A 57671-nucleotide genomic window follows, 5' to 3' on the forward strand; every position below is an offset into this window, starting at 1 on the left:
GGGATCGAGGAGGCTGGTGGCGGGCCGTCCTGCTGGCGGTTCTCTACATGGCGATCTACCTCGGCGCCGGCCAAGTGATCGGCGCCTTTGCACGCGACCAGGTGGATGCAGAGGATCTCTTCCGCACCCCGCAGAGCGTCTTCGTCGGACTGACCCTGTCATTGCTTGTTGGCAGCCTCGTGCTGGCTGCCTTTGTCTATTCGGTGAAATGGTTTAGACCACTCTTCGCGCAGCAACCCGTCAAGGGAAGCTGGTGGATGTGGGCCGCGCCGTTATTCCTGGTTGCTGCCATTGTGCTGCGCTTCCTGGGAATCAACTACAGCAGCTACCAGGCATCCGTCGTGGTGATCACACTGGTTACCGGACTCCTGATCGGCTTCGCGGAGGAAATCCTCACACGAGGCATCGTGGTGAAAATGCTCCGCGATTCGGGGAAGTCCGAGTGGGTGGTCATGGTGCTTTCATCACTGGTATTCGCGCTCCTGCACTCGGCCAATGCCCTGTCAGGCATGCCGATCATCACCGTCCTGGTGACCATACTGTTCACGTTCGGCTTCGGCATTTGCATGTATCTGACCCTGCGGGTCACCGGTAACCTGATCTGGCCCATGATTCTGCACGCCCTCTATGACCCCACGCTCTTCCTGTCCACCGGCGGCATCGACCAAGCGGCTGCCGGACCACAGAGCCCGCTCCTGCAACTGGCGGGCCCGGCCAACATGATCTACATCCTGATCGCCCTCGTAGCCCTGATTGTGGTGCGGGGTCGGGCTCAGCGCTCACCGCTCGCGGAGCCGGCGGCGCTTTAGGGCAGACAAAACAGAAGCGTTCGACGGCGGGTGCGTACCGCCGTCGAACGCTTCTGTTTTAGCCGCGCAGGTCGTCCCATGGCAGGGGTTAGTCAAATTACTCCCCCGGTCCGCCTTCCCCTTAATTGATGTCACGTGCTCGGGGTTGACGCAGCAGCCTATGGTCCGGTTCGAAGAGATCCGGCAGCGGTCCGCTATTGTCCTTGCACGGCCCGGAGACGGGAGTCCAGCAGCCCTGCCGCCACTGCCGGGGCGAGGCCGGGAGCCAGCGGAAGTCGCGGAACTACAAGGCAGTGCCACAGGTGATAAATGTCAGCCTTGCCCGACCAGACGGTGGACGCGACGTTGCCCTGCTCGTCCAGTTCCTGTTTCCAGGAACCGTGCTCGTAATCGATGAACCAGTCCCGTGCGTGGTCCCAGATGCGCTCGTACCACTCGGCATATGATTCGTCTCCGGTGACCATGTACAGCGCGGCCGCGCCGCCGATTGCTTCGACCGGCACCCAGCGAATGCGGGACGTGACAATGGGCTTGCCGTCCCAGTCAACGGAGTACACAAACCCGGGGTGGCCATCCGGCTCCCACGCGTCGCGGATCGCAGCGGCGAAAAGTCCTTTCGCGTCTTCCATGAGCCACCCAGGAACGTCCATGCCGCGAGCGTCCAGGCCGGCGCGGAGATGCAAGAGAAGCCTGGCCCACTCCACCCAGTGGCCAGGCGTTCCACCATAGGCGCGGAACTGGCTGGCACGGTCGTCGGTGTTGTACTCCGGAATCGGGTTCCATTCAGGGTCGAAGTGCTCGAACACCCGGTAATTGTTGTTGCGTGCAAATTTGTGGATGAGCACCTCAGCGATATGGAGTGCCCGCTCAATCCAGCGGCTTTCGCCGGTTACATCGGCGACGATGAGGTATGCCTCAACAGAATGCATGCTGGCGTTTCCACCCCGGTATGCCTCAGTTTCCGTGAATTCCCGGTTCCATGAGTCGAAGCACATGTTGGCTTCGTGGTCCCAGAACTTCGAGTCCGCTATGTGCAATGCCTCGTCCAGCAACTCCCGGGCGCCGGGCCGCTTGGCCGCGGCGGCACTCGCTGCGGCCAAGAGCACGAACGAATGCTGATAGCCGGACTTTGTGTCATTCACTGGCCCGTTTTCGTCCACTTCGGCGAACCATCCACCGAATTCATCATCACGGAAGACCCCATTGAGCGCGGCAATGCCATGGTCCACCATGGACGCGGCACCCGGGCGCCCCATCAATGCCGCAACCGAAAAGCTATGGATCATACGGGCAGTGATCCAGAGATGGGTCGGCTTGTCGGTCATGACCTTCCCGTAGTTGTCGAGCCAGCCAAAGCCCGTCGGCACTTTCGAGCCGGAGGCGAAATTGATAAGCCGGTCTGTTTCTGCTTCGAGCCAACGTGCGTGAGCGGCGCTGTTCAACCACGTCATGTGCATCTCCTCAATAAATTTGCGGCCACCAGAGGTAGGGCCTGTTCTTATGCTAAGCCAAGGTGATGGAATTCCACCAGGTTAAGTTCGTTTTCAAACAAGAGGTTGTTGGGGATCGGCCGTTTCAAAAGTCGGCGGGGATGTTGAGGCCACACGCGCCCAGAAAGTGCCGTGGCTAGAGGACTAGGACGCCCCGGGAAAATCCGTACCTGGTAAGCGGGTGTCAGTCAGCGACGATCAGACGGACATTTGCAGCCGACAAGGCGGCAGCAACCTCACGGGGTGGGGGCGCATCGGTGACGAGAATATCTACGGCCTCAAATGCAGCCAGTCGAGCGAGCGCATACCGAAGCATTTTCTGGTGGGTCGCAACCACCACAACCTGCTCAGCGGAGGCCATCAGGGCCAGCTTCGTTGCACGTTCCACATCCCGTTCAATGTAGAAACCCTCATCATGGATCCCGCTTACCCCGATGAAAGCCGTCTTCGCACGAAGCCCCTGAACGGCGTTGACAGTCATGGGTCCGTTGAAAGCCTGGCTGTCCAACAACAGTTCGCCACCGAGACATATGGTCCGGGCCGACGTCAGCTGCAGGCATCGTTGTATGGCGGGAGCGGAATGGGTGATGATCGTCCCCATGAAAGCGGCTGGGAGCTCCTGGGCAATCTGGTAGGTAGTGGTTCCGGCGTCCAGGATGATCGCATCGCGCTCGGAGACCAGGTCCACACAGGCTTTCGCGACCCTCTGTTTCGCATCAGCGTCTTCCCGGACGCGGGCCGCGAAATCGGCGTTCTGGCCGTGGCCTTCGATGGCACTGACGCCGCCATGAACCACCTTGACCAGTCCGAGTTTGGACAATGCACGCGTATCGCGGCGGACGGTCATGTCCGACACGTCAAATGTGCCGGCGAGGTCCGCTGTGGAAAGAAACCCCCGCCTGCCAAGCTCGTCCAGAATGGTCTGCTGCCGCGGTGTCAGCGTTGCCTCTTCTCGTGCGATGCTCATGGCTTCCCCTCTCCTGACACCCCCAGCCCCTTCATCGGCGTGGGAAAGTGTTGTAATTCCAACACAATCTTACTTACTTCTGCGCAAGGACTTGCGCAGCGACCAGCTCAATGGGTCGGCCTTCAACAATGGAGCGCTCCGCAGCGAGGCCCATTCGCACTGATTGGAGGCCATCGGCGACGGATACCTCCACAGGCCCCTCGCCCAGAATGGCCTTCCGGTAGCCGAGGTGCTCGTAGTAAGTCGAACCGTGGTGCGCCCCAGCAGCCAAGACCGCTTCGTCCACGGGAACTTCATGCTTCTCCGGACCCAGCGGCGAACGTGGGCTGAACTCGACGGTCGCTTCGCTTTCGTCTCCCTCAATCCAGTGGTTGGCTGCCACGGGGATCAGCGTTTCAATTTTTGCCGAGTCGCCCACAATGGAAATTCGTTCCTGGAATTTGGATCCTTCGGCGAACATGGACAGCTCCAGCATTGCGCGTCGCCCGCCCGCAAAGTCAACGATCACGTATGCGTTGTCCACCATGTCCGATACCCGTCCGTCGTACACCTCATCCAAGTGATTGACATCGTGTCCACCACTGGCGAAGACGCGTGTGGGTTCGTCCTGCAGGATGAGGCGCATCAAATCAAAGAAGTGGCAGCACTTTTCCACCAAGGTCCCGCCGGTGCGCTCGGCAAACCTGTTCCAAGCATCCACTTTATGCAGGAACGGGAAACGGTGCTCCACGATCGATAGCATGCGGATATTACCCAGCTTGCCGGTATGTGCGGCCCGGATGACTTCCTGCACCGGAGGCATGTAGCGATACTCCATTGCCACCCAGACGGGTGCCGTGTAACCAGCCGCCAGAGTCTCAAGCTCATCAGCCTGCTCAGCGCTGGTACATACCGGCTTTTCCACCAGAACGGGCAGGTTGGTGCCGCTGGCAAAGATGTCCTTCAGGATTCCCAAGTGCGTGTCGTTGGGGCTGGCGATCACCAGTGCGTCCACGAGCCCTGATGCCAGCAGGTCCTGATGTGAGGAGTACGTCTGTACTTCGTAGCCGATTTCACGCGAGGTCTCTTCAAGGGAGGAAAGAGTGGGGTCGGAGACCGCGGTGATTCGGCTTCCCGGAATCAGTGCGAGGTTCCGGACGTGTTCGCGGGCCATATGACCGGCGCCGATGAGGCCATAGCGAATGGTTGGGACCGTTTCTCCAGAAGGCAATGACATGAACTGCTCCGTTTCTCAGCGTTGAGTGAAGGGGACTGACGTTGCATCCCGAACATCACTATACCGAATGTGTTGTTTTTCACACATAGCGTGTGTATATTTTTTCACTACCAACCCAACTACAACGAGGTGGAACGTGCCCCAACCGTCATCCGGAACACTGCTCTTCGTCGGGTGTGCCACTTTGGACTCCATCGCCCTCGTGCAGGAATACCCTGCCGCCGACAGCCGGACCATAGCCGACGACTTCGCTACAGCAGGTGGCGGACCCGCAGCCACAGCCGCTGTAGCCGCAGCCCGCGCAGGTGCCAAGGTTGCGTTTGCCGGCGTTCTCGGCGCGGACGAAGCGGGCGACCGGATCATCGTAGGACTCCAAACTGAAGGCGTGGACACTTCAGCTGTCATCCGTGACCCTCATGTCTACACAGGCGCGAGCGTGATTGTTGTCAGCAAGGCTACCGAAAGCCGGGCGATCGTCACCCGCCCTGTACCGCCGATCCGCTTTCCTGCCGGCAGCCGCTTTCATGAACTCCTGCATGTTGCGGAGTGGGTCCACGTGGATCACTTGGGCTGGAATGCCGTAGCTGGTCTGCCTGGCTTACGGATCAGCGTGGACGCCGGAAACCCGATTCCAAGCTTCAGCCCCAAGGGCGTTGAGCTGTACGTGCCCACCATCGAACGCCTGCAGGCAATATATGGAGCCAACCTCAAACCTGAAGCCCTCGTCCAAAAAGCCATCGATGACGGTGCTACTACCGTGGTGGCCACCGCAGGGTCGGAGGGAGCATGGGGCCTTGAACGGGGCGGTATTCCCTTCCACGTCCCCGCAACCCCTGCTGACATCGTCTCTACGCTCGGCGCTGGCGACGTCTACCACGGCGCCATCCTCGCGGCTGTGGCAGCAGGACTACCGATTGCAGAGGCCGCGTCGTTCGCTGGCCGCATTGCTTCGGCTTCCTGTGCAGGCCTGGATGGGCGTTCCATGATCCCCCGCGAGACCATCACCTCTGTCCTCACCGCTAATCCCACCCCCTAGCTGAAAGAAGCAGCCCATGAGCAACACAGACCTTTCCACCCTCCAGCGCCCGTCCGGTGCCTTCGCCATGCTCGCCGTTGACCAGCGCGAAGCCATGAGAAATATGTTCGCTGAGCACACAGACCAAGCGGTAACTGACGAGGACCTCCGCGACTTCAAGCTCGCAGCTGCCCGAATCCTCACTCCTTACGCTTCCGGCGTCCTCATTGATCGCCAGTTCGCTCTTGACGCGGCCATCGAAGCCAAGGTGGTTGCCCCCGGCTGCGGGCTCATCGCTTCGGCCGACCACTTTGAGTCTGCCCACGGAGAGCTTGTGGGCGAAGTGACAATAGACAAATTGGTCGATCCCAAGAAGTACGCCGCCTTGGGCGTCACAGCCCTCAAGCTGCTGGTTCTCTACCGCCCGGACGAAGGCGCCGAAGAACGGGTGGCCATGGTCCGCGAATTCGTGGAAAGCTGCAAATCCGCCGGACTCATCAGCATCATCGAACCCGTTTCCCGCAAACCGCTGGCAGGAGGCGACTTCGACTGGAATGCCGGTATTCTGGCCGCCGCCAAGGAACTGGGCGATCTCGGCGCCGATCTCTATAAAGCCGAGGTCCCCTTCAAGGGCCAGGCCTCCGAATCAGAGGTGCGGTCTGCTTGCGCCGAACTTACCAAGGCCATCAACGGTCCATGGGTAGTACTTTCTTCGGGCGTACCGGAAGAAATCTTCCCTGACGCCGTCCGGTGGGCTTGCTTGGAAGGTGCCAGCGGGTTCCTGTCCGGACGCGCAGTCTGGGCGTCCTGCATCGGTTCACCCGACGTCGTCGAATCTTTGTCAACTGACGCAGTCAGTCGTCTGCAGCGGCTCTGCGCTGTGGTGGACGAAGTGGTCTCTGCACAGCGAACCACCGCCTGATCCTTCGGGGCATCACGGGTGCCCCGTCGCGGTCCCCCATAACTAGGCACAGCAACACTCAATGAGGAGAATATTGTGAGTCAGATTTCACGCAGGCAGGCCATGGCTGTTCTCGGAGCCCTGGGTTTTGGCGCAACCGCCGCAGCATGCGCAGGTCCGGGCGGTTCCACCGCCCCGGGTGGCGCCACGGGCCCGGCCGCTCCTGCAACAGGTGACATCACCGGCAAAGTGTCCTTTGCCCACTGGCGCGGCGAGGACAAAGCTGTCTTCGACGAACTCATCAAGCGATTCGTTGCAAAGAACTCCGGCGTAGAGGTGATCCAAGATATCTCCACGTCCAACGACTACAACGCCCAGGGCTTGCAAAAGGTCCGGGGGGCTGCCATCGGTGACGCATTTGCCACCTTCCGCGGCGCGCAGTTCAACAATTTCAGTGAAGCAGGGATCTACACGGAACTGAAAAACAGCAAAGCTGTGGGCAACTACCAGAAGGGTCTGCTGACAGCCGGACAATCGGGGGACAGCCAATTGGGTCTGCCCTATCAGGTGGTCTTCCCCATGCCCATGGCCAACACGGACCTCTTTGACAAGGCCGGCGCGGAACTGGCACCCAAGGACTGGGACGCTTTCCTGGGCATGTGCGAAAAACTTGCCGCGTCCGGCGTCGTTGCTCTCTCATGGCCCGGTGGTGATGTGGGAAACGGCGGTCAGCTGTTCAACTGCATGATCGCCAACAATGCACCCGTAGATGACATGTGTTCGCAGATAGAGCAGGGCAAGCTCAAATGCACGGACGACTGGTTCATCAAGATGTTGAACCAGTACAAGGACCTGGCCCCCTACCTTCAACCCAACGCCACCGGCACCGCGGTGGAGCCTGCGCAGAACCTGTTTTCCCAGGGCAAAGCTGCCATGTTGGCCACTGGTTCCTACCACATTGCGGCCGTTCGCAATCTGGGTGCAAAGTTCCCCATCGAACTGGTCTTCCCCAACACGTCCACGGATGGCAACGCCAAGTTTGAGGGCGTCTACAACGCCACGTTCATCTTGGGCGTGAATTCCGCGAGCAAGAACCAGGCGGCATCGGCAGCGTGGATTGATTTCCTTTCCGAACCCGAGAACGCCGGCTACTACGCCAATCAGACCGCGCAGCATGTGTCCGTCAAAGACGTCGAGTACACCAACGCCGACCTCAAGCGTTTGAGTCCATGGCTGGACAAGAAAACGGCCCTGGCCGCCCGGTTCCAGTTCCAGAACCTGGACGTCCGCAACGCCGTCGAAGCCAGCGCTACGGCGGTCATCTCCGGCACCAGTCCCGAGCAAGCAGCTGAAGCAGCCCAGAAGATTGTTGACGAACGGCTATGAGCACCCATACCGGAACGGCTGCCAAGCGAAAGGCGCCGGACAGCACCACCGACGCTGCGTCGAAGAAGCGCCGGTCCCCTACCCGGGTGCACCCTGCGCTGTACCTGTTCCCGCTGCCAGCGGTAGCAATCATCGCCTTTTTCCTGGTGATGCCCACGCTGCAGGCATTCCAGTACGCCATCACGGACTGGAATGGATTCTCGGCAGCCTTCAACTACGTGGGTGTGGACAACTTCGTCCGGGCATTTACCAAGGATTCGCTGTTCACCAATGCGCTGACCAACAACCTGAAGTTTGTTTTGCTGGTGGTCATCGCACAAACGGTGTTCTCGTTGCTGCTTGCGCTGCTGCTGACAAAGAACTCACGGGGAAACGTAGTGCTTCGCGCCCTGTTCTTCTTCCCCACCATCCTGTCCTCCGTGTCCGTGGCCTTCATCTGGAAGTTCATCTACGACCCCAATTTCGGTCTCGCCAACTCCGCTCTGGGCGCGATCGGTCTGGAGGGCCTTCAAGGCTCATATCTCGGTAACAATTCCCAAGCGCTGTACTGGGTTGCAGTAACGCAAGTGTGGTTCCACGCAGGCCAGATGATGGTGGTCTACATCGCCGGCCTCCAATCCATTCCCCGTGAACTGTATGAAGCGGCCGAGATGGACGGCGCCAACAAATGGCAGCAGTTCAAGTCCATCACCTGGCCGTTCGTTGCCCCGGCCACGTCCATCGTGGTCGCCTACACCACGGTCCAGTCGTTCAAGGCCTTTGACTTGATCCTGGGGATCGCGGGCAACCCGCCCAAAGGTTCCCTGGACATCCTGTCCACCCGCATCTACAGCACTTTTGCCAACTCGGAGTTCGGATATGCCGCCGCTCAGTCAATCATCTTCATGGGGATGATCGCCTTGGTCACCTGGCTGCAACGCCGGTTGCTCCGTCTGACCCCGAAGGGGGAATGACAGCATGCTTGCATCAATTAGCCGCCGCGGAATCCTTGCCATCTACGCGGTCATCATCATCGTCCCCATCACCGTTGTCCTGTTCGGCAGCTTCAAGTCAACGCAGGAACTCTTCGAGGGTCCTTTCAGCCTTCCCCAATCCCTCGCGCCCGACAACTTCGCGGAAGTCATCGGCGGCCAGGACCTCGGCTCGTCCTTCCTGAACAGCGTCATTGTCACCGGGATCTCCGTTCCCATAACGCTCTTCATTGCCAGCCTGGCTGGTTATGCTGTGGCCCGGCTGAGGGGCTTCGCCTCGTGGGCCATCTTCGGATTCCTTGTCCTGGGAATGGCCATCCCGGCCCAGGCCAACATGGTGCCGCTGTACGTGCTGTTCGGCCGCATCGGCCTGTTGGACAACCTCACCGGACTCATTGTGGCCAACATCGTGTCCACCTTGCCCATTGCCGTATTCATCCTGGGCGGGTTCATGCGTACGCTGCCCAAAGAGCTCTATGAGGCTTGCTCCATTGACGGCACCGGACCGTGGCGGACCTACGTGTCCATTGCACTCCCGCTCTCGGCACCCTCGATAGCTGCTGCTGCCATCTTCCTGTTCGTCATCCACTGGAATGAGCTGCTGTACCCCCTCCTGTTCATCCAGTCCCCCGGAAACCGAACCCTTCCATTGGCATTGCTGAGCTTCCAGGGCGAGTTCCAAACCAACTACCCGCTCTTGTTCGCCGGCGTCATCCTGGCATCGCTTCCCGTCGTGGTGGCCTATGTCTTCCTGCAGCGCTACTTCGTTGCGGGCATTACCGCCGGTGCCAGCAAGGGATAAGGCTCCACTCCGGTCGCGGGACAGCGCACCTCAATCAGCCAACGAAAGGCAACACAAAGTGAACCTGAAATCAGCGCAACACCTGATTAACGGAACCTGGCACTCTGCCGGAACATTCAAGAACGTGACGGACCCCGGAAACGGGGGCACTGTGGGCGAGGTGGCCTGGGGAAACACTGAGGACGCGGGCAAAGCCGGTGACGCCGCTGCCGAGGCTTTCGGCGACTGGTCCCGCACAACGGCCCGCACCCGCGCCGACCTTCTCCGCAACGCTGCTGCGCTCTTATCCGAACGCCGCGACGAACTGGCGCATACCTTGGCGTTGGAAGCCGGCAAGCGACTCCCCGAGGCGCAAGGCGAAGTGGACTTCTCAGTGGAATACTTCCGCTGGTTCGCCGAGGAAGTACGCCGCGCAACAGGCACTGTCAGCCCACCCGAGCTGCGGGGCCGTCGACACCTCAGCACCAGCAAGCCCATTGGAGTCGCGCTTAGCCTCACCCCATGGAATTTTCCGGTTTCAATCCAGGCCCGCAAACTCGCTGCCATGCTCGCCGCCGGCTGCACCGTGGTTGGCCGTGTTTCCGAGAAGGCACCGCTTGCCGCGACCGGCCTTTTCGAGATACTGCACGATGCCGGGTTCCCCGCCGGAGTGATCAATCTGGTGCACGGTCCTTCCCGCGAAATCACCGGCGCCCTGCTCAAGCACCCCGCAGTCCGCGCCGTCAGTTTTACTGGTTCCACCGGTGTGGGCCGTCAGATCATGGCTTCTGCGTCAGAACGTGTGGTGAGGCCGTTGCTGGAACTTGGCGGCAATGCACCGTTCATCGTCTTCGAGGACGCAGACCTGGACGCCGCCGTTGAGGGGGCAGTGCTCGGAAGGCTCCGCAACACAGGACAGTCCTGCGTCGCCGCTAACCGGTTCCTGGTCCAAGACAGCATCGCGGACGAATTCGGCCGGAAGCTTGCCGCGAAATTTGATGCCATGACCATAGGACATGGAGTTCCCGACGGTGACACACCTGTCCCGGACCTTGGTCCCGTCATTGACGCCGAGCGCGTCGCCGCTGTGCAGGCCCTGGTGGACGATGCCCTGGGCCGCGGAGCCCGCCGCCTGACCGAACGTACCCACGTTCCGGGAGAGGGTTCCTTCATGGCGCCCACGCTCCTGACCGATGTTCCCGATGACGCACCCTTGGTGAGCGAGGAAGTCTTCGGCCCCGCGGCAGGGGTACTCACTTTCTCCTCGGAAGAGGAAGCAATCAGGAAGGCGAATGCCACCGAAATGGGACTTGCCGCCTACATCTGGAGCAGCAGCCCCAAGCGTGGCTGGGACATCCCGGAGCAGTTGGAAGCAGGCATTGTGGGAGTCAACGACCCCCTCCCATCCGTGGCCTTCGCCCCCATGGGCGGCGCCAAGCAGTCGGGACTGGGCCGGGAAGGATCAAGCCTTGGCCTCGAAGAGTTCGAGGAGGTCCAGTACGTGGCCTGGAAGCCCTAAATGCTGACTACGGGACTTGTTCTGGGCGCAGTGGTCGTGGGTGCCGGGATGCAACGCATTACCGGCATGGGATTCGCGCTGGTGGCAGCCCCGTTCCTGGTACTTCTCCTCGGCCCCGTCGAAGGGGTGGTGCTGGTCAACGTCTGCGGAGCCGTGACGGCCGGCGCCATCATTTTCCGCGTCATGCGGGACATCGACTGGAAGAGGTACATGGCGCTGGCTGCCTCGGCGCTATTAGGGATTGTCCCCGCGGCATTCCTCATCCGGTACCTTCCGCCGTCGGTCCTGGAGATTTCAATCGGCGTGACCCTTGCCGCAGGCCTGACAGTCCTGCTGGTCATGAAGTCAGCCGTCCTACCCCAGCGTCGTCGTTATCTCTTCGCCGCCGGCGGCCTCAGCGGCTTCATGAATACTGCCGCGGGAGTAGGAGGACCAGCCGTGAGCATTTACTCCATGGCTACCCGGTGGCAGCACAAGTCGTTCGCCGCCACGATGCAGCCCTATTTCTTTACCATCGGGGCGCTGTCCCTTGTTTCCAAAGCGGTGACCGCACCAGCTTCGTTGCCGGTCCTGCCGATGACAATGTGGCTGGCCGTCGCCGCTGCCTGTTTGATCGGGCTCGTCCTGGGTGACCTCGCTTCCAAGCGGGTATCCACCAGGGCCGCCCAGATTCTCCTGATTATCCTGGCCTACCTGGGAGCAGCAGCAACCATCGTTCGCGGTGTGCTGGATGCCATTGGCTGACCCGCCCTCCCTCCAACCTAGAGAACCCACCACCATCGAAAGGACTGCCATGTCCCCCGTTTCAGCAAAGATCGATTCAGCAAAAGAACGTACCCTGCGGGTTTCTGCAACCAAGGGTGACCATGTTGATCTCACTATTGGTGCCTCCGATCCAGTGGCCGTTCGGCTTGAAATTGACAACAACTGCGGCTGTGCCGACGGCCATGCCCGAGGCGTCGGCTCGTACACAGATACTGACTTCGGCCGACGCTGAGGTCCTGTAAGGATGGCCCGCCAACCTACCTGATAGTGTTGTTTTTCCAACACAAGCCGTTTGCTTCCTATCACTGAGGCTCGCCCGCAAGGAGAACAATGGATCTTTCCTCATCTTTCAAGGCCTACGACGTCCGTGGCTTGGTGGGGGTTTCCCTCACCGATGAAGTCTCAGAAGCCATTGGGGCCGCATTCGTGGATGTTCTGGGCCTTGCGGGCAAGACCGTGTTCTGCGGCGGAGATATGCGACCGTCCTCCAAGGGGTTCGTCTCTGCGTTCTCACAGGGCGCCGCAACCCGGGGCGCCGATGTGTACGATCTCGGACTCATTGCCACCGACGAGCTCTATTTTGCGTGCGGCGCCATGAACGCGGCTGGTGCCATCTTCACAGCAAGCCATAACCCTGCCCAGTACAACGGAATCAAGATGGCCAAGGCCGGAGCCGTTCCCATCTCTTCCGACTCGGGACTTTTCGATATCAGGGACCTTGCCCAGCGATATCTGGACCACGGGTTTCCCAAGGCTGAATCAGCGGGGACCGTTGCACCGCTCGATGTCCTTGGTGACTACGCGCTCAAGCTGCGTTCGCTCGTGGACTTGACGGACGTTCGGCCGCTAAAGGTTGTAGTTGATGCCGGGAACGGCATGGCCGGCCTGACAGTTCCCGCGGTGTTGGGCAGCGAAATTCTGGAGGCCTTGCCCCTGACCATCGTCCCGTTGTATTTCGAGCTGGACGGTACTTTTCCAAACCACCCTGCCAACCCCTTGGAACCGGAGAACCTTCGGGACCTGCAAGCAGCCGTGCTTGCCCACGGCGCTGACCTGGGGTTGGCATTCGACGGCGACGCAGACCGCTGCTTTGTTGTGGACGAGACCGGGCAACCAGTAACACCGTCGGCCATAACCTCCATGATCGCTGTGCGGGAGATTGCAAGGGTTCAAGCAACGGGCCAAAGCAACCCGGTAGTAATCCACAATCTGATAACGTCCCGGTCGGTGCCCGAGTTCGTTCAGGCTGCCGGTGGCCGGCCAGTCCGAACCCGGGTAGGCCACTCGTTCATCAAGGCCCGAATGGCTGAAGAGGACGCTGTTTTCGGTGGAGAACATTCGGCCCACTACTACTTCCGCGACTTCTACAACGCAGACACCGGCATGCTGGCAGCCATGCACGTACTTGCTGCCCTGGGCGGGCAATCAGCGCCCCTCTCCACGCTGGCACGGCAGTACGAGCCGTACTCGGCCAGCGGCGAGATCAACTCAACCGTTCCGGATGTATCCCAAGCCATTGCGGACGTGTGCCAAACCTATGATCAATCGCAGGGCATCCGCATTGATGACCTGGACGGGCTGAGCGTGATCGACGAGTCAGGCGAATGGTGGTTCAACCTCAGGGCCTCAAACACGGAGGAACTACTCCGGCTCAATGTCGAAGCCAGGAATGCGCAACTCATGGAACGCATGCGGGATGCCGTTCTGGACATGATCCGGAACTAGTCCAAAAACGGAAGCGTTCGACGGCGGGTGCGTACCCGCCGTCGAACGCTTCTGTTCTCTTCTGGTCCTGCCAGCCGGAGCGACTTCTCGGCCCTATCTTGCGTTCTGCCGTATCAGTGGCCTCCTCACCCCCTACTCCGCATCCTCCCCGAACGCCGTGGACTCCCGGATGATCAGCTGGGGGGCGAGGCTTACGCGGCGGAGGGCAGGCGAAACTGCAGCCCCGGGCTTTCCTGCCAAGCGTTCCATACACATGGTCACCGCGGCGTGGCCGACGTCCCGTTTGGGAGGTGCGATGGACGTCAGCGGCACCGGAGCGAGGTCGGCCACTTCGTCGTCATACGCCACGATGGCGAGGTCTTCGGGCACACTGACTCCGGATTCTTCAGCAAGGTTGATCAGCGTGATGGCTTCCTCATCGGGAAGGACCAGCGCAGCGTGGGTTCCGGTGCGGCGGCAATCTTTCAGGAACTTCTTGAACTCTTCTTGGTTGTTGCCCGCGCCCACCACTGAACGGTCATACTCCATGACGGGGGCATCCGTTTCCAGACCCAGCTTGGCCACCATCCGCTCATGGCTTTCACGGAGCCAGGGGGCCGTAGCGCTGGTGGCAACAGCCAGCCCGATCCTGCGGTGTCCCAGAGACGCGAGGTGCTCCATGGCCAGTTCAGCGCCATAGCCGTGATCCGACATCACTGACTCGAATACCCGGCTGGAGCGCTCCACCAGCACCACGGGGATCCGCACGCCGGACAGCAGGTCAAACGTCGGCGAACCGGGCTCGAGGGGGCCCGCGGTCGCCAGGAGGATCCCGTCCACGGAGTTGGCCACCATGCGCTGGAGCTGGCGAAGCTCGTCCTCCGCGGAGTAGTTGCTGACGCCTAGGATGAGGCGTGCGTTCAGGGCCCTGGCCGCAGCTTCTGCGCCACGGATGACCTCAGGGAAGTAGTAGCCGGTGGTTGGGACTATGAGGCCGAGGGTAGCCAGCGGCTGGCGTGCGCGCCTGTGGACTGTGTCCCCCGGCCGCTCCACCACCATGCGGACCGCACCACCGTGGACCCGGCGCAGGAGGCCCTGAGCCGCGAGCTGGGTAAGGTCCCGGCGGATGGTCATGGTGGACTGGCCGCTTTTTTCGGCGAAGTCGTTCACGGTCAGGGTCCCGCGAAGCTCCAGTTCACGGAGTATCTTCTCGTGGCGTTCCCCGCTGAGCATGCCAGTCCTCTTCCGGAATCCAAATGTTCAAACAAGCATAAACGAACGTTGTGGGGCCCGCTCTGCGCGTAAAACACTCGCCAGAGCGCGCAGAGCGGGCCCCACAACGCCATCCACTACCGCCGCGGGTGGTCGTCGATCCGTACGACGTTCCGGCCACGCATCGTGTAGAGGTACCCGTCTTCGTCGTTGGTGATGTGGGAGCCGCTGTACCAGCCGCCGTCGATGCCTGCCACCACTGTGGCCACCTCGAAGGTCTTGGGATCAAAGCGGAACAAGTCCGTGTCCGAGACACCGTAAACAGCGCCTCGGTTGGTTACCAGCGCGGCGAACCCGGTGCAGACCGGACTGATGTCCGCTTGGTGGATCAGCTTGCGCTTTGGCAGGTCAATGACGAAAACACGTCCCGTGCGAACGATCCCGTAAAGGTACCTGCCTTGCACCGCCAGTGCAGACACGCCGGCACCCAATCCGGGATCGAGCCGCCATAGTTCCTTGCCCGTTACGGGATTCAACGCCACAACGGTACCTGGACCTTCAGTACCGGGCCGTCCCCCGCCAAGGTAGGCGACGCCGTCGCGCGCTGTTACTGCGCGCACCAACTGCACTGAGTCCACGGGGTTGAGGAAGAATCCCGACTTCCCGGTGGCGGGATTGTAGGTCCACAACGAGCCACCACCCTCGGTGTCAGCCTGAGCGCACACCAGGACCAGCTTGTTCACCTCGTCCCAATGGACATCCAGGGGCCGGTTCTGTTCGGCGGAGAACTTTGCCACCTGGCTGATCGGTTGACCGCTGCGGGGGTCATAGCTCCAGATGCCCTGGGAGCTGTACTGGCCTGTGTAAAGCACCCGGTCCACCACCACGGCGTCCTTGGCTTCACCAGGGACCGTCATGTTGGTGACCTGTCCGGTCTTCAACGATCGGCGTGAGATGACCCCGTTGCCGCCCACGTAGACCAGGCCGCCTCCGGCTGCCACTCCCATGGCTTCCTGCGCATCCGACGGCGCCCCGGCCTCGCCAAGGTCGGTGGTCTTGTACGACCCGCTAGCGGGGTCGATCTCGGCTACGAATCCGAACGCGGAGGTCACCAGAACCTTGCTGTTCAGGGCGTCAACGCCCCAAATCTCGCCCAGGAACGGCCCCTGGTAGGAGACGGCGGATACCGAATTGGCGGACAGTGAATAGACCAGGAGCCCGGCTTCGTTGGCGAAATAGACCTTGTCACCGATTGCTGCGAAGTTCTTGGCGGTCTTTCCCTCGGATGCAGCCAAGGCATAGGAGGACGGATTGGTGACGCTCACGGCCGCGATCTTGGACGTGGACGTCGAAGCTGCCGAGCTGACCATGACCTTGTCTCCGACGATCGCGAGGTCGCGGATGCTGGGGTCTGCGACCATCTCCGCCGGGGTGACGTTGGCGAACGTTTTGGCGGCATGGTTGTACGCGTAGAGGCAAGCGCGGCTGGCGCTGCCTCCTCCGTTCAAGGTGCTGCCGGCGCCGAAGAAGATAGTGGAATCGGTGGCCGCGACAGCGCGGGCCAAGGTGGCGCCCGCATCCGGAACGCCCAGGTTGGTGACTGCTCCTGTGGCGGGATCGTATTCCCACAGGGCCGGGGCCGTGCCGCTTCCGCCACCCACCGCGTAGAGGCGTCCGTTGGGGGCCACGCTGAGATCACGTACGTCGCGGTCACCGATGCGTCCGATCGGGGTGGCTCTCACACCCGGGGTGGAAAGGTCCCAGCGGAACAGGTTCGGCTTGGGACCTGCAGCGTTCTGCAACACGCCTGCATACAGGTACCGTCCGGAGGCGTCGGCAGCGAGAGTTTGGATGGCATAGCCGTTTTCCAGTTCGGTCACGCCGGAGACTTTGCCGCTGGGTACATGGAAGGCCACGATCCGCACCGGATCGAGGTTTCGCGAACCTATGTACAGCGTCTCGCCCACCAGCAGCCCGCTCATGAGGGAGAACTGTACGACGCCGGGACCCAGGTCCAGGACTTCGGTCGCCTTTGGCTTGGATCCCAGGAGGGCGGACGCCGACGCCGGCTGGCCGGCTGCCAGCCCGATGGCCGCGGCGAGCGACGCTGCTCCCCCAACTTGAAGGACTGACCGTCTGCTGATGTTCGATTTCTCCATGGGAATCCCTGTTCTTGGGTAGTGGCTTTTGAGTAGCCGCCGTTCGGGTGTCCAGAATTCATAGCAGCGAGGAGTAAGCACAGTCCAGCATTTCTGTTCGTTCAAACAAGAATGCCTTTGGCTGTTGCTGGCAATTTCCCTGCCTTTCGGCAAAACCGCGGGCATCAAATGTTTGAATTTGTTTGAAACGTTGAAGATGTTCGAACTTGCGGATTACATGGACCTATCGCCGTGTGGCCTCCACCACATGCCCCCTTCGCATCGCAAGTCTTCAAAGGAGAACACCATGAAGCGTCGTCACCTGTTCGCAGGGATGGCCGGCCTGGCCGCCAGTACCCTGCTGCTCACGGCCTGCGGCACCGGCCCCAGCACATCAGCCGCTCCCACACCTGCAGACGATCCCTCCGGGTCCATCACTTTCTGGTCGTCCCTGGCCGGTATGGACAAGGTGGCTGAAGCGTTCAACGCCAGCCAGGACAAGATCAAAGTCAGTTTCGAAACGATACCCAACGGCGCCAACGGCGGGTACGCCAAGCTCTCCACCGCCATCACAGCGGGCAACGGCCCGGACGTGGCCACCATCGAATATCCGCAATTGCCCCAGTTCGTCAGCAACAGCCAGGTCATTGCCCTCGACGGCCTGATCAACATGGCCGAAACCGTGGACAAGCTCACGGACGAGACCAAGGCACTGGTCCAGTTCGGTGAGAAGACCTACGCGCTTCCGTACGACGCAGCCCCCATGCTCATGTGGTACCGCAAAGACATGCTGGACAAGGCCGGCGTCGAGGTCCCTAAGACCTGGGACGAATTCGAAGAGGCAGGCAAGAAGCTCAAGGCCGTAGCGCCCGACTCCTATCTGGCCACTTTCAACCCCAACGAGGTAGCGGCGAGCGCCGGGCTGGCCTGGCAGGCCGGCGCCAAGTGGTTCGGCACCGAAGGCGACAGCTGGAAGGTGGGCATCAACGACGAGGCCACGCAGAAGGTGGCGGGCTACTGGCAGAAGCTGATTGACGAGAAGATCGTGAAGGTCAGCCAGGCCTACAGCGACGAGTGGAGCTTGGATCTGGCCAACAGCACGGTGGTTGGTGTGCTGGGCGGTAACTGGAGCGCCACAGGCATTCAGAAGCGCACCGAAGCCAGCGGCCAGAAAGGCCAGTGGATCGCAGCCGAACTCCCCACCTGGGGCAGTGAATCCGGAGCCTTCTATGGCGGATCCAGCTTCAACGTCACAAAGAGCAGCAAAAATCCGGCAGCCGCCGCAAAATTCGTGGAGTTCCTCACCACCAACCAGGACGCCATCAAGGCGCGCGGCAACACAGGTTCAGCGTTCCTCGCCTTCCCGGGCCTGACGCCGGTTGCGCAGAAGGCCTACGACTCCAGCTACTTCGGCAACGACATCTACGAGGTCTTCAACAAGGCGTACGGAAACATCACCCCGGGCTGGCAGTGGGGTCCCAACTGGGACATCACCAACACCGCGCTTAAAGACGCCTACGGAAAACTCACCACCGGCGGCACCATCGACGACGCCATCGACACCGCCCAGGACGCCACCGTGGCGAGCCTGAAACAAGCCGGCCTGTCCGTCAAAGAGTAGTCCGGCGGCGTTCGGCAGCTCTCTACAAAGAAGCCACACCGGCAGGGGGCCTCCGCGGAGGCCCCCTCCAAGCTAGGAGAATCCCATGGCCACCCAGGCCCTTACCACCACAGTGCGCCGCCAAGGCCGCGCGCTGGCAGGAACCGGCGGGCGGACTGCCGTATTGTTCCTGGTCCCCTTCTTTGCGGTCTTTGTGATCGCCATGATCGCACCGGTGATTTATTCCCTCGTGCTGAGTTTCCACTCGCAGCAGAAGTCCGGGCTGGGGTTCGGGGAAGCCAAGACCGTCTTTGTAGGACTCGAGAACTATGTGCAGGTCTTCCAGTCCGAGACTTTCATGGAGGGCATCGCCAGGCTGGGCTTGTACTGCCTGATCTACATTCCCTGCATGGTAGGCGGAGCCGTTGTTTTTGCCCTCCTTCTCGATGCAACGGTGGCCAAGGCGCGGAAGCTTTTCCAACTCCTGGTATTCCTGCCGCACGCGGTTCCCGGCGTCATCGCTGCCCTGATCTGGGCTTACCTTTACACCCCGGGCATCAGCCCGCTGGTCCAGGCACTCCAGGGCGGCGGGATCCAGATCAACTTCCTGGACTCCCACATGGTGCTTCCGTCCATTGTGAACATCGGTGTCTGGGAGTGGACCGGCTACAACGTGATCATCCTGTTCACCGCTTTGCAGGCCGTTCCACGGGAGATCCTGGAAGCCGCCAGGGTGGACGGTGCCGGCGAAATCCGAGCCGCGGTAAGCATCAAGTTCCCACTGATCCTTCCGGCCTTGAGCGTCATCATGCTGTTCACCATCATCGGCACCTTGCAGCTGTTCACGGAGCCGAACATCATCTCCAAGGCGACAGCGTCTGTGACAAGCACGTGGGTCCCCAACCTGTGGGCCTATGACGCAGCCTTCATCCGCCACAACCTCAACCAGGCAGCAGCTGCCTCCATCATCATTGCCGGGTTGGCCGCAATCCTGTCCCTGGCCGTCACCCGCCTCAGCTCCAGGATGAACAAATCATGAGCACCCCAACACTCTCCCGCCCCCGCAGCACCTCTCCTTCACAGCAGGGCCACCGCCGTGGAGGCCCCGCATTCACCAGGGGTATGTCCAACCGCGGCGGCGGCTTTGCCAGCAAGCTCACGGTCAACGGACTCTTGATCATTGGCTCCGCCTACATGGTGGTCCCTGTGCTGTGGCTGGTTTTCGCCTCCACCAAGAACGCTGCAGACCTCTACGGCACCAGCGCCTACGCCCTGGGAAACTTCTCCTTGTTCGAGAACATCGCCAACGTAGCCCAGCAGGACGGCGGCCTGTTCTTCCGGTGGCTGGGCAACTCTGTGATGTATGCCGGCGTTGGAGCGGTCCTCGGCAGCCTGATTTCGGTCATGGCCGGTTATGCGTTCGACAAGTTCCAATTCCGCTGGAAGGACTCGCTGTTCGGTTTTGTCCTGGTGGGTGTCCTGATCCCCAACACCGCCACTGTGCTGCCCATGTATCTGTTGGCCTCCCTGGTGGGCATGACAAATACCGTCTGGGCCGTCCTCATTCCGGTCCTGTGCAACCCGTTCGGTGTGTACCTGGCGCGGGTTTACTCCGCCAGCTACGTCCCCGCCGAAACACTGGAGGCGGCGCGTATGGACGGCGCCGGTCCCATCCGGTCCTTCTTCTCCCTGGGACTGCCCATGATGATGCCCGGCTACATCACCATCGCCCTGTTCCAGTTCGTGGGCGTATGGAACAACTTCATGCTCCCCCTGGTGATGCTCCAGGACCAGCAACTCCTCCCCGTCAGCGTCGGTATCTCGATCTGGCAGGGCTATTCGGTGCCGCAGCCCGAGTTCACGCCCATGGTCATTACGGGCTCGCTTCTTTCGATCATTCCGCTGCTCGTTGCCTTCATCTTGCTGCAACGCTTCTGGAAGTCCGGACTCACTGCAGGGAGCGTCAAGTGACCAGCACCGAACTGAACGTCGCGCTCGCCATGGGTCCCGGCGTCGTGAACCGGGTGTTCCCGGCCCGGCGGCTGGATTCCCTGGGTCCCGGGCTGAAGCTCCTCAGCCCGGCGCCCATGGGTGATTTCACCTCGCAGCGTTCCCTGGAAATTCTGGGTGCCACGGACATACTCATCACAGGGTGGGGCTGCCCGAAACTTGATGCCGCGGCCTTGGGCGCTGCCCCACGCCTGAGCCACATTCTCCACGCCGGAGGCACAGTCAAACACCATGTGGGTGATGAGTGCTGGGAGCGGGGTATCCACGTCAGCACGGCAGCGGACGCCAACTCCATCCCCGTGGCCGAATACACGGTGGCCATGATCCTGCTGGCCAACAAGCGCGTCCTGCAGATTGCCAGGAAACTGCACTCGGAGAGAGCAGAGATCGAGCCCGACCACGTGTTTCCGGACATGGGCAACTTCGGCAAGCGCGTGGGCATCATCGGGGCCTCGAGGATCGGCAGGCACGTGATCCGCCTCCTGAAGGCCTACGACCTTCAGGTCGCGGTGGCCGACCCTTTCCTCGACGACGCCGAGGCGGCCGCCCTCGGCGTCGAACGCCTCAGCCTGGAAGAGCTGGTGGCCGGTTGCGATGTCGTCAGCCTCCACGCGCCGTCGCTCCCGTCCACCCGCAACCTGGTTCACGAAGGGCTGGTCGCCGGCCTCAAGCCCGGGGCCACGTTCATCAACACGGCCCGCGGGGAACTGGTGGACCAGGACGCGCTGCTTCGGCGCGTTGAGCAGGGAGACCTGTACGCCATCCTGGACGTCACCACACCTTGGGTGCTCCCGGCTGACTCCAGCTTCTACACGCATCCCAACGTGCTGCTGACACCGCATCTGGCGGGTTCACTGGGGACGGAGTTGGAGCGGATGGCGGTGAGCACCATCGAAGAGGCCCGCCGGGTGGCCCGCGGCGAACCGCTCCTCCACAGGCTGCACGCGCGGGACCTCGCCTTCACCGCCTGACGACTGGCATACTCAATCCCATCCACGGACTGTCTCAAATCCTTGGACCGACTCAACAACGGGGGCATGAGTGCCGGAAAACGAGAAGGCTGAACCAGGGGCGGCCGTCCGGCTCGTCGGATCTGCCGTTCAGGGACTAAGCACTGCGGAGGTTGCCGAGAGGGTCGCCGCCGGGCAAACCAACGCCTTCGTGCAGGACACCAGCCGCAGCGTGTGGAGTATCGTCCGCGCCAACGTGCTCACCTTGTTCAACGGCATTATCCTGGCCTGCTTCATTGTCCTTTTCGCGATCGGCCGCTGGCAGGATGCCCTGTTCGGTTTCAGTGCCATCGCCAACGCGGTGATCGGAAGCGTCCAGGAGTACCGGGCAAAACGCGCTTTGGACCGGCTGGCCCTGTTGAACGCCCCGCACGCCAGGGTGATGCGGGACGGATCTGAAGCAGAAATAGCCTTGGACGACGTGGTCCTGGACGACACCCTCGTCCTCCGGGCCGGCGACCAAGTGCCCGCGGACGGGGTAGTCGCAGCTTCCCGCGGGCTTCAGGTGGACGAATCCATGCTGACCGGCGAATCCGATGCCGTGGAAAAGACGGAGGATGACCGCGTGTTGTCCGGATCCGTCGTCGTTGCCGGAGAAGGGACCGCCGTCGTGGACCGGGTGGGCGCCGATTCCTTCGCCAACTCTCTCGCTGCCGAGGCCAAGAGGTTCTCCCTGGTGGCTTCGGAGCTGCGGTCCTCCATTGACCGGGTCCTCAAATGGGTCACCTGGTTTGTCGGGCCGGTGGCGTTGTTGGTTCTGAACGCGCAAATGCTTGCCCAGGGCGGGTGGGCCGCAGCCTCGGCGAGTGGAGCGTGGCGGGACGCGGCGACGGCGACCATTGCCGCCGTCGTCGCCATGGTCCCTCTGGGTCTGGTGCTGATGACCAGCATCACCTTCGCGGTAGGGGCTGTGAAGCTGGCAAGGCAGCAGGTGCTGGTGCAGGAGCTGCCCGCCGTCGAGGGGCTGGCTCGCGTCGACATCATCTGCCTCGACAAAACCGGCACGCTCACGCAAGGTGACATCGTTTTCGATGCCGCGAGGCCGCTGGCCGCGGTGCCCGGCTGGGAGAGCGTCCTGGCCTGGTACGGCGTCCAGAAAGACGCCAACGCCACGGCCCGCAGTCTCGCCGGCCACTTCACCCAACTGCCCGCCGATCAGCCAAGCGACCGTGTGCCGTTCTCCTCTGCGCGGAAGTGGAGTGCGGTTATTTTCGACGACGGCATGTGGATCCTGGGCGGCCCCGAGATGGTCTTCCCGGAGCGCGGTTCCGACGACGCCGGGCAACAACAGCTGGCCTCCCAGGCTGCTGAGCTGGCCGCGACGGGGCGCCGCACACTGGTCCTGGCGCACGGGACGCCCACGCATGATGAAACCGTGCCGGCCGACGCCGTTCCCGTGGCCCTGCTGACTTTCAAGGAAAATATCCGACCCGATGCTGCCGAGACCCTCACTTACTTCGCGGCGCAGGACGTGGACGTGAGGATCATTTCCGGTGACAACCCAAGGACGGTGGCGGCCATCGCACGGGAAGTCGGATTGGATGCGCCCCACGGTTTTGATGCCCGTGAGCTGCCGGACGATGACCAGGAGTTCCTGGAAGTCATCAACAACAATGTGGTGTTCGGGCGCGTTTCCCCTGACCAGAAGAAACGGATCGTCCTGGCGTTGAAAGCCGCGGGACGCACAGTGGCGATGACCGGCGACGGGGTCAATGATGCCCTGGCCATCAAAGAAGCCGACATCGGCGTGGCCATGAACTCCGGTGCGGCCGCCACCAAAGCAGTGGCGCGGCTGGTCCTGCTGGACGGTAAGTTCTCGCACCTGCCCAGCGTGGTGGCTGAAGGCCGTCAGGTGATTGCCAACATCGAGCGGGTCTCCATGCTCTTCCTCACCAAGACCGCTTATGCCACCTTCCTGGCGATCGCGTTCGGCATCCTCCTGTTGCCGTTCCCGTTCCTGCCACGCCAACTCTCGGTCACTGACGGGCTGACTATCGGCATTCCTGCGTTCTTCCTGGCATTGCTGCCCAACGCCCAGCGCTACATCCCGGGGTTCCTGCGGCGATCGCTCACTTTCGCCGTGCCGGCGGGGGTATCCGTGACGCTGGGGCTCGCAGCGTACGCCAAGCTCGCGGCCAACCTGTCCATACCGGAAGCTGAAATCAGGACGGGATCGACCCTCATCCTGGCGATCATCGGAATCTGGATCCTGGTGGTGCTTTCGAGGCCCGTCACCCGTTTCAAAGGGCTTGTCATCGGGGCCATGATGGTCGGGCTCGTCCTGGTGTACTCCGTCCGGTTCGCCCGCGATTTCCTGCAGTTCACTGACCCCACGCTCCCCACGGCACTGCTGGTTCTTGCAACGTCGGTTGCCTGCATCGGGCTGATTGAAATCGTGAGGTTCGTGCACCGCCGCGTTGCCTATCGGGACGCTGAAGAGTCCCGTCAGCGGCTCTCGAAGTAGCGGCGTCCCCGACCTACCCACAGCGGCACAACCACCAGCACAGTTGCGATGGACTGCGAAATGACGGCGGACCAGTCCCCGTCAGCGGCCACAGTCAGGTCGACCACAGCGAAGGCCAAGCCAAGGAACATCACCGCCGTTGCCCCGCTTCGGGCCGCCGAGCTTCCGCGGGCCACGCCTGAGGCGAGCCCGATCACCAGCAAACCGAACAGGACCATTCCTGCCCCGAGCAAGGTCACAGGCAGGGCAACACCGCCGGACTGGGCTTCCGGCGTATACCGCAGGAAGATCGTCAGCACTCCCAGGACAATCTGCGCGATGCCGCCGATGTACATCAGCACCACAGAGAAAGTCACCACACCGGGCCGTCTAGGGCGCTCCCCCGTCATCATGAACTGAGCATAGACGAGCCAGCACCGGGGCAGGAACAACAATTAACCACGCATTCACGCTGTCCTTGAACCCAGTCCACCCGGTCTTCCTAGGGTCGGTGGCATGGAAAGCATCTCTCGCAGGTCCCTCATCTCAGCCGGCCTTGGAGCCGGGCTCGTCGCCGGTGTGTCGGCAGCGTTGCCGCAGGCCGCCGTCGCGGTTTCGACGGCGGACGACGCCGGTCTCCGCACCGACCCTTTCACGCTGGGTATCGCCTCCGGCGAGCCGTGGCCGGACGGTTTCGTCCTGTGGACGCGGCTGGCCGTGAACCCCGTGGCAGAGGACGGCCTGGGCGGCATGCCCTCCCGCAACGTCGCCGTCGCCTGGGAGGTTGCCGAAGATCCTGCCATGCGCCGGACAGTAGCCCGCGGCGTCGAACATGCTCGGATTGAAACCGCGCACTCGGTGCACGTCGAGGTGAAGGGCCTCAAGCCCGGCCGTGAGTACTTCTACCGCTTCCGCTCCGGCCGGCACCTCAGCCAAGTGGGCCGCACCCTGACCAGTCCCGCCCCCGGTGAGACTCCCGCCGCACTGGCCATGGCGTTCGCCAGCTGTGCCCAGTACGAACACGGGTACTTCACCGCCTACAAGCGGCTGGCTGAAGACCACCCGGACCTGGTGCTGCACCTCGGCGACTACGTCTACGAATACAAGAAGGACAGTTACGTGATCGGTCGCGGCAATCCCCGTGATCATGAGGGGCCGGAGACGGTCAGCCTCGCCGGCTACCGCCAGCGCCACGCCCAGTACAAGGCCGACGCCGATCTGCAGGCCGCGCACGCGATCGCGCCGTGGCTGGTGGTTTGGGATGACCACGAGGTAGACAACAACTGGGCCGATGACATTCCCGAGAACACGGACGCGGGCCAGCTCAACGACACCACCGAGCACTTCCGGCAGCGCCGCGCCGCAGCATTCCAGGCCTACTACGAGAACATGCCGCTGCGTGCATCCTCCGTTCCGGCCGGTTTCGACATGAAGATCTACCGCACCATCCAGTGGGGCCGGCTGGCCAACTTCCACATGATGGATACCCGGCAATACCGTGATGACCAGCTGGCAGGCGACGGTTGGCAGAAGAACGTGGCCGGACGGCTGGCGGAGAACCGCACCATCACCGGAGCGGAGCAGGAAAAGTGGCTCCTGGACGGCTTCCGGAACTCCACCCAGCGCTGGGACATCCTGGGCCAGCAGGTGTTCTTCGCCGAACGGGACCGCGACAAGTCTCCCGCGATCGACGACGTCTCCATGGACGGCTGGGACGGGTACGCCGCCTCCCGCCGCCGCATCACCCAGGGCTGGGTGGACGCGAAGGTGCGCAACGCCGTCGTGCTGACCGGCGACGTCCACCGCCACTGGGCGACAGACCTCAGGGTGGACTACAAGGATCCGGCCGCAGCGGTGGTGGGCTCCGAACTGGTGTGCTCGTCCATCACGTCCACAGGCAACGGCACGGGCTCCACCACCGACCCCACCATGGCTTGGAACCCGCACCTGAAGTTCTACAACGACAACCGCGGGTACGTGAACACGCGGATCACGAAGGACTCGATGACCGCCGACTTCCGGGTGCTCGACTACGTGACCACGCCGGGCGCCCCGGTCCGCACCATGAAGTCCTTCACCATCAACGACGGCGTGCCCGGCCTGGCCTGAATCTCCGCGTTACCCCTTATTCCCAGTGACTACGGGGATTTGCGGGAGTAGCCTAGTTCCAGTTGCAATTCTGGATTTCTGTCCGGCTGGGATTCTGCCGTGGGCCTTGTTCGTTCGTCGTTGTCTGAGCTTCTAGGGGTGCTCTCGGAAGCCGTCGCTCCTCACCATGTCAGGTTCGACGACGGGTCCCCGGTTGCCGTTGTCCCGCCGCCGGAGGCTCCGGTCACCGTCCGGGCCGTAACACTCACCCGGGTGGGCAGGTCCCATCATGAGAGCCCCGCCCTGGACCTTGAACTGAGGGTGGCTGTTGAATGCCACGGGCCGGAACAGCTGGACATCATGGAAGAGCTGCTTTTGGCAGTGGAAATCCACAGCGAATTCTCCGTGGTGTCCCGCGACGAACTCCGGGCGGAAGAGTATTCCGATGCCATCGAAGAGGGGCTGGGGTTCCTGGTGCGTGTTCCGGTGTCCCTTCGCTTCGAGGAGCCTTCCGACCCGCCCAAGCAACCTGTCACGGGCAACGGGGAGGCGGTCCGCAGAATCCGGGGACGACTGGTGGACGCCCATAACAAGGGCATCCCCGACGCCTATATCCATGCCCATTCATCTGCCACGGCAGTGGTCAGTGACGCAACCGGGCATTTCGAAGTCCTGACCTCCGCCGATGAACTTCAGCACTTTGCCGTAGCGGTGGACGGGACCGAAAGGGAAGTTTCGGCAAGCACCAAGCGTCTTCCCGTCACCATCCGCTGGTCCTGATACCGGACCTGTTTGCCCACCATGGCCTGCGCCATGAAAAGATCAACCATGCGTCCGATGCAGCACTCCAGCAAACTCCAGAACGTCCGCTACGAACTCCGCGGTCCCATCCTTCAGGCAGCCAAGGCCATGGAGGCCGAAGGGCACCGTATCCTCAAGATGAATCTTGGGGACACCGCGCCGTTCGGACTGGAAGCTCCCGAGTCCGTGGTGGTGGACATGATCCACCATCTGCGCGGTGCGCAAGGCTACAGCGACTCCAAGGGCATCTTCTCTGCCCGCACAGCGATCTCGCAGTATTACCAAACGCGAGGGCTCATGAACATCGGCGTCGAGGATGTCTTCATCGGCAACGGCGTCAGCGAGCTGATCTCCATGACACTCCAGGCATTCATGGAAAACGGGGACGAGATCCTCATCCCGGCACCGGACTACCCGTTGTGGACCGCTGCCGTGACGCTTACAGGCGGCAACCCGGTCCACTATCTATGTGACGAGGACGAAAACTGGTGGCCGGACATGGCCGACGTCGAAGCGAAGATCACCCCCCGCACCAAAGGCATCGTGATCATCAACCCGAACAACCCCACCGGGGCCGTCTACCCGCGGCACATCCTGGAACAGTTCGCGGCACTGGCCAGGAAACACGATCTTGTCCTGTTCTCCGACGAGATCTACGAGAAAATCCGCTACGTGGACGCCCCTCACATCCACACAGCTGCCGTCGCCGAGGACATCTGCGTGCTGACCTTCAGTGGGCTGTCAAAGGCGTACCGCATGCCGGGTTACCGGGCCGGCTGGGTTGCCGTGACCGGGCCATTGACGGCGACCGCCGCGTACCGGGAGTCCCTGGAATTGCTGGCATCGCTCCGCCTGTGCGCCAACGTCCCGGCGCAGCACGCCATCCAAACCTGCCTTGGCGGTTACCAGAGCATCGAAGCCCTCATTCGTCCCGGCGGCCGGCTCCGCGAGCAACGGGACCTGGCGTGGAAGCTGTTGACGGCCATCCCCGGTGTCTCATGTGTCCCCGCAGCTGGTGCGATGTACCTGTTCCCGCGACTGGACCCGGAGATCTACCCCATTGCCTCGGACGAGAAGTTCGTCCTCCAACTCCTGCAGGAACAGAAGATCCTGGTCTCGCACGGCACCGCCTTCAACTGGCCCACGCCGGACCACTTCCGGTTCGTGATCCTGCCGGCGGTGGAGGACATCGAGGAAGCCGTCCGCCGGATCTCGCATTTCCTGGCGGCGTACCGGAACCGCCCGGCAGGGGAATCAAACTAGGGGCGTACTTACAGCGCCGGGTCCACCATGGTCATGCCTGCCGGGTTGGCCTTGTCGAAGCCGGGCAACAGTGCCGCAGCATCTTCCAGCCCGATAGTGCGTTCGATCAGCAACTGCGGCTGGAGCGCACCCTGTTCAATGAGCGCCATCATTCCGGGGTAGTCCACCGCGGCCATGCCGTGGCTGCCCAAGAGATCCAGTTCCCAGCCGATCACGCGGGCCATGGGCACCTGCGGGTTGCCGTCGATGGAAGGCAACAGTCCGATCTGGACGTGCCGTCCCCGCCTGCGAAGGCTGAGGATTGAGTCGGCGCAGGTTTGTTCACTTCCGACGGCGTCTACCGCCACGTGGCTGCCTCCGCCGGAGAGGACGTTGACCGCAGCGGGGATGTCCGCGCCGTCGGCAAGGACGGTGTGGTCGGCGCCCAAGCGTGCGGCCACGGACAGGGCCTCAGGGTTCCGATCCACGGCAATGACCTTGGCTCCCATGGCCTTGGCGATCATCACGGCACTCAGTCCGACGCCTCCCGCCCCTACCACGGTCACCCATTCGCCGGCCTTCACGTTGGCACGGGCTGCCAGAGCACGGTATGCCGTGGCGAAGCGGCAGCCGAGGCTTGCCGCCGTCGTAAATTCGATGCTCTCCGGGATGGCAACCAGGTTGCTGTCGGCGGCGTGCAGGGCCACGTATTCAGCGAATGATCCCCAGTGGGTGAAGCCGGGCTGCTGCTGCTCGGGGCAGACCTGCGCGTCGCCGGCCAGGCACCATTCACAGGCGCCGCAACCGCAAACGAAGGGGACGGTGACGCGATCGCCGACCTTCCAGCGCTGGACGGCTTCCCCGACAGAGTCGATCACGCCGGCGAGCTCGTGGCCCGGAACGTGGGGCATCTCAATGTCATCGTGGCCGGCCCAGGCGTGCCAGTCGCTGCGGCACATTCCTGTGGCCAGGACTTTCACCACCACACCCCCAATCGGGGCTACTGGCTTGGCGACCTCCCTGACATCGGCTGGGTCCGGACTTCGTCGAAAACTACTGCGCGCACGGATTGACTCTAACAACTGTCACACTTCCGGCGCCCCTTCCGACACTCCTCATGTAAGGCACCAACTCTGAAGGGAAGTCAGCATGACCCGCATCAACATCGGCCGCAGCAACAAACTCGGCTACGCTGCCGTCATTGGCCTGGAAGGTTACGCCCGCACGTCGGTCGATCCCGATCTGTACGAGCTGATCAAGCTCCGCGCCTCCATCCTCAACGGCTGCGGTTTCTGCGTGGACATGCACGCAACGGACGGCAGGAAGCGCGGCATCCCGGACCGGAAACTGCACGCGGTGGCAGCCTGGCAGCATTCCAAGGTGTTCTTCGATGCCCGTGAGCAAGCTGTGCTCGCCCTGACCGACGCCTTGACTCAACTGGGGCCGGACACGGTGACGGACGAGATCTGGAACGCCGCCGCCACCCATTTCGACGACGGCCAGATGGGTGGCCTGATCCTGGCAATCTCCACCATCAACGTGTGGAACCGGATTGCCATCAGCACACAGATGGAGCCGCCGGTGGATGAGAAGAATCCGCTGGTCTGAAAGGTAACGTGGGCAGCATGACCCTTGCAGTCTCCGCCACGGCGGCGTGGCAAAGCGAACGGAACCGCCTGTTGGGGATTGCGTACCGGATGCTGGGCGACTTCGGCCATGCCGAAGACGTGGTCTCCGAGGTGGCGATCGAGGCGGTGCGCCAGGAACGGAACACCGCCTCGGGCCACGTGGACTCCTGGCCGGCGTGGCTGACGACGGTGTGCGTGCGCCGCTCCATCGACAGGGTGCGCCAGCTCGCCGCGGTGCGGGAGGACTACACCGGGCCCTGGTTGCCCGAGCCCGTGGACAACGCTCAACTGCCCGAGGAGACGGTGGCCAACAGGGAATTGTTGTCCTTGACCCTGTTGCACCTGGCGGAGCAGCTGGCACCGGAGGCCCGGGCAGCGTTGGTACTGCACCGAGCCTTCGGGATGCCCGCTCCGGAAATCGCGGCCATCCTGGACAAGACACCGGCTGCCGTGCGCCAGATGATCTCGCGTGCAGAACGCCGCCTGGACATCGACCCCAATGCGCCCGCACCCCGGGCCAAGGACCGTGCCGTCCTGGAGAAGCTCGTGGAAGCCATCGAACAGGGCGAGATCGACACGGTTGTGGCGATGCTCCACCAGGACGCGGTGCTGTGGGCCGACGGCGGCGGCAAGGTCAAGAGCGCCATGAACCCCTTGTTCGGGTCGGCGAGGATCGCACGCTTTTTTACGGGCATCCTGGGCAAAGCGATTGCTTTCGATCCCGTGGAGCCTGTCCGGGCATGGGTCATTGGGATCAACGGCGGAGCGGCTTTGGTGCTCAGGCACCACGGCCGTTCCGACGTCGTCGAAGTGGACGCGGCTCCCGACGGGAGCATCCGCGGGCTGCGGCAACTGTCCAACCCGGACAAGCTGACCCGGCTTTCGCAGCTTACGTAGCCCGGCTCACGATTTCACCATGCTGCGGCCGTCCGCCGGCTGCGGCAGGAGGCGTCTCGACGGCCTTCGCCCGGCCAGGAACGCCGCGGCCCCCAGCCCTGCCGGTACCAGCAGCGCCCATCCGCTGAAGAGCAGAACCACAAGCATCACGACGGCGGCCACCACCACCCCGTACCAGGCTGCGGTCCGTCGCGGCAACAGCCGTACGCCCGCCGCCAGCCCGAACGCGGTGACGGCGGTGAAGCATGCGGATGCTGCTCCGATCTGGAACTCAATGCTGAGCCATCCAAGAGCAGCCAAGGCGAAGGAGATCGACGACATCACGGCCAGCGAGCACAGGCTCACAGACGGTACTTGGCCCGGGTCGACGCCGCGCGCAAGAGCCCGCGGCAGCACGCCGTCGGACGCCAATCTGGCACCGAGCTTACTGGCGCCTGCCACGAAAGTACTGAGCGGACCAAACGTGAGGACCGCAGCCGCGACAGCGGTCAAGGGTGCCGCCGCGGGACCGAGTCCTTTCGCCAGCAGTTCGGCCACCGGGACGCTGCTGTCCGCGAGCGCGGGCCCCAGAACGGCGACGCATGCAGCCACCAGTCCGATGTACACCACTCCAACCACCACCAACGTCAGCCAGGTGGCGCGTTTGAGGTCCCGCTCGGGGTTGCGGAACTCCCCAGCCAGGTGCGTCACTGCTTCCCATCCCGCAAAGCAGAAGAACAGCAGACTGGCCGCCCCGCCCACAGCCCAGAAGCCGTGCGGAGCAAAGGGAGTGAAGTTCTCCGCACGGGCAAAGGGCGTGGCCACGGCAACTGCAACGGCAAGCAACGCAACGAGCAGAACCATCAGGAGGAGTTGCAGCTTGCTCGAGACCCGGATCCCCACCGCGTTGCTCAGGAAGCCCGCAGCCAGGATCACCCCAGCCGCGATCAGCGCCGTCTCCCTGCCGGCTCCCATGGCATGGGCAATGTACTCCCCACCTATCACCGCGGTAGCCGGCGCCCCGAACGGAATTGCGAAGTAGAACAGGTAGCCGGCTACTACTGAGGCCCGCTGTCCGAAAGCCCTCGTGACGAATGTTGCGATGCCCCCGGCGTCTGGCTGCTGCCTGGACATTTCGGCGAAGCTCAACGCCACCGGCGTGCAGAACACCAGGAGCAAGGCCCACGCCAGGATCGACGCCGGGCCCGCCACCTGGGCGGCGATGGCCGGCAGAACCAGGACTCCCGATCCCAAGATGGCACCTACATAAATCCCGGTCGCCCTGAACAGCCCAAGGCCCGAATTACTCACAGCTCTACTCACCTGTTCACTGAACCGTGTTCGGGGCGGGTGCAGGAAGCAGGGAAACTGCCTGTCGTGGGCAATATCCTGCCGAATTTTCGTGAGCCTGTTGCTTCCTGACCTCCTTTTGCCCCGGAGCGGCGGAAAATCAGCCTTTTAGGGTTGGGGCTCCGTGCTTCTGGCGGCAAAGAGGGTCAGGACGCTACAGCCGCTCGATGCCGGAGGCGCGCCACCAGCGTGGCGGCGAGCAACGCCGTCGTGATTTCCAGTCCGATGACCAGCAGCAGTTGCGCTGCGCCGGACGTATCAACAACGTTCGACGACGGCCTGCCGCCGTGGGCGTGTCCGGCACCGCCCGCTCCCAGCAGCAGGACGGCGTGCAGTCCCACCATGGCGAGGGCGGAGATGGTCACTTGATGGAGCGCGCCCACCCTGCTGTGGCGCCAAATGTGGACTGTGCACGGAATGCAGACAGCGGCCAGGGCGATCATGAGGATGCCCAGCCAGGCGTCGTGGTGCCCCGAAGCCGCGAGCCAGAGATGCACGGCGCAGGAGACAGCTGTCAGTGCCGCGCAGAGGCGGGGATGGAAGACGGGCCCGGCTGACCGGACCCGTCCTGCAGTGATTGTCATGGTCCCGGTTGGTGGCGTGCCGGTTAGTGGCAGTGCCCGGCGGGTTCGCCGTGGTGCTCGCCGGAATCACCGGCTGCGCTGTGGCAGCTTGAGCCTGAGGTGTTGGCCGGCACGTCCAGGACTGGGCTGCGGTCGAAGAAGCCCTCGGGCCGAAGCTTGAAGCCAACGGTGTCCACAGGCATAATGGGCCAGTCCTCCACGCGCGGGAAGTGCGTGAGGCCGAAGGTGTGCCAGAGGACGATGTCCTGGCCGTCGATGTCACGGTCCTGGGCGACGTAGGCCGGGAGGCCGGCGCCACCGGCGTGCTGGTTCACGAAATCGCCCGTGGGGTAGCGCTCCTCATCGGCGTAGCGGGTGACCCATACGTCCTTGGTGGCGAAGGCCGCGCGCTTGGCGATGGAGGAGCCGGGATCGGCCAGCAACGTGGGCTGGTTCTCGGAGTGGAGCTTGTAGCCGACCGGTTCACCGAGACGGTTCTTGGACTCCGGGTTGGAGATGATCCAGGTGCGGCCACTGCGGGCATCGGCTTCCCGGACGGCCTCCGACTCTTTGGTGAGGACCGTGCGCTTGCGGGAGAACGCGTTGCCGCGCTCGTTGCCTTCGCCCATGGCCTGCCGGACCACGTCTTCTTCTTCCACACGGTTGGTGAAACCGTCGATGGCCATGTCCAGGCGGGCGCTGAAGAGGTGCTGGTGGAACGGTGCGCCGAGGCCGGGGGCCAGTTGCGAGATGTTGTCAGAGCCGCCTTCCGGGAAGGCACTGGTGAACACGACGCCGGTCGCCTTCGCCTCGAACTCGATGGTGCCGTCCAGGTAGAGGTACCAGTAGAAACCGTAGTCGTAGTTGCCGATGGTGGTGAAGAAGGAGATCACCAGGCGGCGGTTGCGGCGGGTGTAGTTGATGCCGGTCCAGAGGTCGGAGTGCTTGGACAGGATGCCCCAGTCTTCCTCGTGCATGCAGATGCCGTTGCGGATCTCGCGGGGGTTGCCGAAGGCGTCACTGATGACCGGGCTGAGATAGGTAATGTCACCCAGGCAGTCGCAGCCAAGTTCCAGCGAGTTGGCGTACTGGCCCACCAGGTATTCGCCGGTGTCGAAGTAGTTCTGCCACGACCGGATAGGCGAAGGGTCACCGTAGGGAACCACCATCTCGGCGATGGAAGCGCGATTGATGATGGGGCGCTTCTTCTCGCCATCCTGGAAGGCAAGGTTGTGGAGGACCACTCCCTCGCGGACATCGAAGCCGACATCCACGCTCCACTTTTCCCACTCGACATGGTTACCGCCGGTGACCGTGAAGCTCGGGCCTTCGGGCTGGGTGATGCTGATGGGTTTCTGCGTTTCCCTCAGCGGGCCTGTCAGTTCAGGATCCGTGTAGTTTCCGTGTTCTGCCGGGATGGGCATGACGCCGAGGTCGATGACCTGGGTGACTTCCTTGTTCACGACATCGACGTACGCAACCAGCCCATCGACAGGGTGCGCCCAGGCGCTGTCCTCGGGGAAGTCCTGCACGAAGGCCAGGCCGCGGAGGATGCGGCGGCCGCGTTCGTCGTCGTATTCAAAGACGCCCGCGGACAACGGAGCGACGCGAACCTTTTCCACGTCCAGGTCCCGGGCGGCAAGGGCTGCCAGCCAGCGCTCATCTGTGGCGAGGAGCGTTTCAACCACCTCGAACTCTTCTTCCAGTACGGGAAGTTCGCCGGAGACCTTGGTGTCCAGTTCCTTGGCAATGAGGATTTCGCCGCGGGTCACCGAAACCAGGACGTCCGTGGGTGCTCCGCCGGAGATGTCGTGGATGAACACGCGGAACCGGCGGTCTGCCTCTGCCTGCCCACGGGAAGGATCCACCAGTCCCAGGTAGGCGATCCGCTTTTCGGAACCGAGGTGTCCGGCGGCCCGCAGGATTGCCTGGACCTCGGAGATCTCGGCACCCGTGGCCAGGCGGTACTGGGTGGCTGTCTCAGTTGCTGTGGGCGTCATGGCTGCCTCTTGTCCGGGACCTATGATGGGTCGGGATTTATTTTCTATAGGTGTAGAGAATAACCAAAACGTAAGATGGGTCACAAGACCTTTCCGCCAATTATTTTTCCGGGAGCCCAGCCAGTGCCAAAGATTGTGGACCACGATCAACGACGCCTCGAACTGGTGGATGCAACATGGCGGATCATCGCAAGGCTCGGCATGGAAGGCGCCACCATGCGGGAAATAGCAGAGGAAGCAGGCTTCGCCAACGGCGCCCTCAAGCCCTACTTCCCCACCAAGGACCTGCTGCTGACATCCGCTTTCGGACACGTTTTCAACCGCACCAACCAGCGCATCGCCACCATGACCGACGGACTCTCAGGGGTGGCGGCCCTCCGCGCATTCTGCGCCGAAGTCCTGCCCCTGGACGAGGAACGCGTCAACGAAGCCCGCATCGTCATCCCGTTTTGGCAGAAGGCACTCAACGACGCCGACATGGCCGCCCTCCACAGCGAGTCCATGAGCCAGTGGCACACCACCATCACGGTTTACTGTGCAGCAGCCCGGGCGGCCGGTGAGATCGCCACCCCCATCGGGGACGCCGCCGTCGCCGATCACCTGCTGAACATGATGCTGGGCGCGCAGATCGTGGCCGCGTTATCGCCGGACGAACACTTCTCGCAGGACCTTGAGGGGCAGTTGGACAATTACTTGGCGCTGCTTGCCGCGTAGGCAGCAGGCGGCGCCGCTAGCTCGTGGCGCCCGACGCCACCACGCCGACTCCCAGCCCGGCGATCACGCCGCTGCTGACACGCTCGACGACGGTGCTCACCTTGGGCCGCTTGAGCCACCGCATCGCCTTGAACGCCACCACGGCGATCATCGAGAGATACGCGAAGGCGATGACGGCCACCACCACGCCCAAAATGAGCGACGTGCCCATGGTGTCGCCGCCATGCGGGATGAATTGAGGAACTACCGCCAGGTAGAAGAGGCCAACCTTCGGATTGAGGAGGGTGGACAAGGCTCCGGCGCCCAAAGCCGAGAGACGACTGTACGGGAGTGGCTCGTTGGCCCCCTCCCCGGCGGCAGCTGATTTGGCGGCCTTCCGCGACTTGATGAACGACGACACCCCCAGATACAGCAAGTACAAGCCGCCGGCGATCTTGACCCAGCGGAACAGTTCCGCCGACTGCTCCAGGATGGCGGCCAAACCCACGCCCACCAAGGCAGCCCAGGCAATCGCGCCCATGGCGGATCCAGCCGCTGCGGCAATGCCTGCGCTGGGCCTGTTCAATGCGATGCGCAGGACAAGGAAGGTGTCCGGGCCGGGCGTTACGGACAGGACCAGGCAGAGACCGGCGAAGGCTGCGAGGGAAGCAAGAGTCACAAGCACGATTATCAGCCACTCGGCAGCACGGGCAAAGCGTTCACTTCCCGTCAAGGGCTGTTCGTGCAAAGACAAGGCCGCGTCGCGTGATGCCAACCACACTGGAAACATCGCCGCGTGCCTCACTGGCCGCCAAGACTTACTACCCGAGCGGAGTACCAATGGAGACTTACGACGCCCTGCTGGCCTCGATTACCCCGGCCCCCGGCCAAGACCGCCGCACCATTTTCGACCCTGCGACGGGCGAGGCTGTCGGCGATGCGCCCGTTCACACCGTCGAGGACCTCCAGCATGCGGTTGATGCCGCCGCTGCCGCCCAACCTGCATGGGCTGCCTTGGGCCACGACGCCAGGTCAGCTGCGCTCATGAAGGCAGCCGACGCCGTCGAGCGTTCCGCTGAAGAACTCGCCCAGCTGCTCTCCCGCGAGCAGGGCAAGCCGCTGAACGGCCCGAACGCCCGCTTCGAAGTCGGTGCCTGCGCCGCTTGGCTCCGCGCCACGGCCGCGACGCCGCTGGATCCCGAGACAGTAGTGGACGACGGCGAGACCCGCGCCGAGCTGCACTACCGTCCCATCGGCGTCGTGGGTGCCATTGGCCCGTGGAACTGGCCCATGATGATCACCGTGTGGCAGATCGCCCCGGCCCTGCGCATGGGCAATGCCGTGGTGGTCAAGCCCTCCGAATACACTCCGCTGTCCGTGCTGGCGTTGGCCTCCATCATCAATCAGGAACTGCCTGAAGGACTGCTGTCCGTGGTCTCCGGCGGCCGCGACGTCGGCGAAGCGCTGGCCTCGCACGACGCCATCGGCAAGGTCATGTTCACCGGCTCCACCGCCACGGGCAAGGCGATCATCCGTTCGTCGGCCGATACCGTCAAGCGGCTCACGCTGGAACTCGGCGGCAACGACGCCGGTATCGTGCTGCCGGACTCCGACCCCAAGGCCATCGCTGAAGGGCTGTTCTGGGGGGCGTTCATCAACACCGGCCAGACCTGCGCCGCCCTGAAGCGCCTGTACGTGCACGAGTCCCAGTACGAAGCCGTCTGCTCAGAGCTTGCAGCTGTTGCTGCTGCCATGCCGATGGGCAACGGCCTGGATGAGAACAACGTTCTGGGCCCGCTGCAGAACCGGCAGCAGTACGACATCGTGGCCCGTCTGGTTGAAGCCGCCCGCGATTCCGGTGCGCGCGTGTTGATCGGCGGCAACCCCGACGCCGACCAGCCCGGCAACTTCTACCCGACCACCCTGGTGGCGGACATCGATAACGACAACCCGCTGGTGGCTGAAGAACAGTTCGGACCCGCGCTGCCGATCATCAAGTACAGCACCGTTGACGAGGCCGTCGCCAAGGCGAACGCGCTCGACGTCGGACTGGGCGCCTCCGTCTGGTCATCCGACTTGGGTGCCGCCCGGGAAGTCGCCTCACGGATCCAGGCCGGCACTGTATGGATCAACAAGCACGGCGCCGTAGACCCACGCATCCCGTTCGGTGGTGCGAAGCAGTCCGGCTACGGCCTGGAATTCGGCGCCGAAGGCCTCAAGGCCCTGGGAGTGCCCCAGATCATCAACGGCTGACTCCACCGGCCGGGGCAGGCCCCGCTGCGCATGTCGACGGTAGCTCGACGAACGCAGCGGCCTGCCCGCGCTGGGTGCGCAGCGCCTGGGGATTCAGTTGAGTGCACCACGGTGGATAGACCCGGAAGCCGCGTTTGCCCTGACTCGGGCCGGAACTGACATAGCCCAGTGAGATCAACTGTTCAGGGGTGAACCGGAATACTCCGAAACGCTCACCGTCCTCCACGAAGACGAGCAGGCCTGACAACGACTCCGCCGCGGTGAACGGGCGGGTTGAACCACTGACGTCCCGCTTCCACACCGCCACAAAAGCACCCGGTTTCGTCGGCGTGATCCGCGCAGTCCGTATGCGCCACTGCTGTCCGGCGATCAACGCAACTCCGGATTCATAGTCGCTGTTCTGCTCTTCCGCGTGGACAATGCCGCTGGAATCATCAGGAACCGGCTGCCGGGCTACGAAGCGCTCAAAGGCGTGGAAGTTCACCTGTCGAACCCTACAGGCCACGAAAGCTGTTCCTCGCCCCCGCTGTCCAGTCACAGGTTGGACGCGGTTGGGTCGCCGGACGCTCACCGTGTAACCATGAGCAGCATGGCCCAAAAGATTGCGTACCAAGGCGAGCCCGGAGCCAATTCGGATCTCGCATGTAAGGAAATGTTCCCCGAGCTTGAAAGCGTCCCATGCGCCAGCTTTGAGGACGCGTTTGAACTGGTCTCCAATGGAGACGTCGATCTGGCCATGATCCCCATCGAGAACTCCATCGCTGGACGAGTGGCCGACATCCACGTGCTGCTCCCCCAGTCGAAACTCCAGATCGTCGGCGAGTACTTCCTGCCGATCCACTTTGACCTGATGGGAATCCCAGGCAGCACCATTGAGGACGCCACCGAGGTCCACAGCCACATCCATGCGCTGGGTCAGTGCCGCAGGATTATCCGCGAAGCCGGGCTCAAGCCTGTCATTGCCGGGGACACAGCGGGATCAGCCCGCGAAGTCAGCGAGTGGAATGATCCGCGCAAACTGTCGCTGGCTCCGCCGCTTGCCGCCAAACTGTACGGACTGGACGTGCTTGCCTCAGGCGTCGAAGACAACCCAAGCAACACCACCCGCTTTGTTGTCCTGGCCCGGGAACGCGAACTTCCCACCAAGGAAGAACTCCCCGGTCCCGCAATCACCAGCTTCGTCTTCCGGGTACGCAACGTTCCCTCAGCCCTCTACAAGGCACTGGGTGGATTCGCGACCAACGGCCTCAACATGACCCGTTTGGAAAGCTATATGGTGGGCGACGAGTTCGCGGCAACCATGTTCCTGTCCGACGTCGAAGGCCACCCCGAGGACGCCCGCCTGCGCCGTGCGCTGGAGGAATTGGAGTTCTTCACCACGGAAGTGCGCGTCCTCGGCGTCTACGCAGCAGATGCCTACAGGGAACGGAACACGGTCAGCGCCTGAACCGGTTGATGGCCGCAGCGGCTAGGCTCCGAAACGACCGTGGGCCAGCCCGGTCGGAATGCCGATGAACACCGGCTCCGGAGCGGAGCAGCAACTGTTGGAATCATCCTCCGCAGACGCAGCGGCAACAGCAGGAACGTCACAACTGGTGCCGGCATCGGACGAACACACGCCGGTTTCCGGTAGTTCCAACTGCACGGCGTCAGCCGCCACTCGATCCCCTGCCAGCGCCGCCGCCACCGAGCGGACCTGCTCGTAGCCGGTAGCCAACAGGAATGTGGGAGCACGGCCGTAGGACTTCATGCCCACAATGTAGAAGTCCTTCTCCGGGTGCGAAAGAACCTTGGCGCCGTGCGGCGGAACAGTGCCGCAGGAATGGAACTCGGGATCGATGAGCGGCCCCAGTTCGGTAGGCGCCTCAACAGCCGGGTCCAGGTCCAGGCGCAGCTCACGGAGCATATCCAGGTCCGGGCGGAATCCAGTACAAGGCACGACGACGTCTGCCACCAGGTCGCGTCCGTCGCCGGACTTTACGGTGACGCCGTGCTCGGCATCGGTCAGCGAGCTGATGCCAAAGCCCGTGTGGAGTTCTATCGTTCCGGCGTCGACCAAGCGGCGAAGACGGGAGCCTAGTTGTCCGCGCGCGGGCAGTCCATCGGCATCTCCGCCACCGTAGGCTTTCTCTGCCGAGGCTCCCCGGACAGCCCAAAGAATACGTGTCCCCGGTTCTTCCTTGGCCAGTTCCGCAAGGTTGATCAAAGTATTCGCCGCGGAGTGCCCCGCACCGACCACCAGGACCCGGCGTCCAGCGAAGGAATGCCGGTCCCGCCCTGAGACGTCGGGAAGGGATGATGAGATCCTGTCAGAGGCGCGGTCCTCACCGATGGCAGGCAGGCCCGACATCCCCAGCGGGTTACGCCTTGACCATGTGCCTGAGGCATCGATGACCGCCGAAACGGCGTAGTCGCGTACCTCCCCCGCGGTATCTTGAACGCGCACAACAAAGGGGGTCGTGTCGCGGTTGCGCCCTTGGGTCTTGTCCAGGCCGCTACGGGTGACGGCGAGAACCCGGGCTCCCGTCCGGAGTCGGGAAGCGATCGCCGGGATGGCGGACAACGGGGCAAGGTAGTTGTCGATGAGTTCGCCGCCGTAGGGAAGCGCAGTCAGCCGCGGTGACTCCCAACCCGTGGGTTCAAGCAGGCGTACGGCCGCGGCGTCGAGGTTGAATCGCCATGGCGAGAACAACCGGATGTGGCGCCATTGTTCAATGGCCGCTCCTGCCGTTGCTCCGGCTTCGAAGATCAGCGGGTCCAGGCCGCGCTCGAGCAGGTGGGCTGCTGCAGCCAATCCGACGGGACCCGCACCGATTACGGCGACGGGAAGGTTTTCAACCATGAGTGACTCATACCTCCATTGGTATTGCTCAGAAGTGGGTTGGCTCTTCGACCAGTGCTGTTGCGATGCTGTCCGCATCATCCAGGGCGGCCAGGTACCGTTCGGCGTCCAAGGCAGCCGCGCAGCCCGTGCCGGCCGCTGTGATGGCTTGCCGATAGCGGTGATCCACGGCGTCGCCGCAGGCGAAGACACCCGACAAGTTGGTCAGCGTGGTGGGCGACTCCACCTTGATGTAGCCCTCCTCGTCGAGGTCCACCTGGCCCGCGACGAGCTCCGTGCGTGGCAGGTGGCCAATGGCAACGAAGATGCCTGTAGCCCCCTGCTCCCGGGTTTCGCCGGTACGGGTGTCCGTGAGGGTCACGCCAGTTACTTTGCTGTCGCCGTGGATCTTGGTGATGGCCGAGTTCCAGGCGAACGTGATTTTCGGATTGTCCTTGGCGCGCTGGGCCATGATGCGGGATGCCCGCAATTCACCCTTCCGGACCACCACTGTCACGGACTTGCCGAAGCGTGTGAGGAACGTGGCCTCCTCCATGGCTGAGTCCCCGCCACCAACCACGATGATGTCCTGTTCGCGGAAGAAGAAGCCGTCACAGGTGGCACACCAGGACACACCGTGCCCGCTGAGCTTCTTCTCCTCCGGGAGGCCTAGCTCCTTGTACGCGGAACCGGTGGCAAGGATGACGGCCGGAGCCTCGTGGGTCTCACCCGCCCCGGTGACCACCCGCTTCAGGTGACCTCTGAGTTCAACTTCCGTGACGTCGTCGAACACTATGCGGGCGCCGAACTTTTCGGCCTGTTCCTGGAGACCGTCCATGAGCTCGGGACCTTGGATGCCTGCCGGGAAACCGGGGAAGTTCTCCACTTCGGTGGTGTTCATCAGGGCGCCGCCGGCCGTAACTGAACCTGCCAGGACCAGGGGGTTCAGGCCTGCCCGGGCGGCATAAATGGCGGCCGTGTACCCCGCGGGGCCGGACCCGATGATGATCAATTGTTCGTTGCTCACGGGTGTCTCTCCTGTTTCTCGGGGTTTACTTGGCTGCAGGGATCAATGAGGCAATCAGGTCCTCGATACGTGTCTTGATTTCGTCGCGGATCGGGCGGACTGCGTCCAGGCCTTGGCCTGCGGGGTCTTCCAAAACCCAGTCCTCGTAGCGCTTGCCTGGAAAATACGGGCACTCGTCGCCGCATCCCATGGTGATGACGACGTCGGACTCCTTGACCGCCTCCGTGGTGAGGACCTTTGGTATCTCGGCGGACATATCGATGCCAAGTTCAGACATGGCTTCGACGGCAGCAGGGTTGACTTTGTCCGCGGGCTGCGAGCCGGCGGAGCGGACTTCGATGGCTCCGTCGGAGAGCGTCGTGAGGAATGCTGCGGCCATCTGGGAGCGTCCCGCGTTATGGACGCAGACGAACAGGACTGAAGGCTTCTTGGCGTTTTCGGTGGTCATGGTTTCCTCGAAGGTCAGGCAGCGATGGTGGTGGAAGGAAAATAGCGCTTGCGCGCCCAGAGGGCTACATACACAAGTGCAACAAGGACGGGTACTTCAATCAAGGGCCCGACGACGCCGGCGAGGGCTTGGCCCGAGGTTACGCCAAAGGTTCCGATCGCTACGGCGATGGCGAGTTCGAAGTTGTTGCCGGCGGCCGTGAAAGCGAGGGTGGTGGTTTTGGCGTAGCCGAGGTTCAGCAGGCGGCCTGTCAGCATCCCGGCGCCGAACACCACCAGGAAGTAGACCAGCAACGGCAAAGCAATGCGGAGAACATCCATCGGCCGGGACATGATGGTGCCGCCCTGGAGCGCGAACAGAAGTGTGATGGTGAAAAGGAGGCCGTAGAGCGCCCACGGACCAATCCTGGGCAAGAGGACGTCCTCGTACCAGATGCGTCCTTTGGCCTTCTCGCCAATGACCCGGGTGAGGAAGCCGGCGAGCAGCGGGATACCAAGGAAGACGAGAACTGAGAGCGTGATGGCCCAGAAGGAGAAATCGGCAGCGGTGGTGGGAAGACCAAGAAGGGAGGGCAGCCACTGGAGGTAGAACCAGCCAAGGCCCCCGAATGCGACCACTTGGAAGACTGAGTTGATGAAGACAAGAACGGCCGCGGATTCACGGTCTCCGCACGCGAGGTCGTTCCAGATCATCACCATGGCGATGCAGCGTGCCAAACCCACAATGATCAAGCCCGTCCGGTATTCCGGCAGATCGGGGATGAACAACCACGCCAGCGCAAACATGAAGGCAGGGGCCAGAACCCAGTTGATCACCAGCGAGGTGACCATCAACTTGTGGTCGGCCAGCACCCGGTGTGCCTGGTCGTAGCGGACTTTGGCGAGAACCGGGTACATCATCACCAGCAGGCCCAGGGCGATAGGTAACGAGACTTCGCCGATCTTCACGCCCTCCAGGGCACTATTCAGCCCTGGAATGAGACCGCCCAGGAGCAAGCCCAGGACCATGGCGGCGATTATCCAGAGGGGGAGGAAACGGTCAACGGCCGAAAGCTTTCCCACGACGGCGGCGCCCTGGTTCACCTCACGGGCTGCGGTTTTCGTCGGGGTGCTCACGTGGCTCCTGATCTCGATGCCCGCTATCGACGGGACAGAACATTGATGAACTTCGATATTGAGTATGTCCGGCTATATCGATGCTTGTCAATGTATGGCACCATGGGTGTATGAAGTCCGGGCCTGTTCTTGAGTTGACACAAGTAGAAGCGGAAGAGTGCTGCGAACCGTCGGGGCCGTCGTCCATCGACGAATACGAGGCTCAACTCCGGGCATCGGTATTCAAAGCCCTTGCGGACCCCAACCGCCTGCGCCTTTTGTCCATCGTCAAGGGTTCGGAAGGAGGCGAAGCCTGCGTTTGCGACCTCACCGGGCCCCTGAGCCTCGGCCAGCCCACAGTGTCCCACCACCTTAGAATCCTCGTGGATGCGGGCCTCCTCCACCGCGAGAAGCGCGGCACCTGGGCTTATTACTCCATGGTCCCCGGCGCAATGGAACGGACCAGCAGCCTCCTGGAAAGCCTGTGACTTTCCCGGTCACCGCCGGCGCACACTCCAGCGACGGCGCACGGCTAGTTATACGTCCGATGACGGGACAGGATTGGCCTGGAGTGAGGGAGATCTTCACAGCCGGAATCGAGTCCGGGCACGCCACCTTCGAAGCCAACGCTCCGGAATGGGAGCAATTCGATGCTTCGCGTTTGAAGGAACACCGGCTGGTTGCTGACGTGGACGGCGTGGTGCTGGGCTGGGCCGCGGTTTCGGCGGTGTCGTCCCGGGCCGCTTACGCCGGCGTCGTGGAGCATTCCATCTACGTTGCCCGGGAAGCCAGGGGCTTGGGCATTGGGAAGAACCTCCTCCGGGCACTGATCGCCTCCACGGAGAGTGCCGGCATCTGGACCATCCAAGCCAGCGTGTTCCCCGAGAACGAAGCCAGCCTTCGGCTCCACACAGCCGAAGGCTTCGTCGTTGTCGGACGCCGGGAGCGCATCGCCCGCATGCCTGGAGGTCCCCGCGCCGGTCAGTGGCGTGACACCGTCCTGATTGAGCGCCGGTCGCGGCAGGTGTAACTACCTCCCCACCGGCGCTTCTTCCTCTTCACGGGTCCCGGCCGAAGGTGCCGAAGATTCACGGGCCAGCTTGCCCGGCCACCAGATCCTGCTGCCGATGTCATAGGCGAGCGCGGGGACCAGCAGCGAGCGGACCAGCACGGTATCCAGCAGCACGCCGAAGGCCACGATGAATGCCAGCTGCACCAGGAACATGATGGGGATGACGCCCAATGCCGCGAACGTAGCTGCCAGAACCACACCGGCGGAAGTGATGACCCCGCCCGTAACGCCCAAGCCGCGGAGGATGCCAGGGCGGGTTCCGTGCTTCAACGACTCTTCGCGGACCCGGCTCATCAGGAAGATGTTGTAGTCCACACCCAAGGCAACAAGGAACACGAAGCCGAACAGCGGCACGGTGGCATCGGCTCCGGAGAATCCGAAGAACCCGTTGAACACCCATGCCGAGACACCCATCGCGGCACCGTAGGAAAGCACTACGGAGAGCACCAGCAGCACAGGTGCTACCACGGAGCGCAGGAGGAGCATCAGGATGAAGAGGATGACCACCAGGACGATCGGAATGATGACCACGAGGTCGCGCTGGGCAGTGGTGTTGGTGTCCAGCGCTGTGGCTGTCACCCCGCCCACCAATGCCCCGGAGTCAACCTCGCGTACTGATGACCGCAATTCCTTAACGGCGTTTTCGGCTTCGATGGAGTCCGCCGCTGAGTCCAGGGTGGCGTTGATGAGGACCCGGCCGTCGCGGACGGCGGGATCGGAAGGAGTTCCCGGCGCTCCGGTAATGGGGACGTTTCCTTCGGCCAAAAGGTAGGCATCACCAACTCCGTTGGCTGCTTTGACCTTGTCCAGGACCTGCTGCGCGGAACTTTGCGAGGCGACGACGACGGCGGGGCTGCCGCTCCCGGCGTCGAAATGGCGCGCCAAAGCTTCCTGGCCGTCGACGGCGTCGGACTTGGCCAAAATGACGTCCGTCTGCGGCACACCGTTTGCCTTCAGCTGCAACACACCTGTGGCAGCGACCAGGAGCAGCAACACCGACGCCACCCAGACAACGCGGGGACGTCGTGAAACCAGACGGCCCGTGGCGCGCCACAGACCCTTTTGCCCCTCAAGTCCGGTGACAATCTCAGGTTCGCGTTCGTCGTCGGGCAGGAGCTTGGGGCGGAAGGGCCAGAAGGCGGCGCGGCCCAGCAGCGCCATCAAGGCGGGCAGGAGCGTGAGCGCGGCGAACAATGAGCAGAGAATGCCTGCCGCCGCCACGGGACCGAGTGCCTTGTTGGAATTCAGGTCTGAGAAGAGCAGGCAGAGCAGGGCGATGATCACTGTGGCACCCGATGCGAGGATCGGCTCGAAGGACGCCTTCCAAGCTGTCAGGACTGCCTGCGTCCGGTTGCTGGTGTGGGTCAGGGCCTCACGGAAGCGGGCCACGAACAGCAGCGCGTAGTCGGTGGCCGCGCCGATCACCAGGATGGACAGGATGCCCTGGCTTTGCCCGTTGAGCTGGATCCAGCCCATCTTGGCCATGGCGAAGACCAGCAGTATTGCGGCGCACAAGGCGAACACCGAGGTGAAGAGTACTGCCAGCGGGAGCACCACCGAGCGGTAGACCAGAAGCAGGATCACGAACACGGCGCCCAAGGCGACCAACAGCAGGATGCCGTCAATGCCGCCGAATGCGTTGACCAGGTCAGCGGTCAATCCCGCGGGGCCTGTGACGAACGCCTTCATGCCATCCGGGGCGCCCGGCTGCACGACGTCGCGCAGTTCCTTCACCACGTCCCGTATTTCATCGGTGGAAGCGATCGGAACGATGTACTGGACGGCTTTTCCGTCTTCAGACGGAATAGGCCCGACGACGGCGCTCCCCAGCTTGAGTGCCTCGATGTCGGTTTTCAGTTTGGCTGCTTCGCCCAGTTGGGCCGGGGTGAACGCTGCATCGTTTTCGAGGATGACCACCGCGGGGATCTCTTCGGAGTCGCGGAACTGGGCCTGCCAGTCGCCGGCTTCGGTAGCTTCGGCCCCGGCCGGGAGGAAGGAAGCCTGGTCGTTCGATGAGACCTCGTCCAAACGCCCGAAGGTAGGGCCGCCGACTCCTGCAATGCCCAGCCAGGTGATGACCAGCACCACGGGCACCAGCCAGCGTAGCCAGAACGGTACTTTCTTCGGGTTCATGAGTCCTTCTTCTGTGGGGATGCCGTGCGGGTCTTTATTCCACCATAGATTATCTCTATGATGGAACTATTCCAAGGCCTCAAGGAAAGGAATGCCGGATTCGGGGACTGCGAGGAGTAATATCCGGAAGGCAGCAAACACGAGACGACGCTGGCAGGAGGGCGGACATGTCGGACTCATCAGTCCCGCGCCCCGACGCACGCCCAGGAGCGGATTCCCAAACCGCGGCGCCCCAGGAACTCGTGCGGATCCTCCAGGACTTCACCCTGGAGGCCAACCATTACGTGGACGCAGCCGGCGGGCAGAACGACATGCACCGGACCGACATGAATGCGCTGGCCGTCATCATGCGCCACTCCGCGGCCGGCAAGGTGGTTACACCCGGCGTGCTCCGTGCCGAACTCCGGCTCAGCTCCCCCGCCACCACCGCCTTGATCGACCGCCTGCACGCCTCCGGGCACGTTGTCCGTGAACGCCTGGGAACAGACCGCCGCCAGGTCCAGCTCCACATGACACCCAAGGCGTACCGCGACGGCAGCGCAATGTTCATGCCGCTCGCCATCCGGATGGGCAAGGCGATGGCCGCGTACAGCACCGAAGAACTGGAGCTGGTCCAGCGCTTCATGACCGACATGGTGGAGGCAACCGTCGAAGCCCGCCAACAGGCAACGCACCCGGAACCGAAGTAGCGGCAGTTCAGGCCGTTCCACCAAAACCGGCATGCGTGGTTGTAGCGTTTCCCTATGAACGCGCAGCAGCCTGAAGATGTCTATACCCACGGACACCACGAGTCGGTTGTCCGGGCCCACGCCTCACGGACGGTCGAAAATTCGGCCGCGTTTGTCATCCCGCATCTCACCACCGGGATATCGGTCCTCGACGTCGGCTGCGGACCTGGCAGCATAACGTGCGATTTCGCGGGGCTGGTTGCGCCCGGGCAAGTAATAGGCCTGGACCGGTCTGCCGATATTGTGGCGCAGGCAACCGCACTCGCCGCCGAGCGCGGCGTGGACAACGTGACCTTCCAGACGGGCAACATCTACGATCTCGACTTCGAAGACGAATCCTTCGACCTCGTCCACGCCCACCAGGTCCTCCAGCACCTCACCGACCCCGTCGCCGCGCTGCGCGAGATGCGCCGGGTGGCCAAGCCCGGCGCTATCGTTGCCGTGCGGGACGCCGATTTCCATGGCATGAGCTGGTACCCGGAAGTCCCTGAACTTGATCATTGGATGGAGCTCTACCAGAAGATCGCGCGCCGCAACGGAGCAGAACCCGACGCCGGCCGACGCCTGGTCTCGTGGGCGCAGCAGGCAGGTTTCACACAGGTGGCGCCCACCAGCAGCAACTGGCTCTACGCCACGGCCCAACAGCGCGCCTGGCAATCCCGGGTGTGGAGTGAACGGGTACTGCACTCCGCTTTTGCCGAGCAGGCCTTGGAGTACGGCTTCGCAAACGAGGCCGACCTCGCCCGGATCGCAGCCGGATGGCACCGCTGGGGCGCTACCGAAGACGGCTTTTTCCTCATTCCCAACGGAGAGGTCATCGCCCGGGCCTAGAAAGTTTTGGGACCCATGTAGAAAAGTCCGCCGCTGTTCCGACCCATGGGTGAAGCGCCCACACAGGGCGCCACGTCAAAGGAGTTTGAGATGAAATACATGATCATGATGTTCGGATCGGCCGAGGGCATGATGGAGACCGCCGATCCGGAATGGATCCGGGAAATGATCGGCTTCATGATCCAGATCGACAAGGACCTGACCGAATCCGGCGAACTCGTCTTCAACGCCGGCTTGGCCGACGGCAGCACGGCCAAGCTCGTCAAACAAACCCCGGATGGCGTGATCACCACCGACGGACCCTACGCCGAGGCCAAGGAGTCCTTGGTGGGCTACTGGGTGGTGGATGTTGCCAGCGAGGAACGCGCCGTGGAGATCTGCTCAAGCATTGTGAAATACGCGCAGGTCGTGGAGCTTCGTGCCATCCCGGACGGACCACCGGAGGTCTAGCTGGACTCTGACCGGGACATGCACATCGAGGACCTGCTGCGCACACTCGCGCCGCAGGTCCTCGGCGTGCTGGCACGCAAGAACGGCCAGTTCGATGCATGCGAAGACGCCGTCCAGGAAGCCCTGCTGGAGGCCGCACTTCAGTGGCCCCATGACATGCCACGTGATCCGAAGGCCTGGCTGACGGCCGTCGCAAACCGAAGGCTTGTGGATATGTGGCGGAGCGAAAGCGCCCGGCGTGCCCGCGAAGAACGTGTGTCGGCCATGGACGCCGATCACTCCTACCAGTCAGCTCCGGAAGCAGACGACACCCTTACCCTCATGTTCCTTTGCTGCCACCCCGCCTTATCGGCACCGTCGCAACTCGCCCTTACCTTGCGGGCAGTTGGAGGACTCACGACGGCGGAAATCGCCTCGGCTTTCCTGGTCCCCGAAGCGACCATGGGACAACGCATCAGCCGTGCGAAACAGGGGATCCAAAAGGCGGGAGCGACGTTCAGCATGCCGCCGCCTGCCGAGCGGAAGGCGAGGCTCGGCGTCGTACTTCACGTCCTGTACTTGATCTTCAACGAAGGCTACGCAGCGAGTTCGGGTTCGTCGCTGCAGCGCGAGGACCTCACCACGGAGGCCATCCGGCTGACCCGGTTGCTGGTGGCCGCTGTGCCGTCGGAGCCTGAGGCGACCGGGCTGCTGGCGCTTATGCTGCTGACCGATTCCCGTCGCGCGGCACGTGCCATGGCCGATGGAACACCGGTTCCGCTGGCTGAGCAGGACCGGAGCCTGTGGAACCGCGGGCAGATCGATGAGGGCATTGCGTTGTTGTCTTCAGTGCTGGGACGGCGCGCCGCCGGGCCGTACCAACTGCAGGCGGCGATTGCTGCTGTGCACTCCGAAGCGGCCTCCCATGACCAAACCGACTGGCCTCAGATCCTGGCCCTCTACACGGTCCTGGAGGCCGTGGCTCCCAGCCCCGTCGTGACGCTGAACCGTGCGGTTGCGGTGGCGATGGTGAACGGGCCGGCCGCCGGTTTGGAGTTGCTCGCCGGCTTGGATGATGCACTCGGTCGGTCACACCGCCTGGACGCGGTCAGGGCCCATCTGCACGAGATGGCTGGCTCCTTTCCCGAGGCCCGCGCAGCGTTTCTGGACGCAGCAAGGAAAACCCGCAGCCTGCAGGAGCGGCGATACCTGCTGGGCAAAGCCGCAAAGCTGGACTCCACCGGGCCCTGACCCCATATAGTCGGAACCATGGAACAGCGCATACTTGGCAGGACCGGCCGATCCGTTTCAACCGTCGGGCTGGGAACATGGCAACTCGGAGCCGACTGGGGTTCCGTCACTGAAGCGGACGCCTTTGCCGTGCTGGAGGCCTCAGTGGAGCATGGCGTCACGTTCTTCGACACGGCGGACGTCTACGGCGATGGGCGCAGCGAGCAGTTCATTGGACGCTTCCTCAGTGCCCACCCGGAACTGAATGTCACCGTAGCCACCAAAATGGGGCGCAGGGTGGATCAGGTCCCCGATAATTACACCCTCAAGAACTTCCGCGAATGGACCGATCGTTCGCGTCGCAACCTGCAGCAGGACACCCTGGACCTCGTCCAGTTGCACTGCCCGCCCACCTCTGCTTACAGCAACGATGAAGTGTACGACGCCCTGGATACCTTGGTCAGTGAGGGTGCCATCCGCAACTACGGCGTCAGCGTGGAGCGGACGGACGAGGCCCTCGAAGCCATCAAACGCGGAAACACTGCCTCCGTGCAGATCATCCTCAACGCGTTCCGTCTGAAGCCCCTCGACGAGGTCCTGCCCGCAGCCAAGGAAGCCGGCGTCGGCATCATCGCCCGCGTACCGCTCGCCTCCGGCCTGCTCTCCGGAAAGTACACGCCCGAAACGGAGTTCCCCGCCAACGACCACCGGAACTACAACCGGGATGGGTCCTCGTTCGATGTCGGCGAAACGTTCTCCGGCGTCGACTTCGCCACCGGCGTCAAGGCCGCGCAGGAGTTCAGCGCACTGGTTCCCGACGGCGTCACCACCCCGCAAGCGGCCCTCGCCTGGGTCGTAGCCCAGGACGGCGTCACGTCAGTGATTCCGGGAGCCCGCTCCGCCCAGCAGGCTGCTGCCAACGCGGAAGCCGGAGAGATGAAGGTTGTCGGTGCGGGTCTCGGCGATGGGGTTCGGGATATCTACGACCGTTACTTCCGCGAAGCGATTCACCCACGCTGGTAGGCGGCAGGCTCCAGGCCTCGCTTGCTGTGAATCGTGTCCGCTGCGATGACCGCGATAAACCCCAATATCAGTGGGGAAATGCCCCCATCAGCAAATGCCATGGCCAAGAGACTCGTCCTTGTCGTGTGAACGGTTTCATAAAACAGCAGAGACAGAACCGACGCCAATACCAAGGTGCCAAACACGAGCATCTTTAGACGCCTGTCGACTGCAAGTCTTCGATAGGCAACCGAGGCAGCGAAGCACACCAGCACGGTGGCGACCTGAAGCTCCCACGGAAACCGTTTGGCGATAGATGTGGTCGGTGTACCGGAGAGATCGAACAAGTACCCACTAAGCATGCCCTCCGTTTGAAGAGCGAGGTAGCCGACCACCAGTACCACCAACACTGAGCCGATGGGCATCACCACTACTGCGAGTTTTGGTTTTTTCATGTGAACGACTGCTTCAAAGCAAAGGGCAAATTGGAAAAAGTAAATTTGACAGGCGTTGCATCCACATCCGAGGGCAGCAGGTAAATGGCGACGGAGCCGCCGCCACACCTGGCGTTTGCGTCCTCATCCAAACTCGACCACTGACGATATCAACGGCAATATTCATTCTTGATGATGCAATTTTCATTTCTCTCCATCCCCATTACGGGACCCCCGGTTAGAGAATAATACTGAAGCGCAAAGCGATCAACTATAGTCACCGGTAATTTTCGAAGCCCAAGACATGCTGGACAAACATGGAGATTCACTTAGAACGTGAACCATCAATTCGTGACGCGAATTGTGAAACTATTTATTGAATCTTAGCTGTCAGGTCCGCGCCGATAGGCGGCAGGCCGGCGTCGGGCGTTACCAACCGCTGCGCGTTGGCGTGTGGCCCTTCCTGGCTTCCTCGGGCATGGCCATTTCTGCCCGCAATCCGAGTAATCGGATGGGGCGGTCGGGCTCGATCTTGGCGGTGAGCCCGAGGGCCTGGGCCAGGACTTCGTCGCGGTCGTAGGTCTCGGGAATTTTCCTGGCATAGGTCTTGGTGAAGAACGGCTTGTACCTGACCTTGAGCGTCAACCCAACCACGGGGCGGCCTTCGGCGGCGACGTCTTCCAGGACCCGGGCCGTCAGCTCCTTGAGGGCGTCCTCGATCTGGCCAGGTTCCGTCAGATCCTGTTGGAACGTGGTTTCGCGGCCGTGGGCCCGGGCAACCCAAGGGGTGTCGTCCACTTCCGCGGCACCCTCGCCACGGCCCAGTTGCGCGTACCACGGGCCCATTTTCGGGCCGAATTCCGGGACCAGGTCCTGGGGATCGGCGGCAGCGAGGTCGTTGACTGTGGTGATCCCGTGGGTGGCCAGCCGCTTGGAAATCTTCGGCCCGACGCCCCACAGCTCAATGGTGGGCTTGTCCCCCATGACCTCCAGCCAGTTGTCCTTCGTCAGGCGGAAGATGCCGGCGGGTTTGCCGAAATCAGTTGCGTTCTTGGCGCGAACCAGCGTGTCACCGATACCCACGCTGCAATGGAGCCGGGTGTTTTCGAGCACGGCTTCCTGGATCTGTCGCGCGTACGCCACCGGGTCCTCGGTTTCCACTCCGACAAAGGCTTCGTCCCAGCCCAGCACTTGCACCGTTGCGCCGGGTTGCTCACGCAGGGTGGCCATCACGGTTTCCGAGGCCGCCAGATAGGCTTCCTGGTCGACCGGCAGGATGATGGCGTCCGGCACTTTCCGCGCTGCGATGCGCAGCGGCATGCCCGAGCCCACGCCGAACGCCCTGGCCTCGTAGGACGCCGTCGAAACGACTGCCCGTTCGGTGGGGTCTCCGCGGCCGCCGACAATGATCGGCTTACCGGCCAGCTCAGGCCGCCTCAGTACCTCGACCGCAGCAATGAACTGGTCGAGATCAACGTGCAGCACCCAGGGAGTTCCGCTCACGGGATCAGTCTGCCTCATTGCCGGGGGCCTTGGCTGTACCTTCACGACCCTCTTTCAACTCATCACAGCGCTAAATCAACCTATCCCGGGTGCATTCCGTGGCTGCAGCGGCTAAACAAGGTCAGGAAGCATCGCGTCCCGGGCACCCGGCCTGAGCCTTCTCAACAAAGCAGCAGGGAAGCGATCCACAGCTTAAAACCCCTCGGGGGAAAGAAGCCTCCGTTCCCTTAGGGTTGGAGGACCAGGAAGAAGTCCTGTGGTGCCGTTAAAGAACAATGGACCCGACGGCAATCGGGTCCCTGTTCGGCGCGGTGCGCTCATTTGGTGCGGTTGGAGGGCCTTAGAACCTCAAACATCACCTCTTGAGTCTATGGCCCCCGACACCATGGGCGCAACGCTTGTAGCTCCCATGGTGTGGCCGCGTCCTGTTCCCTCGGGAGGAGGTGCCCGGTATGAAGTCCAAACGGAAACGCGAGGAATCATGGGGCGCCTGGAACCTCGTGGTCAACATCATCCGGCTAGCCGTTGATGTTGCCCGCTGGTTCTGGCACAACATCCCCTAAGCGGGGGCAGTGGCCGCCAGCCCCAGGTTGGCGGCCACTGTCACAAGTCCGGCAAAGGTGGTCGTGGCGGTACGCGTCCCGGGCACCCGCCGCCCCCGCATAAGCTGAGATGGTGCAGTTTTCACTTTGGCTGGCCCTGGTAGGCGCCGGCACCCTCATCAGTTTCACTCCCGGCGCCGGCGCGATCTTCACCATGAGCAACTCGCTGAACTCAGGCTTCCGACGCTCCATCTGGGGCATCCTCGGCCAACAGGTGGCGTTGATCATCCACATCCTGATCGTCGCTCTCGGTGTGGGTGTCCTGGTTTCCAATTCGCCGGTCATCTTCAACGTCATCCGATACGCTGGCGCCGCGTACCTGGTCTACCTTGGCATCCGCCAGTTCCTGCGCAAGCCTGACTTGGACAAAGAGCAGGTCGATGACAAGAAGAACGAGCCCGCGCTGTCCATGTTCCAGCGGGGTGTATGGGTCAACCTGCTGAACCCGAAGGCAATCGTGTTCTTCCTAGCCTTCATGCCGCAGTTCATCCGCCCGGACCAGCCCCTGGTACAGCAATATGTAGTGCTGACCGCAACAGTCCTCGCCATCGACATCATTGTCATGTGGTTCTTCTTCGCCTTGGCAGCACGTTCATTCCAACGCTTTACCCATGACCAGAAGGGCCAAAAGGTCCTCAACCGCGTGTTCGGTTGCCTGTTTGTGCTGGTCGGCATCCTGCTGGCGGTCATTCACTAACCCCGGTACGTCATGGCCGAATGCTACGGTCGGAGGCATGGAAGCTGACTGGATCGAGCACCGGCGTGCGGATGACGGCGAGCATGTGGGGTGGATGAAGCCCGTGGATGACGGATTCGTCGCCATCGACATGCTGGGACGCCCGCGCACGGACGTTGTGGATTGGTTCACCGCCGAGGAAACGCTCAATGACCTCGGCCTGCGGTACCTGGCCGACCCCCATGAATTACGGCTCGACGACGGCGGCTGGCTGCGCGTGCGGATCGCGGAGGTCACGCCCTCCGCAGTTCGGGTGAAGAAGGACGACTGGGGCGACATGACCGCTCCGCAGATCTACTTCACAGTTTCGCTGCCTGTCACAGAGGAACAGCTCCGCCCGTTGAAGCGATAGCCGGCCGGAGCTATGTAGACCGGTTCTACGCCGTAGATCCGCGCACCACCAGAGAGCTCTCCAGCGTCACATGCGGCTCCTTGAGAGCCACACCCTCCATCAGCCCGCGGAGCTGCTCCCCAGCTCTGCGGCCCAGCGGTCTCGCGGGCAGGTGAACAGTGGTGAGGCTGGGATTGCTGGTGGCCGAGTAGGGCAGATCATCGAAGCCCGCCACGGCCAGCTTTCCCGGAATGGCGACGCCCTCCACCCGCGCTTCCTGCAGTACACCGTAGGCATGGGTATCCGTACCGCAGACGACGGCGGTCACCCCCTCGCGCTCCCACGCGGGCCAGGCGGCGGCGAAAGCAGCGGCGGCAGCACCGACGTCGATCGCTGTACTGATGACATGCCCGGCGTCGACCACCAGCCCGCAGGCAGCGGCTTCTTCCAGGAAGGCTTCACGGCGCAGCTGGAACGTCGCGGTTCCGGTGATGCCGTCGACGTAGGCGGCACGGGTGTGTCCGGATGCAGCCAGGTGCCGGGCCAGTTCGCGGGCTCCTTGGGCGACGTCGAGGTTCACGGAGGGTGCGTAAGCTTCCAGCCCGGGGGCGTCCAACAGCACCAGTGGACCGGCTGCGGAAAGGTCTTCCAGGAACTCAGCGCTCGGGGCACCCACCAGCAACCCCGCCGGGCGGAGGGCCAACAACTTCTGCACGTCGGAAGCCTGCGGCGATTCGCCGGCGTCGGTCACTGAGAGGAGCAGCTGATATTGAGCACCCAGTGATTCCCGCACCCCGGCGATCACGTTGGCGAAGAACGGGTTGGACACGTCAGGGGTGACCAGGATGACGATGGAGCTGACTCCGCGGGCCAACGAGCTGCCGATACTGTCCACCACGTAGCCCAGTTCAGCGATCGCAGTCCGGACGCGGGAGATGTTGTCGTCGGATACCCGGCCCTGGGTTTTGCCGTTGGCCACCAGGGAGACCGTGGCTGTGGAAACACCGGCCCGGGCGGCCACCATGGCAGCCGTCACCCTGGGCGTGCGATGAGCACGGCTGCTGCGCCGATCCAGGGATTCCATGCATCGATCGTAGCGTTGTTCCGCTGCTCTGACCTGCGCCAAGGCATCAAGCGCTTGACGCACTCTACGTTAAGCGTTTGACGTTCCGCCCTGTCGGATGCCAGAATCGCCCTGAATGCTTATCGCCCTGCCCGGGCAAGTTCCCGGCAGGCCCCAATGACGTGGAGACAAACGTGGACCCCAACACACGCAAGAAGATCATTCTTGACTGCGACCCCGGCCATGACGACGCAGTGGCAATGCTGCTGGCGCACGGCAACCCGGACATCGAATTGCTCGCTGTGACCACTGTGGTGGGCAACCAGACCCTTGAGAAAGTCACCCGTAACGCCCTCTCGGTAGCCACCATCGCAGGCATCACCGGAGTTCCGTTCGCCGCCGGCTGCGACCGCCCCTTGGTCCGCACCATCGAAACGGCCCCCAGCATCCACGGCGACTCGGGCATGGACGGCCCGGAACAGCCCGAGTCCGCCATCGAGCTCGACCCGCGCCACGCCGTCGACCTCATCATTGAAACCGTCATGGCGCACGAGCCGGGCACCGTCACGCTGGTTCCCACCGCCGGACTCACCAACATCGCGATGGCCGCGCGCAAGGAACCGCGCATCGTGGAGCGCGTGAAGGAAGTTGTCCTCATGGGCGGCGGCTACCACGTGGGCAACTGGAGCGCGGTGGCCGAGTTCAACATCATCATCGACCCCGAGGCCGCACACATCGTCTTCAACGAAAAGTGGCCCGTGGTGATGGTCGGCCTCGACCTCACGCACCAGGCACTGGCCACGGACGAGGTGGTCAACAACATCGCGGCCATCGGCACCAAGCCGGCTAAGTTCGTCCTGGAACTCATGGAATTCTTCAAGAAGACCTACAAGGACGCCCAGGGCTTCGACTTCCCGCCGGTCCACGATCCGTGCGCCGTGGCCTACGTCATCGATCCCACCGTCATGACCACCCGCAAGGTGCCCGTGGACATCGAACTCCAGGGCAAGCTCACCCTCGGCATGACCGTAGCCGACTTCCGCGCGCCCGCGCCGGAGGACTGCCACACCTCGGTGGCAGTTGACCTCGACCACAAGAAGTTCTGGGACCTGGTCACCGATGCGATCCAACGGATCGGCGAACCAACGCACGACGGCGGCGCTGACGCCACCGTGATTGCCGAAACGGTCCTGGCAGGAGAGTCCAACTAATGTCCACGCTCACCGAAACAAAGTCCGCGCGCGGCAACGTCACCGCGCTCATGGTTGCCCTGCTGGCAGCCTGCGTGGCCTTCCAGCTCAACGCCTCCATGCTCAGCCCTGCCCTGGTAACCATGGGCAACGAACTCAACACGGATCAAGCCACCATCGGCCTGTCCCAGACCTGGTTCTTCACCGCTGCCGCGCTGTTCTCGCTCTTCCTTCCGCGCCTGAGCGACATCGTTGGCCGCAAGAAGATCCTGGTGGGCATGATGCTCCTCATGGCCGTCGGATCCGTCATCGCCGCGATGGCCCCTGACGTGACGTGGCTCTTCGTGGGCCGCATCATCCAGGGCGTCAGCGGACCGACCGTCCCGCTGTGCCTGATCATGCTTCGCTCCGCCGTCAGCAACCCGCGCAAGTACGGCACGCTCATGGGCCTCATCACGGCCGTCAACGGCGGCGTGGCCGGCGTCGACTCTTTTGTCGGAGGCTACTTCGCTGAGAACTTCGGCTTCCGCAGCATCTTCTGGCTCATGGTGGCCCTCGCCGTGGTGGCCACGGTCCTTATCGCCGTCCTGGCCGGCGAGAGCAAGCCCGCCGCCGGCACCACCATGGACTGGCTGGGCGTCTTCTTCATCGTGATCGCCGTGGGCGCACTGCTGACAGCACTGAACGAAGGCTCCAAACTGGCCACCGCCTTCGATTCCGGCACGTTGACCCTGGCCATCAGCCTGACGGTGATTGCCGCCGTCGCCTTCTTTGCGTTCTGGACTGTCGAGAAGCGCGCCAAGCAGCCCATGGTGGAAACCGTGCACCTGCGCCAGCGCTCCACGTGGGCACCACTGCTGACCACCACCCTCACCATGACCGGTATCTTCGCGGTCATCAACGGCATCGTCCCGGCCTACGTCCAAGCTGCCGATCCGGGCTTCGGCGTCGGCCCCACGGAGATGTCGCTGATCATCCTGACGCCGTACGCGCTGCTCGGTTGGATCTTCGGCCCGATCAGTGGCCGCCTCGCACCGATTCTGGGCTACACCAAGGTCCTGCGCATCGGCCTGGTCGGCAGCCTCGTGGCACTGGCCATCATTGCGTTCTTCGGCCTCAACAACCTGCCCATGATGATCCTGGGCACGGCCCTGCTGGGCATCATGTACGCCGGCACCGTCAACATCATGCTGAACGGACTTGGCGTGGTCCTTTCGCCGCAGGGCAACCCCGGCTTCCTCCCCGGCATGAACGCCGGCGCGTTCAACCTCGGTGCCGGGTTGAGCTTCCTGGTCCTTCCCGCCGTCCTCGTCGCAACGGCCTCCCTGAATGACGCCAAGGCGTCGTACCTGACCGTTGTGGTGGTGGGCCTCGCGATCACCTTCGCCGCGTTTGCCGCTTCGCTGCTGCTCCCCAAGCCGGTGGACGCAGAAGTGGCCGAGGCCGGGAAGGTGGCCGCATGAGCACCGGCAGCAACGCGCCCAAGGCGGGGATCGTCGTCGTCGGCTCCCTCAACGCCGACCTCACCATCTACACCGACCGCCTCCCCAACCCCGGCGAGACGGT

The 57671-nt window shown here is 62.9% G+C and carries 53 protein-coding genes and 1 pseudogene (2 of these 54 cut by a window edge); 34 read left to right on the plus strand and 20 right to left on the minus strand.

Translation table 11 applies throughout. The features are described 5' to 3' along the window. Positions 1-809: the 3' portion of a CPBP family intramembrane glutamic endopeptidase gene (locus PV760_RS07940; RefSeq protein WP_354627510.1), read on the plus strand. Its footprint begins 40 nt before the window's first position; only the last 809 of its 849 coding nucleotides appear in the window; the start codon falls outside the window, past its left edge; the stop codon is at positions 807-809. A 194-nt stretch (positions 810-1003) separates the two neighbouring features. Here the strand turns inward: PV760_RS07940 and PV760_RS07945 are convergent, their stop codons facing one another. From PV760_RS07945 to PV760_RS07955, 3 genes are all read right to left on the minus strand, one after another. Beyond that, positions 1004-2260 carry an AGE family epimerase/isomerase gene (locus PV760_RS07945; protein ID WP_189076255.1) on the minus strand — a complete coding sequence of 419 codons (1257 nt, stop codon included), beginning with the start codon at positions 2258-2260 and terminating at the stop codon, positions 1004-1006. 223 nt (positions 2261-2483) lie between these two features. Beyond that, positions 2484-3266, minus strand: coding sequence for a DeoR/GlpR family DNA-binding transcription regulator (locus PV760_RS07950; protein ID WP_189076256.1), 783 nt, complete (start codon positions 3264-3266; stop codon positions 2484-2486). A 73-nt stretch (positions 3267-3339) separates the two neighbouring features. After that, positions 3340-4482, minus strand: a complete 1143-nt coding sequence (locus tag PV760_RS07955; protein ID WP_189076257.1) for a Gfo/Idh/MocA family protein — start codon at positions 4480-4482, stop codon at positions 3340-3342. 136 nt (positions 4483-4618) lie between these two features. Here PV760_RS07955 and PV760_RS07960 point away from each other — a divergent pair, with 136 nt between their 5' ends. From PV760_RS07960 to PV760_RS07995, 8 genes are all read left to right on the plus strand, one after another. Further along, positions 4619-5518 (plus strand): carbohydrate kinase family protein, encoded by a 900-nt coding sequence (locus tag PV760_RS07960; protein ID WP_189076258.1) that lies wholly within the window; start codon positions 4619-4621, stop codon positions 5516-5518. Between the two features lie 16 nt (positions 5519-5534). After that, the gene (locus tag PV760_RS07965) at positions 5535-6419 is read left to right on the plus strand and encodes an aldolase (protein WP_189076259.1); all 885 of its coding nucleotides are present in this window, start codon (positions 5535-5537) and stop codon (positions 6417-6419) included. Positions 6420-6494: 75 nt separating this feature from the next. Beyond that, complete coding sequence (locus tag PV760_RS07970; protein ID WP_189076260.1) at positions 6495-7784, plus strand: ABC transporter substrate-binding protein; 1290 nt, start codon at positions 6495-6497, stop codon at positions 7782-7784. Then, positions 7781-8737: a carbohydrate ABC transporter permease gene (locus tag PV760_RS07975; RefSeq protein ID WP_193590086.1), complete on the plus strand. Its 957-nt coding sequence runs from the start codon at positions 7781-7783 to the stop codon at positions 8735-8737. The genes PV760_RS07970 and PV760_RS07975 overlap by 4 nt, the downstream gene beginning before the upstream one ends. A 4-nt stretch (positions 8738-8741) precedes the next feature. Continuing rightward, positions 8742-9557, plus strand: a complete 816-nt coding sequence (locus PV760_RS07980; protein WP_024818275.1) for a carbohydrate ABC transporter permease — start codon at positions 8742-8744, stop codon at positions 9555-9557. Positions 9558-9615: 58 nt separating this feature from the next. After that, positions 9616-11055, plus strand: a complete 1440-nt coding sequence (locus tag PV760_RS07985; RefSeq protein WP_354627511.1) for an NAD-dependent succinate-semialdehyde dehydrogenase — start codon at positions 9616-9618, stop codon at positions 11053-11055. Then, a complete protein-coding gene (locus PV760_RS07990; RefSeq protein WP_189076264.1) occupies positions 11056-11799 on the plus strand; it encodes a sulfite exporter TauE/SafE family protein in 744 nt (247 codons plus the stop codon). A gap of 351 nt (positions 11800-12150) precedes the next feature. After that, on the plus strand, positions 12151-13545 hold the full coding sequence (locus PV760_RS07995; RefSeq protein ID WP_189076266.1) for a phosphomannomutase/phosphoglucomutase: 1395 nt from the start codon (positions 12151-12153) through the stop codon (positions 13543-13545). Positions 13546-13677: 132 nt separating this feature from the next. On the opposite strand, the gene PV760_RS08000 is transcribed toward PV760_RS07995, so the two are convergent. Both PV760_RS08000 and PV760_RS08005 read right to left on the minus strand, forming a co-directional pair. Next, positions 13678-14757, minus strand: a complete 1080-nt coding sequence (locus PV760_RS08000) for a substrate-binding domain-containing protein (RefSeq protein ID WP_354627512.1) — start codon at positions 14755-14757, stop codon at positions 13678-13680. Between the two features lie 116 nt (positions 14758-14873). Further along, positions 14874-16895: an NHL repeat-containing protein gene (locus PV760_RS08005; RefSeq protein ID WP_354627513.1), complete on the minus strand. Its 2022-nt coding sequence runs from the start codon at positions 16893-16895 to the stop codon at positions 14874-14876. A 286-nt stretch (positions 16896-17181) separates the two neighbouring features. Between PV760_RS08005 and PV760_RS08010 the strand changes: the two genes are divergently transcribed. From PV760_RS08010 to PV760_RS08030, 5 genes are all read left to right on the plus strand, one after another. Then, a complete protein-coding gene (locus PV760_RS08010) occupies positions 17182-18495 on the plus strand; it encodes an ABC transporter substrate-binding protein (RefSeq protein ID WP_354627514.1) in 1314 nt (437 codons plus the stop codon). Positions 18496-18580: 85 nt separating this feature from the next. After that, positions 18581-19513: a carbohydrate ABC transporter permease gene (locus PV760_RS08015; RefSeq protein WP_055972742.1), complete on the plus strand. Its 933-nt coding sequence runs from the start codon at positions 18581-18583 to the stop codon at positions 19511-19513. Next, positions 19510-20445, plus strand: coding sequence for a carbohydrate ABC transporter permease (locus tag PV760_RS08020; RefSeq protein ID WP_354627515.1), 936 nt, complete (start codon positions 19510-19512; stop codon positions 20443-20445). Before PV760_RS08015 ends, PV760_RS08020 begins: the two co-directional genes overlap by 4 nt. Further along, the gene (locus PV760_RS08025) at positions 20442-21455 is read left to right on the plus strand and encodes a hydroxyacid dehydrogenase (protein WP_354627516.1); all 1014 of its coding nucleotides are present in this window, start codon (positions 20442-20444) and stop codon (positions 21453-21455) included. The genes PV760_RS08020 and PV760_RS08025 overlap by 4 nt, the downstream gene beginning before the upstream one ends. Before the next feature lie 70 nt (positions 21456-21525). Beyond that, positions 21526-23958, plus strand: coding sequence for an HAD-IC family P-type ATPase (locus tag PV760_RS08030; RefSeq protein WP_354627517.1), 2433 nt, complete (start codon positions 21526-21528; stop codon positions 23956-23958). Here the strand turns inward: PV760_RS08030 and PV760_RS08035 are convergent. Then, positions 23940-24317, minus strand: a complete 378-nt coding sequence (locus PV760_RS08035) for a hypothetical protein (protein WP_354627518.1) — start codon at positions 24315-24317, stop codon at positions 23940-23942. The two genes, PV760_RS08030 and PV760_RS08035, sit on opposite strands and share 19 nt — an antisense overlap. Positions 24318-24453: 136 nt before the next feature. Between PV760_RS08035 and PV760_RS08040 the strand changes: the two genes are divergently transcribed. From PV760_RS08040 to PV760_RS08050, 3 genes are all read left to right on the plus strand, one after another. After that, positions 24454-26046, plus strand: coding sequence for an alkaline phosphatase D family protein (locus tag PV760_RS08040; protein WP_354627519.1), 1593 nt, complete (start codon positions 24454-24456; stop codon positions 26044-26046). Between the two features lie 99 nt (positions 26047-26145). Continuing rightward, the gene (locus tag PV760_RS08045) at positions 26146-26805 is read left to right on the plus strand and encodes a hypothetical protein (RefSeq protein WP_026267242.1); all 660 of its coding nucleotides are present in this window, start codon (positions 26146-26148) and stop codon (positions 26803-26805) included. Between the two features lie 48 nt (positions 26806-26853). After that, complete coding sequence (locus tag PV760_RS08050; protein ID WP_354627520.1) at positions 26854-28089, plus strand: pyridoxal phosphate-dependent aminotransferase; 1236 nt, start codon at positions 26854-26856, stop codon at positions 28087-28089. An 8-nt stretch (positions 28090-28097) separates the two neighbouring features. On the opposite strand, the pseudogene PV760_RS08055 reads toward PV760_RS08050, so the two are convergent. After that, positions 28098-29134, minus strand: a pseudogene (locus PV760_RS08055) (zinc-dependent alcohol dehydrogenase family protein). A gap of 83 nt (positions 29135-29217) precedes the next feature. Between PV760_RS08055 and PV760_RS08060 the strand changes: the two are divergent. Both PV760_RS08060 and PV760_RS08065 read left to right on the plus strand, forming a co-directional pair. Then, positions 29218-29676, plus strand: coding sequence for a carboxymuconolactone decarboxylase family protein (locus tag PV760_RS08060; RefSeq protein ID WP_064722510.1), 459 nt, complete (start codon positions 29218-29220; stop codon positions 29674-29676). Between the two features lie 17 nt (positions 29677-29693). Further along, a complete protein-coding gene (locus PV760_RS08065) occupies positions 29694-30593 on the plus strand; it encodes a sigma-70 family RNA polymerase sigma factor (RefSeq protein WP_354627521.1) in 900 nt (299 codons plus the stop codon). Positions 30594-30599: 6 nt separating this feature from the next. Here the strand turns inward: PV760_RS08065 and PV760_RS08070 are convergent, their stop codons facing one another. From PV760_RS08070 to PV760_RS08080, 3 genes are all read right to left on the minus strand, one after another. Continuing rightward, positions 30600-31895, minus strand: coding sequence for an APC family permease (locus tag PV760_RS08070; protein ID WP_354627522.1), 1296 nt, complete (start codon positions 31893-31895; stop codon positions 30600-30602). A gap of 173 nt (positions 31896-32068) precedes the next feature. After that, positions 32069-32506, minus strand: coding sequence for a hypothetical protein (locus PV760_RS08075; protein ID WP_354627523.1), 438 nt, complete (start codon positions 32504-32506; stop codon positions 32069-32071). A gap of 23 nt (positions 32507-32529) precedes the next feature. Then, a complete protein-coding gene (locus PV760_RS08080) occupies positions 32530-34485 on the minus strand; it encodes a primary-amine oxidase (RefSeq protein WP_354627524.1) in 1956 nt (651 codons plus the stop codon). Positions 34486-34608: 123 nt separating this feature from the next. Here PV760_RS08080 and PV760_RS08085 point away from each other — a divergent pair, with 123 nt between their 5' ends. Next, positions 34609-35199: a TetR/AcrR family transcriptional regulator gene (locus tag PV760_RS08085; protein ID WP_354627525.1), complete on the plus strand. Its 591-nt coding sequence runs from the start codon at positions 34609-34611 to the stop codon at positions 35197-35199. 16 nt (positions 35200-35215) lie between these two features. On the opposite strand, the gene PV760_RS08090 is transcribed toward PV760_RS08085, so the two are convergent. Then, positions 35216-35857: a LysE family translocator gene (locus PV760_RS08090; protein WP_189076277.1), complete on the minus strand. Its 642-nt coding sequence runs from the start codon at positions 35855-35857 to the stop codon at positions 35216-35218. 161 nt (positions 35858-36018) lie between these two features. On the opposite strand from PV760_RS08090, the gene PV760_RS08095 reads away from it, so the two are divergent. Then, positions 36019-37431, plus strand: coding sequence for an aldehyde dehydrogenase family protein (locus PV760_RS08095; protein ID WP_018778235.1), 1413 nt, complete (start codon positions 36019-36021; stop codon positions 37429-37431). Here the strand turns inward: PV760_RS08095 and PV760_RS08100 are convergent. Then, positions 37421-37915: a MepB family protein gene (locus tag PV760_RS08100; protein WP_064722507.1), complete on the minus strand. Its 495-nt coding sequence runs from the start codon at positions 37913-37915 to the stop codon at positions 37421-37423. The genes PV760_RS08095 and PV760_RS08100 overlap by 11 nt on opposite strands. 105 nt (positions 37916-38020) lie before the next feature. Between PV760_RS08100 and PV760_RS08105 the strand changes: the two genes are divergently transcribed. Further along, positions 38021-38878, plus strand: coding sequence for a prephenate dehydratase (locus tag PV760_RS08105; RefSeq protein ID WP_018778233.1), 858 nt, complete (start codon positions 38021-38023; stop codon positions 38876-38878). A 21-nt stretch (positions 38879-38899) separates the two neighbouring features. Here PV760_RS08105 and PV760_RS08110 read toward each other — a convergent pair whose 3' ends face one another. Genes PV760_RS08110 through arsB form a run of 4 tightly spaced genes read right to left on the minus strand, consistent with a single transcriptional unit; the run spans position 38900 to position 42842 of the window. Further along, a complete protein-coding gene (locus tag PV760_RS08110; protein ID WP_354627526.1) occupies positions 38900-40273 on the minus strand; it encodes an NAD(P)-binding domain-containing protein in 1374 nt (457 codons plus the stop codon). 28 nt (positions 40274-40301) lie between these two features. Further along, positions 40302-41279: a thioredoxin-disulfide reductase gene (trxB, locus tag PV760_RS08115; RefSeq protein ID WP_189076280.1), complete on the minus strand. Its 978-nt coding sequence runs from the start codon at positions 41277-41279 to the stop codon at positions 40302-40304. Between the two features lie 25 nt (positions 41280-41304). Continuing rightward, positions 41305-41727: an arsenate reductase ArsC gene (locus PV760_RS08120; RefSeq protein ID WP_039243062.1), complete on the minus strand. Its 423-nt coding sequence runs from the start codon at positions 41725-41727 to the stop codon at positions 41305-41307. A gap of 14 nt (positions 41728-41741) precedes the next feature. Further along, positions 41742-42842: an ACR3 family arsenite efflux transporter gene (gene arsB, locus PV760_RS08125; RefSeq protein ID WP_354627527.1), complete on the minus strand. Its 1101-nt coding sequence runs from the start codon at positions 42840-42842 to the stop codon at positions 41742-41744. A 110-nt stretch (positions 42843-42952) separates the two neighbouring features. Between arsB and PV760_RS08130 the strand changes: the two genes are divergently transcribed. Both PV760_RS08130 and PV760_RS08135 read left to right on the plus strand, forming a co-directional pair. Then, positions 42953-43309, plus strand: coding sequence for an ArsR/SmtB family transcription factor (locus PV760_RS08130; RefSeq protein WP_018778228.1), 357 nt, complete (start codon positions 42953-42955; stop codon positions 43307-43309). Further along, positions 43306-43851 (plus strand): GNAT family N-acetyltransferase, encoded by a 546-nt coding sequence (locus PV760_RS08135; protein ID WP_354627528.1) that lies wholly within the window; start codon positions 43306-43308, stop codon positions 43849-43851. Before PV760_RS08130 ends, PV760_RS08135 begins: the two co-directional genes overlap by 4 nt. On the opposite strand, the gene PV760_RS08140 is transcribed toward PV760_RS08135, so the two are convergent. Continuing rightward, positions 43852-46026, minus strand: coding sequence for an MMPL family transporter (locus tag PV760_RS08140; RefSeq protein WP_354627529.1), 2175 nt, complete (start codon positions 46024-46026; stop codon positions 43852-43854). 167 nt (positions 46027-46193) lie between these two features. On the opposite strand from PV760_RS08140, the gene PV760_RS08145 reads away from it, so the two are divergent. The 5 genes from PV760_RS08145 (at position 46194) to PV760_RS08165 (ending at position 50267) form a co-directional block, all read left to right on the plus strand. Next, positions 46194-46715 (plus strand): MarR family winged helix-turn-helix transcriptional regulator, encoded by a 522-nt coding sequence (locus PV760_RS08145; RefSeq protein ID WP_018778225.1) that lies wholly within the window; start codon positions 46194-46196, stop codon positions 46713-46715. Positions 46716-46769: 54 nt separating this feature from the next. After that, positions 46770-47585 carry a methyltransferase domain-containing protein gene (locus tag PV760_RS08150; protein WP_018778224.1) on the plus strand — a complete coding sequence of 272 codons (816 nt, stop codon included), beginning with the start codon at positions 46770-46772 and terminating at the stop codon, positions 47583-47585. A gap of 90 nt (positions 47586-47675) precedes the next feature. After that, a complete protein-coding gene (locus PV760_RS08155) occupies positions 47676-48035 on the plus strand; it encodes a YciI family protein (protein ID WP_018778223.1) in 360 nt (119 codons plus the stop codon). Positions 48036-48053: 18 nt separating this feature from the next. Further along, positions 48054-49265, plus strand: coding sequence for an RNA polymerase sigma factor (locus tag PV760_RS08160; protein WP_079581903.1), 1212 nt, complete (start codon positions 48054-48056; stop codon positions 49263-49265). Positions 49266-49283: 18 nt separating this feature from the next. Continuing rightward, positions 49284-50267 carry an aldo/keto reductase gene (locus tag PV760_RS08165; protein WP_079581902.1) on the plus strand — a complete coding sequence of 328 codons (984 nt, stop codon included), beginning with the start codon at positions 49284-49286 and terminating at the stop codon, positions 50265-50267. On the opposite strand, the gene PV760_RS08170 is transcribed toward PV760_RS08165, so the two are convergent. Then, on the minus strand, positions 50252-50701 hold the full coding sequence (locus tag PV760_RS08170; protein WP_144027655.1) for a hypothetical protein: 450 nt from the start codon (positions 50699-50701) through the stop codon (positions 50252-50254). The two genes, PV760_RS08165 and PV760_RS08170, sit on opposite strands and share 16 nt — an antisense overlap. Positions 50702-51109: 408 nt before the next feature. Beyond that, complete coding sequence (locus PV760_RS08175; RefSeq protein ID WP_354627530.1) at positions 51110-52201, minus strand: DNA polymerase IV; 1092 nt, start codon at positions 52199-52201, stop codon at positions 51110-51112. Positions 52202-52855: 654 nt separating this feature from the next. Between PV760_RS08175 and PV760_RS08180 the strand changes: the two genes are divergently transcribed. Both PV760_RS08180 and PV760_RS08185 read left to right on the plus strand, forming a co-directional pair. After that, positions 52856-53482, plus strand: a complete 627-nt coding sequence (locus PV760_RS08180) for a LysE family transporter (protein WP_018778217.1) — start codon at positions 52856-52858, stop codon at positions 53480-53482. A gap of 37 nt (positions 53483-53519) precedes the next feature. Next, positions 53520-53873, plus strand: a complete 354-nt coding sequence (locus PV760_RS08185) for a hypothetical protein (protein WP_055972799.1) — start codon at positions 53520-53522, stop codon at positions 53871-53873. Positions 53874-53898: 25 nt separating this feature from the next. Here the strand turns inward: PV760_RS08185 and PV760_RS08190 are convergent, their stop codons facing one another. Continuing rightward, a complete protein-coding gene (locus PV760_RS08190) occupies positions 53899-54936 on the minus strand; it encodes a LacI family DNA-binding transcriptional regulator (RefSeq protein WP_354627531.1) in 1038 nt (345 codons plus the stop codon). Positions 54937-55109: 173 nt separating this feature from the next. On the opposite strand from PV760_RS08190, the gene uriH reads away from it, so the two are divergent. The 3 genes in view from uriH to PV760_RS08205 are tightly spaced (each overlapping or abutting the next) and all read left to right on the plus strand, a layout consistent with a single transcriptional unit that may run on beyond the window. Next, the gene (uriH, locus tag PV760_RS08195) at positions 55110-56126 is read left to right on the plus strand and encodes a uridine-preferring nucleoside hydrolase UriH (protein WP_354627532.1); all 1017 of its coding nucleotides are present in this window, start codon (positions 55110-55112) and stop codon (positions 56124-56126) included. After that, positions 56126-57568 (plus strand): uridine transporter UriT, encoded by a 1443-nt coding sequence (gene uriT / locus PV760_RS08200; RefSeq protein WP_354627533.1) that lies wholly within the window; start codon positions 56126-56128, stop codon positions 57566-57568. The genes uriH and uriT overlap by 1 nt, the downstream gene beginning before the upstream one ends. Next, positions 57565-57671, plus strand: partial view of a ribokinase gene (locus tag PV760_RS08205; protein ID WP_354627534.1) — the 5' portion only. The gene runs 859 nt beyond the window's last position; 107 of the gene's 966 nt are visible here — the first part of the coding sequence; the start codon lies at positions 57565-57567; the stop codon falls past the right edge of the window. Before uriT ends, PV760_RS08205 begins: the two co-directional genes overlap by 4 nt.

Source organism: Paenarthrobacter sp. CC6 (assembly GCF_040560085.1).
Classification (GTDB): Bacteria; Actinomycetota; Actinomycetes; order Actinomycetales; family Micrococcaceae; genus Arthrobacter; species Arthrobacter nicotinovorans.

What these genes read in the sequence shown, in the direction of transcription:
- PV760_RS07945 (WP_189076255.1), bottom strand. Translation starts at nt 2,260, where the DNA reads ATGACGTGGTTGAACAGCGCCGCTCACGCACGTTGGCTCGAAGCAGAA.
- PV760_RS07950 (WP_189076256.1), bottom strand. Translation starts at nt 3,266, where the DNA reads ATGAGCATCGCACGAGAAGAGGCAACGCTGACACCGCGGCAGCAGACC.
- PV760_RS07955 (WP_189076257.1), bottom strand. Translation starts at nt 4,482, where the DNA reads ATGTCATTGCCTTCTGGAGAAACGGTCCCAACCATTCGCTATGGCCTC.
- PV760_RS07965 (WP_189076259.1), top strand. Translation starts at nt 5,535, where the DNA reads ATGAGCAACACAGACCTTTCCACCCTCCAGCGCCCGTCCGGTGCCTTC.
- PV760_RS07975 (WP_193590086.1), top strand. Translation starts at nt 7,781, where the DNA reads ATGAGCACCCATACCGGAACGGCTGCCAAGCGAAAGGCGCCGGACAGC.
- PV760_RS07980 (WP_024818275.1), top strand. Translation starts at nt 8,742, where the DNA reads ATGCTTGCATCAATTAGCCGCCGCGGAATCCTTGCCATCTACGCGGTC.
- PV760_RS07990 (WP_189076264.1), top strand. Translation starts at nt 11,056, where the DNA reads ATGCTGACTACGGGACTTGTTCTGGGCGCAGTGGTCGTGGGTGCCGGG.
- PV760_RS07995 (WP_189076266.1), top strand. Translation starts at nt 12,151, where the DNA reads ATGGATCTTTCCTCATCTTTCAAGGCCTACGACGTCCGTGGCTTGGTG.
- PV760_RS08000 (WP_354627512.1), bottom strand. Translation starts at nt 14,757, where the DNA reads ATGCTCAGCGGGGAACGCCACGAGAAGATACTCCGTGAACTGGAGCTT.
- PV760_RS08005 (WP_354627513.1), bottom strand. Translation starts at nt 16,895, where the DNA reads ATGGAGAAATCGAACATCAGCAGACGGTCAGTCCTTCAAGTTGGGGGA.
- PV760_RS08010 (WP_354627514.1), top strand. Translation starts at nt 17,182, where the DNA reads ATGAAGCGTCGTCACCTGTTCGCAGGGATGGCCGGCCTGGCCGCCAGT.
- PV760_RS08015 (WP_055972742.1), top strand. Translation starts at nt 18,581, where the DNA reads ATGGCCACCCAGGCCCTTACCACCACAGTGCGCCGCCAAGGCCGCGCG.
- PV760_RS08020 (WP_354627515.1), top strand. Translation starts at nt 19,510, where the DNA reads ATGAGCACCCCAACACTCTCCCGCCCCCGCAGCACCTCTCCTTCACAG.
- PV760_RS08040 (WP_354627519.1), top strand. Translation starts at nt 24,454, where the DNA reads ATGGAAAGCATCTCTCGCAGGTCCCTCATCTCAGCCGGCCTTGGAGCC.
- PV760_RS08050 (WP_354627520.1), top strand. Translation starts at nt 26,854, where the DNA reads ATGCGTCCGATGCAGCACTCCAGCAAACTCCAGAACGTCCGCTACGAA.
- PV760_RS08060 (WP_064722510.1), top strand. Translation starts at nt 29,218, where the DNA reads ATGACCCGCATCAACATCGGCCGCAGCAACAAACTCGGCTACGCTGCC.
- PV760_RS08065 (WP_354627521.1), top strand. Translation starts at nt 29,694, where the DNA reads ATGACCCTTGCAGTCTCCGCCACGGCGGCGTGGCAAAGCGAACGGAAC.
- PV760_RS08075 (WP_354627523.1), bottom strand. Translation starts at nt 32,506, where the DNA reads ATGACAATCACTGCAGGACGGGTCCGGTCAGCCGGGCCCGTCTTCCAT.
- PV760_RS08080 (WP_354627524.1), bottom strand. Translation starts at nt 34,485, where the DNA reads ATGACGCCCACAGCAACTGAGACAGCCACCCAGTACCGCCTGGCCACG.
- PV760_RS08095 (WP_018778235.1), top strand. Translation starts at nt 36,019, where the DNA reads ATGGAGACTTACGACGCCCTGCTGGCCTCGATTACCCCGGCCCCCGGC.
- PV760_RS08105 (WP_018778233.1), top strand. Translation starts at nt 38,021, where the DNA reads ATGGCCCAAAAGATTGCGTACCAAGGCGAGCCCGGAGCCAATTCGGAT.
- PV760_RS08110 (WP_354627526.1), bottom strand. Translation starts at nt 40,273, where the DNA reads ATGGTTGAAAACCTTCCCGTCGCCGTAATCGGTGCGGGTCCCGTCGGA.
- PV760_RS08120 (WP_039243062.1), bottom strand. Translation starts at nt 41,727, where the DNA reads ATGACCACCGAAAACGCCAAGAAGCCTTCAGTCCTGTTCGTCTGCGTC.
- PV760_RS08130 (WP_018778228.1), top strand. Translation starts at nt 42,953, where the DNA reads ATGAAGTCCGGGCCTGTTCTTGAGTTGACACAAGTAGAAGCGGAAGAG.
- PV760_RS08140 (WP_354627529.1), bottom strand. Translation starts at nt 46,026, where the DNA reads ATGAACCCGAAGAAAGTACCGTTCTGGCTACGCTGGCTGGTGCCCGTG.
- PV760_RS08145 (WP_018778225.1), top strand. Translation starts at nt 46,194, where the DNA reads ATGTCGGACTCATCAGTCCCGCGCCCCGACGCACGCCCAGGAGCGGAT.
- PV760_RS08150 (WP_018778224.1), top strand. Translation starts at nt 46,770, where the DNA reads ATGAACGCGCAGCAGCCTGAAGATGTCTATACCCACGGACACCACGAG.
- PV760_RS08155 (WP_018778223.1), top strand. Translation starts at nt 47,676, where the DNA reads ATGAAATACATGATCATGATGTTCGGATCGGCCGAGGGCATGATGGAG.
- PV760_RS08160 (WP_079581903.1), top strand. Translation starts at nt 48,054, where the DNA reads ATGCACATCGAGGACCTGCTGCGCACACTCGCGCCGCAGGTCCTCGGC.
- PV760_RS08165 (WP_079581902.1), top strand. Translation starts at nt 49,284, where the DNA reads ATGGAACAGCGCATACTTGGCAGGACCGGCCGATCCGTTTCAACCGTC.
- PV760_RS08170 (WP_144027655.1), bottom strand. Translation starts at nt 50,701, where the DNA reads ATGAAAAAACCAAAACTCGCAGTAGTGGTGATGCCCATCGGCTCAGTG.
- PV760_RS08175 (WP_354627530.1), bottom strand. Translation starts at nt 52,201, where the DNA reads ATGAGGCAGACTGATCCCGTGAGCGGAACTCCCTGGGTGCTGCACGTT.
- PV760_RS08180 (WP_018778217.1), top strand. Translation starts at nt 52,856, where the DNA reads ATGGTGCAGTTTTCACTTTGGCTGGCCCTGGTAGGCGCCGGCACCCTC.
- PV760_RS08185 (WP_055972799.1), top strand. Translation starts at nt 53,520, where the DNA reads ATGGAAGCTGACTGGATCGAGCACCGGCGTGCGGATGACGGCGAGCAT.
- PV760_RS08190 (WP_354627531.1), bottom strand. Translation starts at nt 54,936, where the DNA reads ATGGAATCCCTGGATCGGCGCAGCAGCCGTGCTCATCGCACGCCCAGG.
- uriT (WP_354627533.1), top strand. Translation starts at nt 56,126, where the DNA reads ATGTCCACGCTCACCGAAACAAAGTCCGCGCGCGGCAACGTCACCGCG.